62 protein-coding genes, 2 pseudogenes and 2 riboswitches (1 of these 66 running past the window's edge) are annotated in these 55,508 nt (G+C 52.6%); of the genes and pseudogenes, 19 read left to right on the top strand and 45 right to left on the bottom strand.

Translation table 11 applies throughout. From position 1 onward, the window contains the following. Window positions 1–106, top strand: partial view of a TRAP transporter permease gene (locus EDM57_RS03055; RefSeq protein ID WP_122903296.1) — the final stretch only. It extends 1,838 nt beyond the left edge of the window; the window shows 106 of its 1,944 coding nt (coding positions 1,839–1,944); the start codon falls outside the window, past its left edge; the stop codon is at window positions 104–106. 63 nt (window positions 107–169) lie between these two features. Here EDM57_RS03055 and EDM57_RS03050 read toward each other — a convergent pair whose 3' ends face one another. Continuing rightward, window positions 170–1,081: a CvfB family protein gene (locus EDM57_RS03050; protein ID WP_122903295.1), complete on the bottom strand. Its 912-nt coding sequence runs from the start codon at window positions 1,079–1,081 to the stop codon at window positions 170–172. Window positions 1,082–1,273: 192 nt separating this feature from the next. On the opposite strand from EDM57_RS03050, the gene EDM57_RS03045 reads away from it, so the two are divergent. Then, window positions 1,274–2,053 carry an undecaprenyl-diphosphate phosphatase gene (locus EDM57_RS03045; protein ID WP_211338208.1) on the top strand — a complete coding sequence of 260 codons (780 nt, stop codon included), beginning with the start codon at window positions 1,274–1,276 and terminating at the stop codon, window positions 2,051–2,053. A gap of 50 nt (window positions 2,054–2,103) precedes the next feature. Here EDM57_RS03045 and EDM57_RS03040 read toward each other — a convergent pair whose 3' ends face one another. Together EDM57_RS03040 and EDM57_RS03035 are read right to left on the bottom strand one after the other, a co-directional pair. Next, entirely contained in the window at window positions 2,104–2,310 is a 207-nt protein-coding gene (locus EDM57_RS03040) for a hypothetical protein (protein ID WP_122903293.1), read from the bottom strand. Window positions 2,311–2,389: 79 nt separating this feature from the next. Beyond that, window positions 2,390–2,728, bottom strand: coding sequence for a toprim domain-containing protein (locus tag EDM57_RS03035; protein WP_122903292.1), 339 nt, complete (start codon window positions 2,726–2,728; stop codon window positions 2,390–2,392). A gap of 152 nt (window positions 2,729–2,880) precedes the next feature. On the opposite strand from EDM57_RS03035, the gene EDM57_RS23075 reads away from it, so the two are divergent. From EDM57_RS23075 to EDM57_RS03020, 4 genes are all read left to right on the top strand, one after another. Further along, complete coding sequence (locus tag EDM57_RS23075; RefSeq protein WP_170163358.1) at window positions 2,881–3,039, top strand: hypothetical protein; 159 nt, start codon at window positions 2,881–2,883, stop codon at window positions 3,037–3,039. A 244-nt stretch (window positions 3,040–3,283) separates the two neighbouring features. Further along, window positions 3,284–4,618, top strand: coding sequence for an ammonium transporter (locus EDM57_RS03030; protein ID WP_122903291.1), 1,335 nt, complete (start codon window positions 3,284–3,286; stop codon window positions 4,616–4,618). Further along, window positions 4,512–5,681 (top strand): DUF294 nucleotidyltransferase-like domain-containing protein, encoded by a 1,170-nt coding sequence (locus tag EDM57_RS03025; RefSeq protein WP_246005725.1) that lies wholly within the window; start codon window positions 4,512–4,514, stop codon window positions 5,679–5,681. The genes EDM57_RS03030 and EDM57_RS03025 overlap by 107 nt, the downstream gene beginning before the upstream one ends. Before the next feature lie 12 nt (window positions 5,682–5,693). Next, on the top strand, window positions 5,694–6,410 hold the full coding sequence (locus EDM57_RS03020) for an exonuclease domain-containing protein (RefSeq protein ID WP_122903290.1): 717 nt from the start codon (window positions 5,694–5,696) through the stop codon (window positions 6,408–6,410). A 145-nt stretch (window positions 6,411–6,555) separates the two neighbouring features. On the opposite strand, the gene EDM57_RS03015 is transcribed toward EDM57_RS03020, so the two are convergent. The 12 genes and pseudogenes from EDM57_RS03015 to EDM57_RS02975 form a co-directional block, all read right to left on the bottom strand. Continuing rightward, complete coding sequence (locus tag EDM57_RS03015; protein WP_122903289.1) at window positions 6,556–7,041, bottom strand: YbaK/EbsC family protein; 486 nt, start codon at window positions 7,039–7,041, stop codon at window positions 6,556–6,558. A 33-nt stretch (window positions 7,042–7,074) separates the two neighbouring features. After that, window positions 7,075–7,794 carry an MOSC domain-containing protein gene (locus tag EDM57_RS03010; RefSeq protein ID WP_122903288.1) on the bottom strand — a complete coding sequence of 240 codons (720 nt, stop codon included), beginning with the start codon at window positions 7,792–7,794 and terminating at the stop codon, window positions 7,075–7,077. Between the two features lie 22 nt (window positions 7,795–7,816). Next, entirely contained in the window at window positions 7,817–8,614 is a 798-nt protein-coding gene (locus tag EDM57_RS03005; protein WP_122903287.1) for an NAD kinase, read from the bottom strand. Between the two features lie 34 nt (window positions 8,615–8,648). Next, window positions 8,649–8,831 carry a hypothetical protein gene (locus EDM57_RS23645; RefSeq protein WP_246005724.1) on the bottom strand — a complete coding sequence of 61 codons (183 nt, stop codon included), beginning with the start codon at window positions 8,829–8,831 and terminating at the stop codon, window positions 8,649–8,651. Window positions 8,832–9,027: 196 nt separating this feature from the next. Further along, window positions 9,028–9,426 carry a YugN family protein gene (locus EDM57_RS02995; protein ID WP_122903286.1) on the bottom strand — a complete coding sequence of 133 codons (399 nt, stop codon included), beginning with the start codon at window positions 9,424–9,426 and terminating at the stop codon, window positions 9,028–9,030. A 148-nt stretch (window positions 9,427–9,574) separates the two neighbouring features. Continuing rightward, window positions 9,575–10,306 (bottom strand): hypothetical protein, encoded by a 732-nt coding sequence (locus EDM57_RS02990; protein WP_246005723.1) that lies wholly within the window; start codon window positions 10,304–10,306, stop codon window positions 9,575–9,577. A gap of 239 nt (window positions 10,307–10,545) precedes the next feature. After that, the gene (thiO, locus tag EDM57_RS02985; RefSeq protein WP_122903285.1) at window positions 10,546–11,682 is read right to left on the bottom strand and encodes a glycine oxidase ThiO; all 1,137 of its coding nucleotides are present in this window, start codon (window positions 11,680–11,682) and stop codon (window positions 10,546–10,548) included. 122 nt (window positions 11,683–11,804) lie between these two features. After that, a riboswitch (TPP riboswitch) is annotated at window positions 11,805–11,921 on the bottom strand. Window positions 11,922–11,999: 78 nt separating this feature from the next. Continuing rightward, window positions 12,000–12,218 (bottom strand): excisionase family DNA-binding protein, encoded by a 219-nt coding sequence (locus tag EDM57_RS23955; RefSeq protein ID WP_342771456.1) that lies wholly within the window; start codon window positions 12,216–12,218, stop codon window positions 12,000–12,002. A 21-nt stretch (window positions 12,219–12,239) separates the two neighbouring features. Next, window positions 12,240–13,589, bottom strand: a pseudogene (locus EDM57_RS02980) (glucose-6-phosphate isomerase); the annotation flags it as partial. Between the two features lie 187 nt (window positions 13,590–13,776). Then, on the bottom strand, window positions 13,777–13,953 hold the full coding sequence (locus tag EDM57_RS23070) for a hypothetical protein (protein WP_170163357.1): 177 nt from the start codon (window positions 13,951–13,953) through the stop codon (window positions 13,777–13,779). A gap of 50 nt (window positions 13,954–14,003) precedes the next feature. Continuing rightward, window positions 14,004–14,150: a hypothetical protein gene (locus EDM57_RS23065; RefSeq protein ID WP_170163356.1), complete on the bottom strand. Its 147-nt coding sequence runs from the start codon at window positions 14,148–14,150 to the stop codon at window positions 14,004–14,006. Next, window positions 14,150–14,419 carry a YqkE family protein gene (locus EDM57_RS02975; RefSeq protein ID WP_122903283.1) on the bottom strand — a complete coding sequence of 90 codons (270 nt, stop codon included), beginning with the start codon at window positions 14,417–14,419 and terminating at the stop codon, window positions 14,150–14,152. Before EDM57_RS02975 ends, EDM57_RS23065 begins: the two co-directional genes overlap by 1 nt. A gap of 95 nt (window positions 14,420–14,514) precedes the next feature. Between EDM57_RS02975 and sspK the strand changes: the two genes are divergently transcribed. The 5 genes from sspK (at window position 14,515) to EDM57_RS02950 (ending at window position 18,232) form a co-directional block, all read left to right on the top strand. After that, complete coding sequence (sspK, locus tag EDM57_RS02970; RefSeq protein ID WP_007783429.1) at window positions 14,515–14,646, top strand: small acid-soluble spore protein K; 132 nt, start codon at window positions 14,515–14,517, stop codon at window positions 14,644–14,646. 71 nt (window positions 14,647–14,717) lie between these two features. Continuing rightward, a complete protein-coding gene (locus EDM57_RS02965) occupies window positions 14,718–15,071 on the top strand; it encodes a DUF3905 domain-containing protein (RefSeq protein WP_122903282.1) in 354 nt (117 codons plus the stop codon). Between the two features lie 104 nt (window positions 15,072–15,175). Further along, a complete protein-coding gene (locus EDM57_RS02960; RefSeq protein WP_122903281.1) occupies window positions 15,176–15,478 on the top strand; it encodes an iron-sulfur cluster biosynthesis family protein in 303 nt (100 codons plus the stop codon). A 61-nt stretch (window positions 15,479–15,539) separates the two neighbouring features. Then, a complete protein-coding gene (locus EDM57_RS02955) occupies window positions 15,540–16,655 on the top strand; it encodes a site-2 protease family protein (RefSeq protein WP_122903280.1) in 1,116 nt (371 codons plus the stop codon). A 236-nt stretch (window positions 16,656–16,891) separates the two neighbouring features. After that, the gene (locus EDM57_RS02950) at window positions 16,892–18,232 is read left to right on the top strand and encodes a hemolysin family protein (protein WP_122903279.1); all 1,341 of its coding nucleotides are present in this window, start codon (window positions 16,892–16,894) and stop codon (window positions 18,230–18,232) included. An 86-nt stretch (window positions 18,233–18,318) separates the two neighbouring features. Here the strand turns inward: EDM57_RS02950 and EDM57_RS02945 are convergent, their stop codons facing one another. Both EDM57_RS02945 and EDM57_RS02940 read right to left on the bottom strand, forming a co-directional pair. Further along, on the bottom strand, window positions 18,319–18,633 hold the full coding sequence (locus EDM57_RS02945) for a DMT family transporter (protein ID WP_122903278.1): 315 nt from the start codon (window positions 18,631–18,633) through the stop codon (window positions 18,319–18,321). Next, the gene (locus tag EDM57_RS02940) at window positions 18,630–18,983 is read right to left on the bottom strand and encodes a DMT family transporter (RefSeq protein WP_122903277.1); all 354 of its coding nucleotides are present in this window, start codon (window positions 18,981–18,983) and stop codon (window positions 18,630–18,632) included. The genes EDM57_RS02945 and EDM57_RS02940 overlap by 4 nt, the downstream gene beginning before the upstream one ends. 110 nt (window positions 18,984–19,093) lie before the next feature. Continuing rightward, a riboswitch (guanidine-I (ykkC/yxkD leader) is annotated at window positions 19,094–19,196 on the bottom strand. A 190-nt stretch (window positions 19,197–19,386) separates the two neighbouring features. On the opposite strand from EDM57_RS02940, the gene EDM57_RS02935 reads away from it, so the two are divergent. Beyond that, entirely contained in the window at window positions 19,387–19,848 is a 462-nt protein-coding gene (locus EDM57_RS02935; RefSeq protein WP_122903276.1) for a low molecular weight protein-tyrosine-phosphatase, read from the top strand. A gap of 36 nt (window positions 19,849–19,884) precedes the next feature. Here the strand turns inward: EDM57_RS02935 and EDM57_RS02930 are convergent, their stop codons facing one another. The 5 genes from EDM57_RS02930 to EDM57_RS02910 all read right to left on the bottom strand — a co-directional run bounded on the left by EDM57_RS02930 (window position 19,885) and on the right by EDM57_RS02910 (window position 25,242). Then, window positions 19,885–20,694 (bottom strand): alpha/beta hydrolase family protein, encoded by an 810-nt coding sequence (locus EDM57_RS02930; RefSeq protein ID WP_122903275.1) that lies wholly within the window; start codon window positions 20,692–20,694, stop codon window positions 19,885–19,887. A 210-nt stretch (window positions 20,695–20,904) separates the two neighbouring features. After that, window positions 20,905–21,711, bottom strand: coding sequence for a flagellar motor protein MotB (motB, locus tag EDM57_RS02925; protein ID WP_122903274.1), 807 nt, complete (start codon window positions 21,709–21,711; stop codon window positions 20,905–20,907). Further along, window positions 21,704–22,519, bottom strand: coding sequence for a flagellar motor stator protein MotA (gene motA, locus EDM57_RS02920; RefSeq protein ID WP_122903273.1), 816 nt, complete (start codon window positions 22,517–22,519; stop codon window positions 21,704–21,706). The genes motB and motA overlap by 8 nt, the downstream gene beginning before the upstream one ends. Window positions 22,520–22,624: 105 nt before the next feature. Further along, window positions 22,625–23,356 carry a ZIP family metal transporter gene (locus EDM57_RS02915; RefSeq protein ID WP_122903272.1) on the bottom strand — a complete coding sequence of 244 codons (732 nt, stop codon included), beginning with the start codon at window positions 23,354–23,356 and terminating at the stop codon, window positions 22,625–22,627. A 158-nt stretch (window positions 23,357–23,514) separates the two neighbouring features. Then, on the bottom strand, window positions 23,515–25,242 hold the full coding sequence (locus EDM57_RS02910) for a methyl-accepting chemotaxis protein (protein ID WP_122903271.1): 1,728 nt from the start codon (window positions 25,240–25,242) through the stop codon (window positions 23,515–23,517). A gap of 277 nt (window positions 25,243–25,519) precedes the next feature. Here EDM57_RS02910 and solA point away from each other — a divergent pair, with 277 nt between their 5' ends. Continuing rightward, the gene (gene solA / locus EDM57_RS02905; protein ID WP_122903312.1) at window positions 25,520–26,653 is read left to right on the top strand and encodes an N-methyl-L-tryptophan oxidase; all 1,134 of its coding nucleotides are present in this window, start codon (window positions 25,520–25,522) and stop codon (window positions 26,651–26,653) included. A gap of 66 nt (window positions 26,654–26,719) precedes the next feature. Here solA and EDM57_RS02900 read toward each other — a convergent pair whose 3' ends face one another. The 7 genes from EDM57_RS02900 to EDM57_RS02870 form a co-directional block, all read right to left on the bottom strand. Then, entirely contained in the window at window positions 26,720–27,550 is an 831-nt protein-coding gene (locus EDM57_RS02900; RefSeq protein ID WP_122903270.1) for a protein-glutamine gamma-glutamyltransferase, read from the bottom strand. 100 nt (window positions 27,551–27,650) lie between these two features. Continuing rightward, the gene (locus EDM57_RS02895; RefSeq protein ID WP_122903269.1) at window positions 27,651–28,349 is read right to left on the bottom strand and encodes an LrgB family protein; all 699 of its coding nucleotides are present in this window, start codon (window positions 28,347–28,349) and stop codon (window positions 27,651–27,653) included. Continuing rightward, complete coding sequence (locus tag EDM57_RS02890; protein ID WP_122903268.1) at window positions 28,327–28,716, bottom strand: CidA/LrgA family protein; 390 nt, start codon at window positions 28,714–28,716, stop codon at window positions 28,327–28,329. The genes EDM57_RS02895 and EDM57_RS02890 overlap by 23 nt, the downstream gene beginning before the upstream one ends. A gap of 98 nt (window positions 28,717–28,814) precedes the next feature. Then, window positions 28,815–29,699, bottom strand: a complete 885-nt coding sequence (locus tag EDM57_RS02885; protein ID WP_122903267.1) for a LysR family transcriptional regulator — start codon at window positions 29,697–29,699, stop codon at window positions 28,815–28,817. A gap of 204 nt (window positions 29,700–29,903) precedes the next feature. Next, complete coding sequence (metA, locus tag EDM57_RS02880) at window positions 29,904–30,818, bottom strand: homoserine O-acetyltransferase MetA (protein ID WP_122903266.1); 915 nt, start codon at window positions 30,816–30,818, stop codon at window positions 29,904–29,906. Window positions 30,819–31,069: 251 nt separating this feature from the next. Next, window positions 31,070–32,329 carry a Glu/Leu/Phe/Val family dehydrogenase gene (locus EDM57_RS02875; RefSeq protein WP_122903265.1) on the bottom strand — a complete coding sequence of 420 codons (1,260 nt, stop codon included), beginning with the start codon at window positions 32,327–32,329 and terminating at the stop codon, window positions 31,070–31,072. 187 nt (window positions 32,330–32,516) lie between these two features. Beyond that, on the bottom strand, window positions 32,517–33,965 hold the full coding sequence (locus tag EDM57_RS02870) for a nicotinate phosphoribosyltransferase (protein WP_122903264.1): 1,449 nt from the start codon (window positions 33,963–33,965) through the stop codon (window positions 32,517–32,519). A gap of 141 nt (window positions 33,966–34,106) precedes the next feature. Here EDM57_RS02870 and EDM57_RS02865 point away from each other — a divergent pair, with 141 nt between their 5' ends. Further along, complete coding sequence (locus EDM57_RS02865) at window positions 34,107–34,778, top strand: MOSC domain-containing protein (RefSeq protein WP_122903263.1); 672 nt, start codon at window positions 34,107–34,109, stop codon at window positions 34,776–34,778. Then, complete coding sequence (gene rluF / locus EDM57_RS02860; RefSeq protein ID WP_122903262.1) at window positions 34,768–35,457, top strand: 23S rRNA pseudouridine(2604) synthase RluF; 690 nt, start codon at window positions 34,768–34,770, stop codon at window positions 35,455–35,457. Before EDM57_RS02865 ends, rluF begins: the two co-directional genes overlap by 11 nt. A 103-nt stretch (window positions 35,458–35,560) precedes the next feature. On the opposite strand, the gene EDM57_RS02855 is transcribed toward rluF, so the two are convergent. After that, window positions 35,561–36,985 (bottom strand): aminotransferase-like domain-containing protein, encoded by a 1,425-nt coding sequence (locus EDM57_RS02855; protein WP_122903261.1) that lies wholly within the window; start codon window positions 36,983–36,985, stop codon window positions 35,561–35,563. A gap of 112 nt (window positions 36,986–37,097) precedes the next feature. On the opposite strand from EDM57_RS02855, the gene EDM57_RS02850 reads away from it, so the two are divergent. Further along, window positions 37,098–38,027 (top strand): DMT family transporter, encoded by a 930-nt coding sequence (locus EDM57_RS02850; RefSeq protein ID WP_122903260.1) that lies wholly within the window; start codon window positions 37,098–37,100, stop codon window positions 38,025–38,027. 84 nt (window positions 38,028–38,111) lie between these two features. On the opposite strand, the gene EDM57_RS02845 is transcribed toward EDM57_RS02850, so the two are convergent. Next, window positions 38,112–38,438 carry a DUF1904 family protein gene (locus EDM57_RS02845; protein ID WP_122903259.1) on the bottom strand — a complete coding sequence of 109 codons (327 nt, stop codon included), beginning with the start codon at window positions 38,436–38,438 and terminating at the stop codon, window positions 38,112–38,114. A gap of 214 nt (window positions 38,439–38,652) precedes the next feature. On the opposite strand from EDM57_RS02845, the gene EDM57_RS02840 reads away from it, so the two are divergent. Further along, window positions 38,653–39,483 carry an undecaprenyl-diphosphate phosphatase gene (locus EDM57_RS02840; RefSeq protein ID WP_122903258.1) on the top strand — a complete coding sequence of 277 codons (831 nt, stop codon included), beginning with the start codon at window positions 38,653–38,655 and terminating at the stop codon, window positions 39,481–39,483. 125 nt (window positions 39,484–39,608) lie between these two features. On the opposite strand, the gene EDM57_RS02835 is transcribed toward EDM57_RS02840, so the two are convergent. The 5 genes from EDM57_RS02835 to EDM57_RS02815 all read right to left on the bottom strand — a co-directional run bounded on the left by EDM57_RS02835 (window position 39,609) and on the right by EDM57_RS02815 (window position 46,229). After that, complete coding sequence (locus EDM57_RS02835; RefSeq protein ID WP_122903311.1) at window positions 39,609–41,657, bottom strand: ABC transporter ATP-binding protein; 2,049 nt, start codon at window positions 41,655–41,657, stop codon at window positions 39,609–39,611. Between the two features lie 5 nt (window positions 41,658–41,662). Next, on the bottom strand, window positions 41,663–43,414 hold the full coding sequence (locus EDM57_RS02830) for an ABC transporter ATP-binding protein (RefSeq protein WP_122903257.1): 1,752 nt from the start codon (window positions 43,412–43,414) through the stop codon (window positions 41,663–41,665). A gap of 362 nt (window positions 43,415–43,776) precedes the next feature. After that, window positions 43,777–44,331, bottom strand: a complete 555-nt coding sequence (locus tag EDM57_RS02825) for a hypothetical protein (RefSeq protein ID WP_122903256.1) — start codon at window positions 44,329–44,331, stop codon at window positions 43,777–43,779. Window positions 44,332–44,419: 88 nt separating this feature from the next. Next, on the bottom strand, window positions 44,420–45,142 hold the full coding sequence (locus tag EDM57_RS02820) for a hypothetical protein (protein WP_122903255.1): 723 nt from the start codon (window positions 45,140–45,142) through the stop codon (window positions 44,420–44,422). Window positions 45,143–45,389: 247 nt separating this feature from the next. Further along, window positions 45,390–46,229: an IS4 family transposase gene (locus tag EDM57_RS02815; RefSeq protein WP_246005728.1), complete on the bottom strand. Its 840-nt coding sequence runs from the start codon at window positions 46,227–46,229 to the stop codon at window positions 45,390–45,392. Window positions 46,230–46,760: 531 nt separating this feature from the next. Here EDM57_RS02815 and EDM57_RS02810 point away from each other — a divergent pair. Further along, on the top strand, window positions 46,761–48,119 hold the full coding sequence (locus EDM57_RS02810; protein ID WP_122903254.1) for a TrkH family potassium uptake protein: 1,359 nt from the start codon (window positions 46,761–46,763) through the stop codon (window positions 48,117–48,119). 64 nt (window positions 48,120–48,183) lie between these two features. Here the strand turns inward: EDM57_RS02810 and EDM57_RS02805 are convergent, their stop codons facing one another. The 3 genes from EDM57_RS02805 to EDM57_RS02795 form a co-directional block, all read right to left on the bottom strand. Continuing rightward, window positions 48,184–48,504 (bottom strand): YciI family protein, encoded by a 321-nt coding sequence (locus tag EDM57_RS02805; RefSeq protein ID WP_122903253.1) that lies wholly within the window; start codon window positions 48,502–48,504, stop codon window positions 48,184–48,186. A 4-nt stretch (window positions 48,505–48,508) separates the two neighbouring features. Further along, window positions 48,509–48,970 (bottom strand): DUF6884 domain-containing protein, encoded by a 462-nt coding sequence (locus EDM57_RS02800; RefSeq protein ID WP_122903252.1) that lies wholly within the window; start codon window positions 48,968–48,970, stop codon window positions 48,509–48,511. Window positions 48,971–49,132: 162 nt separating this feature from the next. Then, on the bottom strand, window positions 49,133–50,110 hold the full coding sequence (locus tag EDM57_RS02795) for a LacI family DNA-binding transcriptional regulator (RefSeq protein WP_122903251.1): 978 nt from the start codon (window positions 50,108–50,110) through the stop codon (window positions 49,133–49,135). A 204-nt stretch (window positions 50,111–50,314) separates the two neighbouring features. On the opposite strand from EDM57_RS02795, the gene EDM57_RS02790 reads away from it, so the two are divergent. Further along, window positions 50,315–50,950: a YczE/YyaS/YitT family protein gene (locus EDM57_RS02790; RefSeq protein WP_122903310.1), complete on the top strand. Its 636-nt coding sequence runs from the start codon at window positions 50,315–50,317 to the stop codon at window positions 50,948–50,950. 339 nt (window positions 50,951–51,289) lie between these two features. On the opposite strand, the pseudogene EDM57_RS02785 reads toward EDM57_RS02790, so the two are convergent. The 6 genes and pseudogenes from EDM57_RS02785 to EDM57_RS02755 form a co-directional block, all read right to left on the bottom strand. Next, window positions 51,290–51,487, bottom strand: a pseudogene (locus EDM57_RS02785) (transposase); the annotation flags it as partial. Further along, window positions 51,394–51,693: a hypothetical protein gene (locus EDM57_RS02780; protein WP_122903249.1), complete on the bottom strand. Its 300-nt coding sequence runs from the start codon at window positions 51,691–51,693 to the stop codon at window positions 51,394–51,396. The pseudogene EDM57_RS02785 and the gene EDM57_RS02780, both read right to left, overlap by 94 nt. Before the next feature lie 182 nt (window positions 51,694–51,875). After that, the gene (locus EDM57_RS02775; RefSeq protein ID WP_122903248.1) at window positions 51,876–52,721 is read right to left on the bottom strand and encodes a hypothetical protein; all 846 of its coding nucleotides are present in this window, start codon (window positions 52,719–52,721) and stop codon (window positions 51,876–51,878) included. Window positions 52,722–53,015: 294 nt separating this feature from the next. After that, on the bottom strand, window positions 53,016–53,873 hold the full coding sequence (locus tag EDM57_RS02765) for a hypothetical protein (RefSeq protein WP_122903246.1): 858 nt from the start codon (window positions 53,871–53,873) through the stop codon (window positions 53,016–53,018). A 175-nt stretch (window positions 53,874–54,048) separates the two neighbouring features. Continuing rightward, entirely contained in the window at window positions 54,049–54,735 is a 687-nt protein-coding gene (locus EDM57_RS02760) for an Imm3 family immunity protein (protein ID WP_122903245.1), read from the bottom strand. A gap of 2 nt (window positions 54,736–54,737) precedes the next feature. Then, a partial coding sequence (locus tag EDM57_RS02755; RefSeq protein ID WP_211338206.1) for a deaminase domain-containing protein occupies window positions 54,738–55,508 on the bottom strand: 771 nt, incomplete at its 5' end.

Below are 55,508 nucleotides of genomic sequence, written 5' to 3'. Positions count from 1 at the left end.
CGGCCTTGCGACAGACATCCCTGGCTTCCTCCTGCTCGGGCTCGGTTTTGGCTTTTCCTATTACAAAAGCCGCAGGTACAAGTCACTCCCTAGCCGGACAGCTTAAAAAAATCCCTCCCGCCGCGTCCCCTCTGCTTGCAGCAAGCAAAGGGCGCGGGGAAGGGATTTTTTATTTTTCCTCGCCGTGGCGAATGATTTTGGTCCAGCCGTCCACTTGCTCCACGCGGCGCTCCTTCATGAGCTTGCCAAGCGCGCGCTTGAAGCTGGACTTGCTCATCTGGAATTTTTCGCGGATAATATCGGCTTCCGTGCTGTCCGAGTAGGGCATCGACCCGCCGCGATCAATCAAATAGCGCAAGAGCTTGTCTGCATCCTCGCCGTACTGCACTTCCTTGCGCTCCCTCATCGAGCCGTTCAGTCGACCGTCTTCGCGCACGTAGCTGATGCGGCAGCGAATCGTCTGGCCCAGGCGCAGGCGGCCCACCATCTCGTCGCGGTGGATAAACAAAATATGGTCATCCTCGGTCAGCAAAAAGGCCCCTGCCGCAATGACCTTGTAGACGGTGCCTTCTACCTGCCTGTTCCGCATACTGCTGTCGGCGGGAACCGCGATTTTCGTCACTTCCGCTTCTGTCACAGGCTTGGCGAGCAACCGTCCGAGCTTGTCGCGCTTCAGCGTCACCAACAGTTGATCGCGCGGGCGCGGCCATTCATCTGCTAGCTTTGGCAGGTCGTCTACAAACAAAAGCAAATCTTTTTTGATCCCGTTGTCCAAAAACACGCCCATCCGCGGCGAAACATCCACGACCTCCAGCCAGCCGTACTCTCCCATGCTGACATATGGCATGTCCATCGTCGCTGCCAGCCGATTTTCGTGGTCATGGTACAAAAACACTTCTACTTCATCGCCTACATGCAGCCGCTCGTGCGCTTCCTTTTCATGCAAAAACACTTCATCGTTGCCCGCGCGCAAAAAATAGCCGATCTCCGTTTTGCGTGCGACTGTCATTGCAAGCGTCATGCCCGCTTGCAGGTTTCCCGTTGCAGCCAGTTGCGGCTCGCGTTTTTTCTTTTTGTGCATGTTTGTTTCTTCCTCACTCTCTTCCTGTATGCACACTAACTATACCCATCCCGGCTGGTAAAATACCACAACTTTTTTATTCAGACCGCCCTTTCAAAAAGGCAAGTCTTGTCTTTGCGAACATACATATGACAGTAAGACCCGGCTTGTACCCGGTTTCATTTTGCCAACAGACAGGAGTGACCTATGTCCATGCTCGTTCTCTTGGAACACATTTTCCTTGGAATCGTCCAGGGATTGACGGAGTTTTTGCCGATCTCCAGTACAGGCCATCTCGTCTTGTTCCGGAAGCTGTTCGGCATGCAGGAGGTCGGTCTGCTCTTCGACACGATGCTGCATTTCGGGACGCTGATCGCTGTCGTGATTGTATTTTGGCCGCAGATTCGCCACATCGTCCTGCACCCGTTTTCCCGGCTGACGAAGCTGCTCGTCGTCGGCACGATTCCTACGGCGTCGATTGGGCTTTTGTTCGAAGACTACTTCGAGGAGATTTCGCGCACCGGAATCACCATCGGCTGGGAGTTCCTCGCCACCGGGGCCATTTTATGGGCCGTTGAATCCATGCGGCGGGGCGAGCGCAAATTTGACGACATTCGCTACACGGATGCGCTCATCATCGGCACGCTGCAAGGGGCGGCGATCTTGCCCGCGATTTCCCGTTCCGGGCTGACGATTGCCGGAGCGCTCATGCGCGGAATCGACCGTGCCGACGCCGCCCGTTTTTCTTTTTTGATTTCCTTGCCTGCCATTCTGGGGGCATGCGTGCTGCAATCCGCCAAGCTGGCGGCCGCTCCGCTCGATACCGCGCTGCTGATCCCGATGCTCGTCGGGACGATGTGTGCCGGACTGGCCGGGTACATCGCCATTCGCTGGATGCTGAAAATTGTCAGCACAGGCTCGATGAAAGGCTTCGCTGTCTACGTCTGGGTATTGGGCGCTCTGATTCTCGCCCTGCAGTTTTTCGGCTGGTAGTCAGGGGAAACGTAGAATATGGAAAAAGCCGGCTGCGCCCAGGCCGGCTTTCATCTGCTTTCTTCCTTGTCAGGGTAACGGCTGGCGACCAGTTTGCCTACGAGCAAAACAATGCCGTAGAAGGCTGTTGCCAAGAGGGAAGTGGCCAGCCAGGTCGCTGTCCCCAGTGCGAGATAGAGCAGCGCATGAGCAATGAAAATGCCCAGCAGCCACATCAGGATGTTCATGCGATTGAAAAAGCTCATCAAGCGACGCAATTGCCTTGCACCTCCACCAATCCATCTACTACTTGTTATAGCCGATGGCGAGGTGTTTTATCCCGACTGCCTTTTGGCATCAGGAATCGAAGCTTTTCACGGCAAATCCGGCTCGCTCCAATATTTCCGCCAATACAGGCAACGGCGTGTTCGCCACTTCCCTGTACATTCTGGGGGTGTGGAGATGCACCGCGTGCGGGAAATCGTCGGACAAGCTCGCCCGCAGTTTTTTGCCGCTGTCATCTTCATCCGTAAACAGGTACACTTCTTCTGCCGATTCTGCTTGCGCCAAAAGCTGCTCCCCTTTTTCCTGGCTGTAGGTGCCATATGTGCAGTAGATGGCAACAGGCTCTGCCAGCACGCGGAGCAGTCGCTCCTTGTCTGTCTTCCCTTCCACGATGATGACACATCCTCCCATGCCATCCCCCTCCTTAATCCACAAGCCTTTTTTCTATAGTACATCTTACACTGCCACATAGACAGCCTCTTTCCGGGAAAAAGTGGGACGATTACTTCTGCCGCTGGCAAGGCATCGTAAGACAGAAACCAGATGATGAAGGAGGAAGCACCATGTCCAAATTCAAAAGCGCGAAAAACTTGAACCAGAAAGGTTTGGCTGTATCCGGGCTGACCAGCAGCACCGTTGCGGACGACACGCATACCGAAAACAACCAGGGCTCTTCTCGCCAACAGCAGCACAAAGAGCAAAACAACAGCACTCAAGGGTAATTTTTTCTCAGCGGCTTCTTTTCCGAAAAAGCGGACCAGTGGAACAGTTCTTCCTCAGCGGGCTGTTTCTCGCCGCGATGGATATGACAGGCTTGCCAACACCAATCCGCCTTTTGTGTAGACAGAAGGGATTGGTGTTTTCTGTTTTTTGTGAAAAAAGCATTGCATTCCCCTTTTTCGTGTCATATAATCTGACATAAATAAAATAAATGTCAGAATACCTGACATAAAAGGAGTGGAACGAATGGAACCGACTCTCACTGAACTGTTGTCCGCCATTGATGCCACATGGGTTATGGTCTCGGCCATCCTGGTCATTCTCATGCAAGTAGGGTTTGCCTTGCTTGAGGCCGGATCGACCCGGATGAAAAACGCCGGCCACGTCGCAGGCAAGACCGTCCTCACCTTCGGCATTTGCTCCATCGCCTTTTGGGCGTTTGGCTTCGGTCTGACTTTTGGTGACGGCAACTCCTTCATCGGCTTATCCGGATTTTTCTTCGACGGCTTGCAAAAGGACGCTTTCTCCGCCTTTTCAGCCGCGACCGTTCCGATCTCGATTCTCTTCCTCTTCCAGCTCGCATTCGCGGCGGTTTCGCTGGCAATCGCCTGGGGCGGTTTTGCCGAGCGAGCCAAGCTGTCCGTTTACTTTATTTTCAGCGTATTGTTCACTGTCCTCATCTACCCTGTCGTCGGCCACTGGGTCTGGGGCGGAGGCTGGCTCGCCCAGCTCGGCATGCAAGACTTCGCCGGCTCCACGGTTGTCCATCTGCAAGGCGCTATCGTCGCACTCGTCGCTACTGTTCTGTTGAAGCCGCGCATCGGCAAATACAACCGTGACGGCAGCTCCAACCTGATCCCCGGTCACAACCAGGTGTACTCCGTGCTCGGCGTGCTGTTTCTGTGGATCGGCTGGTTCGGCTTCAACGCAGGCTCCACCCTTGGCAGCACCTCCGGCTTTTTCGGCTATGTCGCGGTTACGACCAACCTCGCTACAGCAGCAGGCGCTGTCGCCGCCCTCGCCATTTCCTGGATCGTCATGGGCAAAGCGGACATCCCGAGCATGCTGAACGGCGTCCTGGCCGCTCTCGTCGCCATCACTGCTTCGTGCGCATTCGTCGAGCCGTGGGCAGCTGTCGTAATCGGCGCTGTGTCAGGTATTCTTACATTTTATACCTCCATCTGGTTTGATCGCATGGGAATTGATGATCCGGTCTTCGCTTTTTCCGTTCACGGTGTGGCCGGAATCTGGGGCACGCTGTCCACTGGCCTGTTCGCTACGCCTGAACTTGCGGAAAAAGTCGGGGTAGGCGGTGCCGGACTGTTTTACGGCGGCGGGCTGCACCAGCTCGGTGTACAGGCGCTTGGCCTGGCAGGCTCCATGGCTTATGTGTTTGTTGTAGCGTACATCGTTTTGTCCATTCTGAAAGCGACAATCGGACTTCGCGTCACTGAAGAAGAAGAGGTGGTTGGCCTTGACCTTAGCGAACATGGAGGATACGGTTATCCGGAACTACTGCAACCTGAGCCCATTCGCCCCGCTGCGTCCAAGCAAAGCAGCACCTCTCACACTCTCGCCTGAGCAGGTAGCGCGCATCCAGCAGGCGGAATCGTTCGCGGAGCTTGCGCAGCTTCGCCAGGAATTGCTCGACCCGGATCCCTTGCGCGAATTGAACCGCGCAGGGGAGATGGCCCCTTTTTCCATCGTAGTAAACCTGATTCACGACAACCTGATCCGCCAGGGCGTTCTGCTTGCCGTAGACGCTCTGGCTAAAAGAGGGGTAGGCGAGCCGCCCGTCCCGTTTGCCTTTTTGCAATTCGGCAGCGGCGGACGCTTTGAGCAGGCCATTATCAGCGACCAGGACAACGGGCTTGTCTATTCGATCCCCGAGCACCTCAGCGAAAGCGAGCAGGAACGGGTTCACGGCTATTTTCAACTGCTGGCTGCGACCATCGTTTCCGGTCTGGAGGAAGTTGGCTATCCGCCTTGCCAGGGCAATGTCACCTGCCTCTCTCCGAAGTGGCGCGGCAGCGTCGATCAATGGATCGACCAGTTGGACAGATGGATTTCTCACCCGGTCTGGGAAAACGCCCGCTATTTGCTTTTGGCAAGCGACGTGCGCGTCCTGTACGGGGAATCGGCCATTTTCGCTCCTGTGCTCGACCGCTTTCGGCAGCTTTTGGCCGGGAATACGTTTTTGCTCGATCGGCTGGTCAGCAACACTTTGCATTACCGCGTGCCGCTCGGCCTGTTCGGAAGAGTGCTGCCCGAAGTCACCGGGCGGTTTCGCGGAGCCATCAACATCAAGTACGGCGTCTATTTGCCGATCGTCAACTGCGTGCGGCATTTCGCCCTGGCGCACGGCATCTTCGTCAACTCCACGCTTGAGCGGCTCGGTGAGCTGGCGGAAAAAGGCGTGTGGAGCAAAAGCTTTTGCGACGAAATAGCCGCGCATTTTCGGCTGATCCAAGGGCTGCGCCTGACCGCCCTGCTTCACTGGGAGGACGGACATTACACGAGCAACAGTTACATCAAGCTCAACAAGCTCTCGCCTGATTCCATCACACAGGTGCGCGAAGCGATGAAGCTCGCAATCCGCCTGCAAAAAATGACGGCGAAGCTCCCGTCTACCTTCAGGGGATAGGAGGAGACGCGTTTGGCAAAATGGGACTTCATCGGCCGCTTGTGGAACATGAACCGCGGCGACTGGAAGTGGGGGCTTGGCGACGCCGACAAACAGCACCAGGCTTATCTTCGCTCCATCTCCAAGGAAGCAAGGCCCGTTGATTCCAGCGAAAACATACCGCTTGCCGATCTGGAGGTCGTCGTCGTCGATCTGGAGACGACCGGCTTTTACCCCGATCACGGAGACGCGATCATCTCTATCGGCGCGGTGGCGATGCGCGGGGAAAAGCTGCTGCTCGAAGATTCGTTTTACACGCTGGTCAATCCGGGGCGCACGATCCCGCCCCACGTCCGCTCACTGACCGGGATTACCGACGAGATGACGGCGGACGCGCCTGATCTGCCGGAAGCTCTCTCGCAGTTTTTCCGATTCGCGGGGGATCGTCCACTCGTCGCCCACCACTCCCGGCATGAACGCGAATTTTTTCGCTCGGCCCTCTGGAAAACAAGCCGACGACCGCTGACCCACCGGATACTCGACACGATGCTCTTGATTCGACTGTTGAGCAACCCGGTCGGCAACGGCTCGCTGGACGTCCTCTGCGCCCAGCACAACATCCCGATCTCCCGCAGGCACCACGCCTACTGTGACGCGGTGGCGGCCGGGACGCTGTGGTCGAAGTATTTGAAAAAAGCGCAGCAGGCCGGATATACCAATCTGCGGGAGGTGTACGAGGCGCTGCGGTAGAACAGGCGAGGAATCGCTTGGGGAGCGTGAAACTTCCCCTTTGCAAACGAACAAAAGCCGACAATCCACGCTGTTACGCGGATTGTCGGCTTTGTTTTTGGGAAAACGGCTTGTCTGCTTGCGGCTTGCAAAACGGTCATGTTTTTTACGAAGCCGGCGCATTGGCCGCATCGATCTCGACGGCTTTGGTCATGGCAAGCAATGCTTCGTAGGTGACAGGCAAAATCGATTCGGCAACGCCCGCAGCCGTATGGACGACAGGAAAGCGCCGCAGGGAAGTGTCGACGTAGACGGGAACTTCCTCCTGCAACGCAAACGGACAGACAGCGCCTACGCGATAGCCTGTCACCTTTTCCACTTCTTCGGGGGAAGCCATCTTTGCCTTGCCCGAGCCCAAAGCAGCCTTGACCTGTTTGGGATGAATCTTGACATCTCCCGCTGCAACAAACAGCGCGAACTGGTCGCCCGCCCGAAACAGAATCGACTTGGCGATTTGTCCCACCTCGCAGCCCAGCGCTTCGGCGGCTGCCTCAGATGTCGGAAGCGGCTGCTCGAACAAAATCGGCTCGATTGCAGGATCGTACTGCTGCACAAAAGCCTTCACTTTTTCTACAGGACTCATCACGGTCATCCTTCGCACCTCCACTAGCCAGTTGCCAAGTCCCTACTCCAGAAGAAACACCTCGTCGCCCTGCGACACCGTACCTGTCGTCACCACAGAGGCGTACACGCCAAAGCGGTTTTCATGGCGCTTCACACATGCTTTCAGCACGGCCGCGTTCATTTGCAGCGTATCCGGATCGACATTGACGTACATGCAACGCTCGCAATGCTTGTTGACCTGCAGCGTCACGTCGTTGATTTGCAGCTTTTTTCCCAGCCATTTGTCTTCTGCAAACGGTTCGTCGTCTTCCAGCACGACGATGAGGTTTCCGCGAAAACGTCTCGGGTCAATCCAGTCGCTGCCGATCACCCGGGCCAGCTCGCGCAGGGAGGCATCCGTCACCAGCAGAATGTGATCCTCCCAGTTTTTCCCTCCCTCTGTCGGGAGACTGCGCATCGGTGTCACTCTTCTTTTCGCTGTCTGTGCGACATGGGCGAACAACGACTCTCCCCACGTATGTACGCTGCCGTCACGCGCTTCGATCTCAACCTCGGGGTATGCATCTTCGCCCGTCTTTTCTCCCAGGCGGGCATGGTAGCCGAGCAGCGCCGGAACGACATCTGCACTCAAATATTTGCCGCCGCGAGAGTCGTCCAGAAAGTAATAAGCCCGATCGCCGTACAGGCCGAAAGCGTCGACCTCGGACGTCACCAACTGCTCCCCCTGCATCGCTTTTACCGGATGACGGAAAATGCTTTGCAATGTTCCTATCTTTTTCACGGGAACCCTCCCCCTCTCGTCTCTATCCTTTTATAAACGAATTGCGCACCCTGCTCCAGAACGTCAGCCGCTTGTAGCGGGCGAATTTGACCTTGCCTTGCCCGACGCGGCACGTAATGGAACGTACGCCCCTCCACACCGCCTGTTCGCGGTCGAGGCCGATCATGATCTCCGGGTTCATGACGATCAGCTCGACTTCGTGATGCTTGGGCAAAACGAGCGAGCTGTTGATCGTCCGGTACGCCTGGTTGTTGATGGAGGCGATTTCGGACAGTTGGATCGCCTCGATGGACGGATGCACGATGGCTCCATCCACGGCTTTGTTGTAGGCTGTGCTCCCCGATGGCGAGGAAACGATCAGCCCGTCGCCGCGAAACGTCTCCAGCTCGTCCCCGTTTATGTAGACGCAAGCAACCAGTGTCGAGAGGGATGCGTTGCGCAGGACCAATTCGTTCAACGCCCATTTTTCGTGTTGCTGGCCATCTGTTGTATCAATGCGGCACTGGACCGTCGGATACTCGACGATCGCCGGTTCGGCGTGCAGCAGCCGGTCGACGAACTCATCCAGCTCCTCCGGCCGCCAGTCGGCGTAAAAACCAAGGTGGCCCGTATGAATCCCGACATAGGCAGGTTCCATTCCGTATTGATGCACCGCCTCCAGCAGCGTCCCGTCCCCTCCGATGGAGAGCACCATGTCAGGCTTGGCCTCTGTTCCGTTCACAAACGTGTACGGACTGCCTGCCTCGCGCAGCTTTTCCTTCAACAGTTGTTCTACTTCCCGTGTATAATCGTCATTTCGCAGTACAGTCGCAATCTTCATGCTGGTCTGCCCTCACTTTTATCCTTCGAAGCGGTCAAGCACGCTCGTTGTTGTTGATCTCACTATAACACATGGGAGAAGCGGTTGCATGAAAACGGCAGAGGTGTGCCAAATGAAGGACGCCTTTTTGTTCGTCAGCCACGATGAGGCGCACTCCGAGAGTCAGCGGCTTGCGGATTTTCCAATACCATTTCGCTATCGCATGATACAACGCCATGTGGTCGCCTCCTGTTTCCTGACTGGACGTCGGTTTGCACGGGTGGTCGGTCGTTTTGCTGTTAGGGAAATATTACCTGACGGATAGTGGAAAAACAAATCTTTGTGAGAAAGGAAAAAAATGAAAAGCCCTTCCTCGCTGGCTTTCAGCGAAGCAAAGTGCAACAAAAAAAGCAGGCCTGCCCAAGGCCCACTTTTCACCCGAAACGACTTTCCAGTTCTTTGACGATTGCTTCGGCCTTGCGAATCCAGCGGGGGTCGATCTCGGCGTCTTTGTCGAGCGGTTCCTGGAACTGGTTCATCACGGCTGAAGCGACGGGGGCGTAGTAGCCGATCTCTTCCTCTACGCCTGTGTTGTAGACGTGGCGCAAAACAAACGGTTCGCCCAGCTCCAGCCAGGCATCGGGGCTGTCCAGCTCGCCCTGCAAAACTTTTACCGGGATGCGCAGGTACACCGTGTTTTTGTCGTCAAGGCTGCGGTCGAAATAGCCGTGCTCGTAATCCCAGTTAGCCAATGTAAAATGCGGCTCAAGCGATTCGCGAAAATACCCGAATGTCGCCTTCGTCCCTGGTAAGCTGCTTTGGATTTTCTTCATTTGTATCCCTGCCTTCGTTACATGCTACTGGTAGTGTGCGCCGAAACAGCAGGTTGTACTCACAGGCGAGGGCAGGCAAAACGAGCAACAAGCCTCGCTGCCGGAACTGCAGTTGGCAAGAGGCTTGATCGCTCGATACTTTCACGTTTTAGAGCAGTGCGATCGTCAAAAGCGTAAACAAGGCGAGTGGGATGATTTTTTTGCCTCTTCGGCACGGACGGCGGCGTTTTTTCCTTGGGACGACGACTGCAGCCGGAGGTGGCGGCGGCGGTGGTGGAAACGGGTAAAACGACTGCGGCGGGTAGGGCGGGAACGGTGGGAACGGCGCCATGTACGGATTGAATCCGGAATACGGGCTGACGAAAGGAGCGCCCTCGCCATACGGACTCACCTGGCCATACGGAAAGCTGGGACTGCCAAACGGACTCACTTGCCCATGCGGCTGACCCGGACTCCCAAACGGGCTCACCTGCCCATACGGCACACCTGGGCTGCCAAACGGACTCACCTGCCCATACGGCACACCTGGGCTGCCAAACGGACTCATTTGCCCGTACGGCTGGCCTGGGCTGCCAAACGGGCTTACCTGCCCATAGGGATGTGTCGGACTGCCGAATGGGCTGATCGGAGCGTATGGATAGCAATCTTCCGCGTAAGGGCTGACTTGACCGGCAGGAGGCCGATTGGGCTGGCTGCTGCTGCCAAGCGGACTGACATCGCCAAACGCCTGATACCCGCCATACGGATAGCCATAGGGAGTCCAATTCGGGTACCCGTCCCAGTCTCCATGCGATTTGCGGCTGGCTACCTCTTCGATCTCGTATGCCGTCTTCCTCTGCATCGGGATCGTCCACTTCCACGTATACGTTCTGATCGTCAATATCCACGATCACCCCTTCAAAAACCTGGCCGTCAATCGCTTCGATGCGCACCTTTTTTTCGATGTGTTCCTTGCATATGTTTTGCACATTTTCACGCATATCTTTTATCAAGCTGACCGTCTGGACGTCAGCCTGGTACAGCTTTTTCTCAGACTGCATGGAAACTCCTCCCCTTCTGGTGTTTCTTTATTACCATATACAGGTGCCCATGGGGAGGTGTACCGGTTTGCAGTCCGGACTAGCCCATTTTGTGCTGCGCTTGGTCTGTTTCCGCGAGAAAACGGGAAGGCAAAAACGGTGTCAGGCGCTCCGTCTCGCCTTTTTCCAGGTAGTCCGCCATCCATTTCGCTGTTACCGGGGACAGCAGGATGCCGTTGCGGAAATGCCCGCCGGCAATGGAAAGCCCGTCCCAACCGGGCACAGGACCAAGCAGCGGCTTGCCATCTGCCGTAGCGGGCCGCAGTCCGCCCCACGCCTCCAGAAAAGCGGCACTGTGCAAGGCTGGCACATACGGCATGACGCCGTTCAGGACGCTGGCCAAGCCAGCCAATGTGACCTCGCGCTGAAAGCCGCTTTCGTCTTCGGTCGCGCCGATGACGATTTTGCCGTCCTTTTTCGGGGTGATGTAGCCCGATGTGCCAAAAATGACGGTGCGCAGCGGGATGCCTGCGGAGGAAACGGCCGCGATCTGGCCGCGAACCGGGCGAACGGGAACCGATACGCCGAGCATTTCCAGCATGATGCCCGCCCACGCGCCTGACGTGATGATCGTTTGCGTTGCCCGCAGCGGCCCAAGCGAGCTCTCCACGCCGACTACCCGGCCGCCTTTTACCGCTATGCCGCTCACGACACAGCCTGCGTGCAGCACGACGCCTTGCAGCCGACACGCTGTCACAAGCGCGCGCAGCAGCATGCGGTTGTTGATATGACCTTCATACGGAGAGTAAATGGCTGCCTGCGCCTGTTCGGTCAAAAGCGGCTCCACCTCAGCCAGTTGCTGGCGTTCCGTCAAAAAGTGAACGCTGTACCCCGCTTCTTTTTGCCAAAGGTACTTCGCCAAAAGCTGTTCCTGCTCGTCATCGTTGAGCGCAACCGTGAGCAGCCCTTCCAGGCTGAGCTGGACGTCCCCTCCGGTAAACTCCTCCAGTTCGGCTGCCCACTGTGGATAACAGGCCAGGGACGTCATGCCCAGATCGAGCATCGGGCCTGGGGCTGCAAACTCCTTCAAGGGCGCAAGCATCCCCGCCGCAGCAGAAGACGCCTGACCGCCCCATTCGTCCTGCTCGACCAGCGTTACGCTCATCCCTCTTCGTGACAGCTCATAAGCCAGACTTAATCCGATAATTCCTCCACCCACTACGAGACAATCGCTCAATTTGTTTCTCTCCTCGCTGTTGTAATCTCTGCGGGGCCATTTCCTAAAGCAAAAAGAAAAAGCCCTCCCTTTCCTTCGCAGGAAAAGGCGGGCTTCATACGCATGTAAACCAAGAATAAAGCGCTGTTTGCCGGCAACCGTATCCCTGCGCCGGCATGATCCGGATCAGGTGCAATGGGTCGACGGTCGTTCGCTTCCGTCCTCTCAGCCCCGCATGAAGGACTCCCCGAGTTGCTTGATCTTTTATTTTCGTTCACCCACCAAGTATAGTCCTCTTGGCTGTGATCTGACAAGATGCTCTCTCTTCATCCTGCTCCCTAGTCTTCGTCTTTTACATCGTAGCTTTCCGGAATCGTCTCGTGACGCTCCGCTTCCTCGAACTCGCGAAGCTTGCGTATTTCCTCCAGATGGTGGTTGAACTGCTCCTTGTTGATGATATACTCATTTCCGTCGTGGAGAGCGCGGATTTTGCCCTGATGAATTTTTTCCAAAATAAACGTTTCAGGAAGCTCCAAATACGCCGCCGTCTCCTCCACAGTCAAATACGTTTTGTTCTCGCGCAATCTTGCCTCCAGTTCCGCTTTCTGCTGCTCGAATCCAGGTTTTCCCAGAAGGGCGAACATGTTGGCCTTGTACGCCTCCACCCCGGGCTGATCGAACGGGTTGACTCCTAACAAATAGCCGCTGATCCCGCACGCCTTTTCAAAAAAGTAAATCAGGGCACCAAGGTGATACGCTGTCGCCTCTGGCATTTCCACAAGCAGGTTCGGTACGCCGCCGTCTACATGGGCCAGTACCGTTCCCTCGAAAGCCTTTTTATTGACAAAACCCATCCGCTTGCCGGACAGGAAGTTCAACCCGTCCACATCCAGCGGGTCCTCCTGTACGGTGACGTCAACGGCGGGCTTGTTCACGGTTACAACGGTTTCAAACAACTGCCGCATGCCGTCCTGTATGTACTGCCCCAACGAATGCAAGTCCGCGGAAAACTCGGCGGACGCGGGAAAAATTCCTTTGCCGTCCTTGCCTTCCGACTCCCCGAAAAGCTGCTTCCACCACTCCAAAAAATAACGGAATTGCGGTTCGTAGCTGACCAGAAGCTCCACGGTTTTGCCTTTGCGGTACAGCGCATTGCGAATGGCCGCATACTGGTAGCACGGATTTTCGTACAGATCCATGACCTTGTAGCGCTCGCACGCGTCCTGCGCTCCCTTCATCAGCGCGTCCACATCTGCTCCGCTCACTGCGATCGGCAACAGTCCAACCGCAGTCAACACGGAAAAACGTCCGCCTATATCGTCCGGAATGACAAAGCTCTCGTAGCCTTCGTCCTCGGCAAGTTTTTTCAGGGCGCCACGCGTTTTGTCCGTCGTAATATAGATGCGCTTCCTCGCCTGTTCGCGTCCGTACTTGTTCACAAGCCAGTTGCGCAGCAGCCGAAAAGCGATCGCGGGCTCCGTCGTCGTGCCCGACTTCGAGATGACATTGATGGACACATCTTTTCCTTCGATCACGTCCATCAGATGAGAGATATAAACCGGGCTGATGTTATTCCCGACAAAATAAATTTCCGGAAAGCGCCGCTTCGACTTCGGCAATAAATTGTAAAAACTGTGGCCCAAAATGTCCAGTACAGCTTTTGCCCCTAAATATGAACCCCCGATTCCAATTACCAAAAGCACATCCGAATCAGCCTGGATACGTGCCGCCGCCTGGCGAATCCGCTCGTACTCGTCGCGGTCATACCTCTGCGGCCAATCAACCCAACCGAGATAGTCCCTGCCTGGACCCGTTCTTTTGTGCAACATTTCATGCGCCTGCCCGATTGCTGGTGCAAGCTGTTCCCATTCATGCTGTCTCACAAAAGGGCGTGCATTGGAGTAATCAAATCGAATCGCTTGGTTCATGGCTTCCCTCCCAAAGCACATCATCTATTTCCTTCATCTTATCACGTCAGAAGCCGGAAAGTGATTTTCCGTCAAAATATCACAAAAAGCGAGAAAATTGTGTATAATTCGTCAAAAACAAACAAAAACCGCGCTTTGCTGCGAATAAAAACATGCACCTGTGCAGCTTGAAACAACAGGTGCATGTTTATGTTGGATACGTATCTGTCATCAGCTTTAAAAGAAAAAAGAGCGCAATCCCGACACTTGCGACTGTCCACCAGAGCGTTTTGCTGTCACCCTTGTCTGCCTTGTAGATACCGCTCAGCTTCCAGGTGCCTACCGCTACACAGAGGAGACTGAGCAGGAGCAGGATTGTCCCCATGATCTCCCTCCTTCCCCTCTCCTAGCTATATGGGGAAGAAGGGGAAAAAATCACTCCTTGGGCTGCTTTTTCCCTAATCGGCCAAGCACTTGCCGGCTGCGCTGCTTGATCGACTCATCCTTGAGTGCGAGCTGCCGCTTTTTCATCAGGCCGTTTTTCGACGTATCCGGTCGATCCGTCTGCCGTTCTTCGCGCATTAGCTGTACTTGCCTCCGCCTTTTTTCTCATATTCATCCAGCAGTTCGGCAAAGCTTTTGTTGCGCTCGCGCTCTTCCTGCTCGCGGCGCTTTTGCTCTGCTGCTTCCTTCGCCTTGCGCTCGCTTTCGGCCTTCATTTCTTTTTCCAACTGCTTCAGCTTGGCCAAAGCATCGGCATTCACCAAATCCTTCAGGCTGCCGAGAGAAGTTTTCGCTTCTGTCGCTGTAGTCGCGTTTTGCTGTTGCTGCTTTTGTTTTTTCTTCGCCATGTGAACTGCCATCCTTTCCCTATCAAATTCACGCCCATTCTCCAGCGCCTTTTGGTCATACTATTTTCAGCTTCGCATGAAGAGGAGGACGAGACATGGTACGCAATAAAGCAAAAGACTTTGGAAAAACCGCAGAAATCCGTGGCCCCAAGGCACAGTCGGAAGCCGTCCGTTCCAACGGTTCCATTAATAGTGAACCACAAGAGCGGTTAAAAGAAAACCGTTAGGCACAAAAGGACACTGATGCAAAAGGCGAGCAGGCAAACATATCGGCTGTGTGGATAAGGAGGTCCAACAAATGGACAACGACGAAAAAAACAACGGGCAGACGAAGGATATTTCCCTCGATGGAACCTTGCCGCATCAGATCAGCGCGCCTGACTTCAAAAAATCGTCCCGCACGATCCAGCGGCCTTTTGTCAACGAGTTTGGCGTGGTGATCGGCGACAGCCATTACGATTCCGAAGAGTCCCCGTTGAACAACTGGAGCACAGACACAGACCCTTCGATCATGGCAGGCGACCAGTGGGTGCATCCGACCAACGACATCGGCTGGAACTCCTACGAAAACAAGGAGCTTTTGGAGGACAAACCCATAGGCAATGCCCGCTTCATGCATCCGACAAAAGACGTCAGCAAAGGCAGGGACTAACCGCTGCCCGTAAAAAAGACTGCCCATTCGGAAAAGATCGCAGCCGAATGGGCGTTTTTGCTTTGTGTTACAATGGGCTTGAAAAGATGGAAAGGAGCTTGCCCATGAGCATCACCCTTGCGATAGAGCCTGCGTTCTCTCTCGCCTACCAGCGCTATGCGGAATTTCGTCCTGGCGATACGCTGCGGCTGTACGTACGGACAAGCGGACCCGGAACGGGCGGACTGTTTTACGCAATTGAAAAAGACGAGGCCATGCCCGGTGACGCCGTTTTCGAAGTGGAAGGCTTGCGCTTTGTAATCCGGCCCGCTGATTTCTGGTTTTTCGATGGCGGAAAACTCGCCTTTGACCCTGCATACGGAGAGTACGGCTTTCGCTTCTCGAACCCGCGACTTGCGGGCCAGTAGAAACTTCCCTGGGCGTCATCCGTATGAAAGAAAGACTGCATGACGTATGGGAGGAGCTTTGATGAAAAAAAGTCGTTCGGTCCTCTTGGCCATCGGTGCTTTCTTGCTGGCCAATTTCAAATGGTTGCTCAGCATTCTCAAGTTTTCCAAATTCGGCACAACCTTGTTGTCGATGGCGATCAGCCTGTGGGCGTACGCCATGTTTTACGGCTGGAAATTCGCCGTGGCGCTCGTCTACCTGATCTTCGTCCATGAAATGGGGCACGTCATCGCTGCCAAACGAAAAGGCATTGCAACTTCGCCAGCCGTCTTCATCCCGTTTGCGGGTGCTTTTATATCCATGAAAGACATGCCGCGCGATGCCAAAACAGAAGCCTATCTCGCCTACGGCGGACCGCTTGCCGGCATGATTGCCTTTTTGCCTGCGCTGCCGCTGTACTGGTGGACACAGGACCCGTTCTGGGCTTTGGTCATTTACCTTGGCGCCTTGCTCAACCTGTTCAATCTGCTGCCTGTCTCTCCGCTGGATGGCGGGCGGATCGTCTCTGTACTGTCCACAAAAATCTGGTTTTTCGGACTGGTCGCACTTGGCATCATGCTGTTTGCCAATCCGGGGCCGATCATGGTGTTCATCTTTATTATCGGCCTGTTTACGTGGTGGAGTCGGCTGCGGGAAAATTACCAGCACCAGGTGCTGCAATACGAGCGGGACAAAATCGCCGACTTTTTGCAAAGCATTGCCGAGTGGCCCAAGCTGGAAACGACCTGGGACACGCGCGTCCGCCTGAATGAAGAGGTTACGGCACTCAACCAGGCAGAGCCGGACAAAGGCTTCCTCGTCCCTTTTCTCCAGGACGAAAAACGCCTCATCCGCGACCGGAAACGTCTGGACAAGGTGTACATGAACAGAAAATGGGAACTGTTCAAGCAATGGGAGCGCGAACCGATCCTCTTCATCGACTCGGACCCGCTGCGCCCTGCCCCTTCCGAATTGCTGCGCGAGGCTGAGCAAGCGGCTCGCCAGCGGCTGGCGGAAGTCGAAGAGCAAATGCATCGGCTGTCGACGTACTATGTAGCGCCAACGGCAACCAAGTGGAAAGTGCTGGCCGCCTACCTTGGCCTGGCCGCTGTCCTGTCGGCCTTCTTCGTCTACGGACAGCAGATTTTGCACAGGTAGCGCAAGCTTTTTCACCCCAGGTTCGGCCGGCCTGGAGCAGACAGTTTGACCTTCTGTGACCTTCTGCGGCCTTCTGTGGGCGCAAAATCGTGCGCTACGGACACCTGAAGGTCGCTCTTCCCCAGCAAGGGGGCAGAAACGCTTGCTACGGTGATTTATCGCTTTTGAGAGTTACTGGCAAACAGAGTAAAATGGAAGCATACATTTATCATTTTTCAGAGAGGATGACTTTTTACTTGGACACCGTCCCGATAGTGCTCAACCTGCTGCTTGTCTTATTTCTTGTTTTTCTAAACGGCTTTTTCGTCGCCGCGGAATTCGCTCTCGTCAAGGTGCGGCAAACGCGCCTGACACAGTTGGTGAATGAAGGAAACAAACGCGCCATGTACGCCCAAAAAGTAACGCAAAAGCTCGATGGCTATCTGTCTGCCTGCCAGGTCGGGATTACTCTCGCCTCGCTTGGACTGGGGTGGGTCGGGGAACCGGCAATCGCCCACATGATTGTCGAACCGCTGCTTGGTTCAACAGGATTGCCTGACTATGCGATTTCTGCGATCTCTTTTGGTATTGCGTTTGCGATCATTACCTTCCTGCACATTGTTTTGGGTGAATTGGCGCCGAAATCATTGGCCATTCAAAAAGCAGAAGTGACTTCGCTGTGGGTTGCCGCGCCATTGATGTTTTTCTATAAATTGCTTTACCCGGCAATCTGGTTTTTGAACGGAACAGCCAACGCCTTGATGAAGCGCCTGGGTCTCGAAGCGATTTCGGAGCATGAAGCGGCTCATACAGAAGAAGAAATTCGCATTCTCGTCAACCAGAGCCACCAAAGCGGCCATATCGACCAAACCGAGCTGGCACTGGTGGAACACGTTTTCGACTTTTCCGAAACGCTTGCCCGGGAGACGATGATCCCGCGCATTGACATGATTTGCTTGTATAGCACGAACACGTTTGAAGAAAACCTGGAGATCATCCGCACCCAGCGACACACCCGTTTCCCTGTAGCGGATGATGACAAAGACAACATCATCGGCTTTGTCCATGCGACCGACTTTTACCTCGCCGCCCTGCAAGACGGGCACGTCGAGTTGAAATCGCTGCTCCGCCCGGTTCTGACTGTTCCGGAAACGATGGAGATCAGCACGGTGCTGCGCCTGATGCAGAAAAAACGTTCGCAGCTCGCGATTGTCATCGACGAGTACGGCGGCACAGCCGGTCTTGTGACCATGGAAGATATTTTGGAGGAGATCGTCGGCGATATTCAGGACGAGTTCGACGAGGAACGACCGGAGATCGAAAAGCTGGAAAACGGCCTCTCCGTATCCGGCATGCTGACGCTCGCTGACTTGAACGACCACCTCCCGTTCGAGCTGGAATCAGAGGACGTGGATACGATCGGCGGCTGGCTGTACAGCCAACTGGAAGAAGAGATCGCGGTGGGCGCAACGGTGGAATGGGAAGGCCACTTGTTCATCGTCAAGCAGATGGATCATCACCGTGTCACACGCGTGCTGATTACGCCAATAAAAAGCGATGACGCACAGGCGACGGAAGAGTTTATGACCGTTTCCTGATCGCTTCTGCGTCGCAACCAATAGCGAAAGCCCCTCACCTTGCAGCATCAGGTGAGGGGCTTTTCCTGTTGATTCGCCGCGTGCCTTTATCCCAGCAGCTTCAAGCCTGCCACTGACACAATGACCAGGCCGATGAACAACAGACGCAGCCCATCTTTTGGCTCCCCGTAAAACAGCATTCCTGCCAGGGCGCTGCCGACCGTACCGATGCCCGTCCATACCGCGTACGCCGTTCCCATCGGGATTTCGCGCATCGCGACAGACAGCAGGAGAAAGCTGAGCGAAAATCCGCCGATCAGCACCGCCCAGGAGCGCAGCGACGACCTTTGGTTCACCAGCGAAATTCCCATGACGCCGACCACCTCAAACAGTCCGGCACAAATCAAAGACACCCATGTCATGCGACTTCCCCCTTCCTGTGCGAATCTTCTTCCTGCTCATGCGTTACCAGCTTCAAGCCGATAATCCCGGTGAGCAAAAGAGCGATCAGCCCGATCTTGACCCAACTGAACGGCTCTTGAAAAACCACCATCTCAACGATCACCGTCCCCGCCGTCCCCAGCCCGACAAAAACGGCGTACACCGTACTTGTCGGCAGGCGCTTGCCTGAATAGATCAATACCGCGAAACTAACCAGGATAGCGATTACGGTCATCAACCACTCCCAGAAGCTGTCGGCACTTTTCAAGCCCACTACCCACATCACTTCAAACAGAGCGGCAATCACAACCAGAAGCCAGTTTTTTCCCACCGCAATTCCTCCTTTTCTTCCTCGTTCCCCAAGTGCATCTTGTGCGCAGTCACCCGGAGCCATTTTTTTACACAAGCAAAAAAAGCCACAGGCGAATACCGTCACAGATATTCTCCCGGGCTTTTGTCCCTCCGTGTCACGACCGCAGCCGTGTGTTTTCTCTCGGACCAGTCCGGCCAGCCTGCTGACCGCGGAACCCTAGAAAACAGCAAATATGCAATTGGTGCATGAGATAACTCGCGCTTATTGTAGCAAAAGTAAGGCGACGATGGCAAGAGCAGGACACACCTGCAAGCAGCCCCGCCCTTCCGTGAGTCGTTTTTTCAAAATCCGCTTCCTGTGCTATTCTAGCATACAGAAGGATCGTCCCAAACCAACCAGACGAGTGAGGAGGAGAAAACCGATGACAAGCGTCTTGTTTGTCTGCCTGGGCAATATTTGCCGCTCTCCCATGGCGGAAGCCGTTTTTCGCCATCTTGTGGAGCAGGAAGGCTTGGCCGGGGAAATTTCCATTGATTCGGCGGGGATCGGCGGCTGGCACGCCGGAGAGCCACCGCACAAGGGTACGCAAAAGGTTTTGACGGAAAAAGGCATCGCCTTCGACACGCTGCGCGCCCGCCAGATTACCCGCGATGATTTTGCCGAGTACGACTACATCGTATGCATGGACGAGGAAAATTTGGCTGCGCTCACGCGAATGGCTCCCGCAGGCAAAAAAGTGTACCGCCTGCTCGATTTTGCGCACGTCGTTCAGGAGCAAAACGTGGAAGACCCTTATTACACGGGGCGCTTCACCTACGTCTACGACCTAGTGGAAGCTGGCTGCCGCGGCCTCTTGGAGGAAATCAAAAGCAAAAAGGGATAGCCTGCTGCTCCGGGCATCCCTTTCTTTTTTATCTGGCTATACGGCCACCGTCTCTTCCTCCCACAGCCGTGTCAGCCAGCCTATCGTACTGCCAATCAGCTTGCTGTAGCTGTCCGCCGAGGAAAACGTATGATCTCCGCCTACAATCACTTCTGTTTCACACGCACCTCTTCTGCGCAAATGCAGTTCCCGCTCATAATGGAACATCGCATCGACAGGAATCACATCGTCACGATTGCCATGCAAAATCAGGACATCCCCCTCAAACTGCTTGGCATGGCGCAGCGGCTGGGCTCCGTGCAGCGACTGGAAAAACCGCCCTGTGAGCAAATAGCCGTTGTGATCCGTGTTCCCTAATGTCAGCGCGTCCTGGTACTCCTGTTCCCCGACAATCCGCACGATGTCGTCAAAGGGCTGTGCTACAGGAGCCCACAGCGCAAGCGAGTGAATCCGCTTATCCTGGCTTGCCGTCAGGACGGAAACAGCTCCTCCAAGGCTATGTCCAATGAGCGTAATCCGCTCCTGATCGACATGCTCTAACCCGGCAACGTAATCCAGCACATCGCGCGTCTGCTTCAACAGTACATCAAGCCCGCCAGCCCCGTAGTCGCCGTCGCTTTCCCCGCAGCCGCCGTAGTCGAAGCGCAATACGCCAAACCCGTGCGCGGCGAGCTCTCTGGCCGCCTTTACAAACAAGCGGTTGACGCCAACCCGACTGCCGATGAAGCCATGGCAGATCACAACCAATGGGTATTTGGCAACGATTTTGCCGTTTTGCTGCTCTGGCTCATGCAGCGTAGCCGTCAACGTAACGGTATCGCTTGGAATATGTAATGTCCGTTCCAAAGAGCTCACCTCTTTTAATTATAGTATTCCGAGTAGTTTACTTTGTTATGAGGTTTATTATCCTCTTTTTCCACCAAAATGTCAAGAGTGCTTGGCTCGCGAATCACCGTCGAACGAAAGAATCAACTTTGTCGAGGAAACAGGAAAAAGCAGCGAAAGCTCCCAAAAATAACGAAGGATAGCACCTGAATCCGGCGCTATCCTGTTTGCTTATGGATTGACACTGTTTTTCGGCGGGGTAGCCAGATCGCGCAAAATTGCTACCTCTACCCGTCTGTTTTTCGCCCGGCCCTCGGCTGTCGTGTTCGGCGCTACCGGGTGGTACTCGCCCATCCCTGTCGCACTGAATTTGGTCGGGTCCAGGTTTTTGTTTTCCAGAAGCACCTTCAAAAAGTTGACGGAGCGCTTGGCGGAAAGATCCCAGTTCGACGGGAATTCCGGACGATGAATCGGCACGTTATCCGTATGTCCGGTCACTGTCACTTTTTTCGGATGGGGTACGAGCATCGCCGCCATTTCGCTTGCCAGCTTTCTCGCTTCCGGTTTCAGCACGGCGCTGCCGGAGTCAAACAAGGCGTTGTCCAAAATCGTAATCAGCAGCCCTTCATCGGTCAGCTTCGTCTGGAGCTTGTCCTGCAGTTTGTTTTGCTGAATGTAGCCTTCCAACTGTGTTTGCAGCTTTTTCAAGTCCTCTGTCTCTTTACGGACGGCTTCCTCCAGCTTCCTCTCTTCTTCTGTCTTCTGCCTTTCCTCTTGGGCGCCTTTATGGATCGACTGCTGTAACAGGTTCGGGTCAAGCGGGATCGGGCTTGGCTGCTCCAGCACGCCCACTCCGCCGTTCAATGCAACGTTAAAAGAGCGAACCATCTGGTCGAACTTTTTGGCGTCCATTTCGCTGGAGGCAAACAATACGATAAACAAAGCCAGCAGGAGGGTAAGCAGGTCCGCGTACGGAATCAGCCAAGACTCGTCCATATGCTCTTCGTGCTGAGCATGTCTCTTTGGTCGCTTAGCCATTTACCGCAGCTCCTTCCTCCCTTTTCTCTTCCTTCTCTTCTTCCTTCATCTCGACGCGCTCGTTGTACGGGATGTACACCAAAAGCTTTTGCTCAATGGCAGCAGGAGAAACACCCGCCTGGATGGACAGAAGTCCTTCTACCATAATTTTTTTAATCTCGATTTCCTGTTTGGATTTTCTTTTCAGCTTGGTAGCAAACGGGTGCCACAGCACGTACCCGGTAAAAATACCGAGCAAAGTCGCCACAAACGCTGCCGCAATCGAAACGCCGAGCGCGTCGATATCGCTCAAGTTGCCGAGCGCCGCAATCAGACCGACTACCGCTCCGAGTACCCCAAGAGTCGGAGCGTAGCTGCCCGCCTGGCTGAACACCAGCGCGCCAGCCTGATGGCGTTCCTCGATGGCGTGAATTTCTTCATTGAGCACATCGCGGACAAACTCCGGCTCTCCCCCGTCGATAATCATCTTCATGCCATTGCGCAGGAATGGGTCCTCGATCTCATCGGAAGTGTTTTCCAGCGCGAGCAACCCTTCACGACGGGCGATGGAAGCCCAGTTCATGAACTGACCGATCAATTCCCTTTTGGCAGGGAGTTTTTGCTCGCTAAAAATAACCTTGAAAAGGGCAGGAATCCTCTTGATTTCCGACATGGGAAATGCGTTGAAAAGGGCGGCGACCGTACCTACGATGATAATCATGAACGCTGCCGGATTTAGCAGGGAAGAGAGGTTCGCGTGTTTAAGAACCATCCCGACCACTACTGCAATAATACCTAGTACGATACCTATCAAGGTAGACTTTTCCATCGTGACACTCCCTATTACCATAATCGAAATCTATCTATATTATGGTTTCGGTTTTTTTCGCCGCTTTTGTGAGAGAATTTGCTTATTCTTTCGCAAAAAACCCGCTTATCCGAAAAACTGTACCAGCCCGATCATGACCAACAGGCCCAAAATAAACGAAAAAGTTGCCGAGCGCGCGTGACCGTCCCCGTGGCTTTCCGGGATCAGCTCCTTGTAGACGATAAACAGCATCGCGCCCGCTGCAAACGCGAGGCCGTACGGCACCAGCCCTTCGACTACTGCTGTGAGGTAATAGCCGCAGATCGCGGATACGATTTCCACCGCTCCCGTCATCGTCGCCAGGAAAAACGCTTTGAGCCGGCTGACCTTTTGATTAATCAGAAACAGGGCGACGAGAAAGCCTTCCGGCGCGTTTTGTAGACCGATGGCAAACGCAATCAAGCCGCCAAGCTCCGGCTGCTCGCTTGAATAGCTCACCCCGACGGACAGCCCCTCCGGAATATTGTGCAAGGTAATCGCCATCAAAATCAGCATCGCCTGCGAGTCCATCGCGATGTTGACTCTGGTGTGCTCCAAATCAATATGTGGAATCACGCTCTCCAAAATGGTGAGAAAAAGCGTCCCGGTGAGCACGCCCAGACAGACAATCGTAAACGAGGCGTTGGCCATCGCCTGCGGTATCAGGCTGAACGTCGCTGCCGCCACCATGATGCCAGCGGTAAAGGCCAGAAGAATATCCCGCCACCGGTGCGTGACCGTGCGGAAAAAAAGAATGGGCAGAGCTCCGACACCCGTTGCCATCGCGGACAAAAAGCTCCCCATCAAAAGCTGTTCCATGCAAGTTCCCCCACGAATATGTTATGTTGCATTCATTCGTCCAAATACAGGAGGCAAGATTGTCCCTTCTGTTAGCTTATAATAAAACAAGGCGGAACATGTTAAAAATTTGAGCGCGATGGCAACAAAAAAAAACGCCAGAGCGACTGGCGTTTTCCTTACACTTTGAATCGGCTAATCATCTGCTGCAGTTCCTCCGCCATATTGGAGAGTGCTGTCGCCGAAGAAGTAATTTCCTCCATCGCAGCGAGCTGCTCCTCCGTAGCAGCGGAGACGTTTTGTGTACCGTCGGCTGCGACCTCCGACACCTCGCTGACAAGCTCGATCGCTTGCACGACTTGCTCGGAGTGCGCGGATACTTCCTGCGCGGCTGCCGACACGTCCTGGATCTGTTCGGCCACGGTTGTGATCGACAGTTGAATCTGTTCGAACGTCTCTCCCGCGTGATTCACCACAAAAATTCCTTCCTGCACTTCTCTTGTTCCCGACTCCATTGATTCCACAGCGAGCTTCGTGTCTGCCTGAATGGTCTGAATCAGTTGTCCGATTTGCTGGGCCGACTGGGACGACTGCTCGGCCAGTTTGCGCACTTCGTCTGCAACGACGGCAAAGCCCCTGCCGTGCTCGCCTGCCCGTGCTGCCTCAATCGCTGCATTGAGCGCAAGCAGATTGGTCTGCTCGGCAATGCCGGTAATCACCTCGATAATTTGCCCGATCGCCTGGGAGTGGTTGCCCAATCCATCGACGACCCCGGCCAGCTCGCGTATGGAATTGTGGATGGCGTTCATCTGCTGAACGGCTGCCTGGATCGACTTGTTTCCTTCTCCCGCCATCGACGCCACCTGAACGACCATGCTGGATGCCTCTTGGGCGTTTGCCGCGATATGGCGGATTCCCCTGGACATGTCGTCGATTGCTTTTGCCCCTTGCTCCACACTCGCCAACTGACGCTCCGTACCTGCTGCAACCTCCTGGACCGTAACCGCGATCTGCTCGGTCGCCCGGCTCGTCTGCTCTGCGCTGGCAGTCAGTTCCTCGGCCGATGCCGCTACCTGATCCGATGTCGTGCCAACCTGGCGAATTACCTCTTTGAGGCTTTGCGTCATCTCATTGAAAGATTGGGCCAAATCGAACATCTCATCCCGGCTTTTGACCACCAGCGGCTCCACGCGCAAATTTCCGTCTGCTACTTTCTTCATTTCCGCCACCAGCCGCAGGACCGGGCGGCGAATGCTTCTCGTCAGCCAGAGAGCCAAAAGCAGGCAACCCGCGATGGAAACGACGAGTGTAATGAGATTGTCCCGCTTGAGAGCCGCGTAAAGCTCGGCACTTTCCTTGCCTGCCCGTTCCGTTCCCATTTTGTTATGCTCAATCATGGCATCGATATGATTCATCCGCTCCACAAACAGCTCGGTCGCCTTTTGACGCAAGCGCGAAAGCTCAGCCAACTCTTCCGGCGTCGCGCCGCGCCTGATGTCCATCTTTTTGCCGACTTCCACAAATTCCTGGTTGAAAATTTCGTACTGCTTCATCGCTTCCTTCAAGCTGTTGAAGTGCTTTCGGTTTTCCTCATCTACAATCGTTTTTTCATAGCTGGCCAGCAATCCGTCGATGTATACGAAGTTTTCATCAATTTGTCCGGCGTATCTGTTCTTTTCTGCCAGCGATTCCGTGTTCAGGATCGTCTGATTCAGGCCGTAGATCGTTTCCAGCGTCGAGTTGATTTTCAATATGACTTCCAATCCTGGTTGCCACACGGTCTTCATTTCTTCGACTTTGCTGTTGATGAGGCTTGTTCTATATGCACTCATGGCCCCCATAAACGCGATCACCAGAAGAATCAGGGCAAACGCGCAACCCAGCTTTTTTCCAATCGTCCATCTCATAGAAACACCACTTCTCTCCACTTTGTTATGATATTATTTATTATTTCAGAGCGTATTCCCTTTGCAAGATCAAGGTAAACCTGCTCGAGACAAATTGTACTCCCTGCCATAAATAACAACAACTAACATTTATAAAAAATATCGTTATCAGAATTTTCATCAGATTGATTGCTACGAGAAAAAAAGAAACTCTATAATGGGGAAAAGAGTTTGGAGGATGCTTCGCGCTTTTTCACAGCAAAGACAGGCAGCCACGATCAACGGGGAGGAGTCCATTATGCAAACATACGAGGTAATCATTGTCGGTGCAGGCTCGATGGGAATGGCCGCCGGGTACTATTTGGCCAGACGGGGGATCAGCACGCTTCTGATTGACGCTTTTGATCCGCCGCACACGATGGGCAGCCACCACGGAGACACCCGGATCATCCGCCACGCTTACGGAGAAGGCAGGCAGTACGTGCCTTTCGCCTTGCGGGCACAAGAGCTGTGGGCCGAGTTGGAGCAGGCTTCCGGCGTGAAGCTGTTCAGCCAGACAGGCGTGTTGAGTGCAGGAGCGCACGATTGCGCCTTTTTACGGGAAGTGCGGGAGAGCGCCGAGCGTTACTCGCTTCCGCTCGAAGTGCTCACCGCCCAACAGGTGCGCGAGCGCTGGGCAGGCATCGAGCTGCCCGATCACTTTTACGCTTGCCTGGAACCTGCTTCCGGCGTCCTCTATCCGGAAAAGGCCATTCACGCTTATCGCCAGTTGGCCGCAGCCTCTGGCGCAACACTGCTGACAAACACAAAAGTAACCAGCCTGCAAATGGACGGGGAAGAAGTGGTCGTGCGCACTGACTCCGAGAGCTATCGCGGCCAAAAGCTTCTCGTCTCCGCCGGGGCATGGAACAAACCGCTGCTGCAGGACCTTGGCTTGTCCGTTCCGCTTGTACCCACGCGCAAAACCATCGCCTGGTTCGGAGCAGATGAAAGCCTGTACGGCGCGGAGCGGTTCCCCGCCTTCGTCTTCCATCTCGACGATTCGATGTTCTACGGCTTTCCGAGCATCGACGGGGCAGGCGTGAAAATCGGCCGCCATGACGGGGGTCAAGCAATCGATCCCGACTCGCTGGAGCGAACCTTTGGCTGCTATTTGTCGGATGAAGGCGATGTCCGTTCGTTTTTGGAGACGTACATGCCACAGGCGGCAGGGGGACTGCGCCAGGGCAAAGTCTGCATCTATACGATGACGCCCGACGAGCATTTTATCATCGACCGCCATCCGGACAGCCCGCACATCGTCTTTGCCGCCGGCTTTTCCGGACACGGCTTCAAGTTCGCGAGCGCCGTAGGCGAAGCAGCCTGCCAGTTGCTCATCGACGGGGAATCCAAGCTTGATTTGTCCATGTTTTCGCTCAGCCGTTTTTCCTGAGCGCTGTCAAACTGCGATCAGCAAAAAGCCTCTCGCCAGTCCATCGGCCCAGAGGCTTTTTCATCTTCACCATTCCCAATAGAGCGAACCGATCTGAGCCGTTATCCGACTGCCCATGTCTGCTGCTCGCTGCTCAAAGCGCACCTGCGGACGCCTGTTGTCGTACGGAAACAAATAGGCGAAGCCGGGACGTGTCGCCTGGGGAACAAGGTACGCGGACCTGGTTGCCCCTGGCCTGCGCTGTTCGTTCAAAAACGCGATCATCGACTCGGCATTCCGAATCCCCGCTCCGTGCCCGTAGTACAGCCCTCTGCCCAGATCGACCGCATTTTCCCCTTGCCATTGCGGCTTGTCGGGATTGTGATCCGGGTTGGCAAAATACAAAATATCGCCCGGCAAAAACGTCGTCGTCCGGACTGTTTGCAGATCGAGATCCTGATCGTAGCGCCAGTCGTAGAGCAAAATATCCGCGAACAGCCGCTCGAAATCTTCCCTGCGGATCGACTGGAGAACAGCGTGGTACAAAATTGCGACCATCGCTGTCGCGCACTCTGTCGCATATTTTCTGCCTTCCTGAAAAATGTTGTTGATTCCCTGCGAGGGCAACACTCCCGGTCTCAGCCGAAAGCCGCCCAGCTCGGTGCGCTCCCAGTACGCTTCGTTGGCCCGCGATTGTTCAAAAGTGGAAAAAGCGATTCCGCTCGCATACAGTGCCCTTGCCGAGCGCACCAGGTGGTCCCTCATCTTCAGTTCGAACTGCAGCAACCCCGGGGATGGGTAGGAAAACTCCTCCTGGCTCTCTGCCATCCGCTCCACGACTTCCCGCTGCACCGGGTTCAATCCCCACTCCATGGCCAAAACGTCCGGATTTGCCCGTCTGCCACTGATGATTAACATAGACAACCTCCTCTGCACAACACCGTCCCTGGTATGTGTATGCAAGCGCCCATGTCCATGTGCAGAAAAAAGAGCTTCCCAGGAAGTCTCCCAAATGAAACTAGACAGCAAGCCAATACAAGATCAGAGGCAACAGCGTGAACGCCCACACGACCGTAATCATCGCCCCGGCAATCACCGCCAGCGTCGCACTGCTCCCTTCCGTGTCGCCCCGCTCGAACGCCTTGACCATTCCGAGCATATGCGCCCCCATGCCGTACATCAGGCCGATTGACACCGGATGGCGCAGCTTCATTTTTTGGATAATCCGCGGCGCCAGAAAAACGCCTGCAAAGCTGGTCAGCATCCCGAATATCGCTGTCATCGTCGGCAGGCCGCCAATCGCCTCCGAGACGCCAAGGGCAATCGGCAGCGTGATCGAACGAGGAATGACGCTGATCGCCGCCGCCTTGCCCAGCCCGACCAGCATAACTGTCGACACGCCCGCGATAATCGCAATCAGGGAGCCAGTGGCAAGACTGAGCAAAATCATCCGCTTGTGCGCCATCAAGATAGACCAGTTGCGATACAGCGGCACGGCAAACGCAACCGTCGCCACTCCCATCAGCTCACTGATCCACGCTGTCGCTTCACTGTAGACAGCATACGGGATGTCCGCGAGCAAAAGAAAGACAATCAGCGCGGCTGGCACAAGCACAGCCGGGGAAAACAGAAGGCTCGGCCGCTTTTTGTTGATCCGCTTCGCCATGTAGAAAAACAAAATCGTCAGGACTACACTACACGTTTTCCACAGGATCAAGCTGCTTCACCTCGCCACGTCTGAACAACCGCTCAGCAACAACGCCTGTCGAAACCATCACGAGCGCGCAACCGCTTGTGACGACCAGCAAAACAAGCAGTCCTTTTCCTCCGAGCAGCCAAGGATACTGCATCATGCCGACCAGAGACGGCACGAAAAACAAAATCATTTGCGAAAACAAAAGGGTGGCTCCCGCCTCTACCCACTGCAGGCGCACCCAGCCTTTGTGCAGACAGATGAACAAGAGCAACAGCCCGATCAGGCTGCCGGGGACAGGGACAGGCAAATACGAAGCGATTCCTTTGCCCAGCCAGTTGAATCCATACAAGAGCAAAACTTGTCCAAGCAGCAAGCACCATTTTTTCATCGAGACCACTCCGGTTCCTTCATGTTGGTACCTTCATTCTAAAGCGTCCCGATTCCATTCGTACAATACATAAACATCATGATTTCTATTCCATTTGGTTATGGCGACAAATGCTGCCGCACAAAGTCGATGAAGGCTCGCGTCGCATGGGACAGGTAGCCGTCCTTGCGGTAAATGAGGGCGTACTGCCAGTCGATCACGGGAGACGAGATGTTTACCGAATATAGCTGGTCGTTGTGCAGGCGTCTTACAATCGAGCGCGGAAGCAGCGAGATGCCGAGCTGTGTCGCCACCATTTCCCCGACAAAATCCCACAGCGAGCTCATATAGGCCACTTTTGGCTCAAAGCCGCTCATTCTGCACGCCTGGCGAACGACATCGTGAATCGCGTACTCCTCTGTGAACAGAATAAAGTCCTCGTCCCGCAACTGCGCCAGATTTACTTCGTCTGCGCCTGCCAGCCAATGCTTTTGATGCACGATCGCGACGAGATCTTCTGCCACCAGCGGAACTGCGGAAAACTTTTCCTCATCCGTCGGCAAAACCGTCAGTCCGAGATCGACGCTCCCCTGCTCGACCTGAATTTCCAGGAGCTTGGCGCTGTACTCCTTCATTTCGAGCTCAATGCCCGGATATTGCTTTTTGAACATGGCGATCACATTCGGCAGCAAAAAAGAACCGACGGTCGGCATCATGCCCATTTTCACCCGCCCGCGCTCGATATTGCGGATTTGCGCGATGGATGAGGTCATCCCTTCCAACAGTTGCAGCACTTTTGTCGCATACCCGTACACCAGCTCGCCCGCTTCCGTCAGCTCCATTTTCCGCTCCGAGCGGTCCAGCAGCACGACGCCAAGCTCTTCCTCCAGCGCTTTCATCATCTTGCTGATCGACGGCTGGGAAACGTGAAGCGTGTTGGCCGCTTTCGTAAAATTTTTTTGTTTGGCTACTTCCACAAAGTATTGCAGTTGTCGAATATCCATCTGCTGCCTCCACCTGCTCCGTTCGCGTTGATGCTTGTCCTCTCTCCAGCTTACCACAGCCTTTACGCCGCTGAAAAAGCCAGGACGCATCTGCCGCCCTGGCTTGTGACATTCTTTTTATTTGACGGTGGCCTGGATTGTTACCCGCTTTCCGCCGCAGGAAGCGGTAATGGTCGCGCGGCCTGCTGCTCCGGCTGCCATCTGCTAACAGTTGTTCAGATCGTACGGTGTCTCCTGGTAGACGTAATAGTTGAGCCAGTTGGAGAACAGCAGATTGGCGTGCGCGCGCCAGGTGACGATCGGCTCGCGGCTCGGGTCATCGTCGGGATAGTAGTTGCGCGGCACGGCGATGTCCAGCCCCTTGTTTCGATCCCGCTCATATTCGTCCTGCAAAGTGGTCGGATCGTACTCGGAATGTCCGGTCACGAAAATTTGTCTGCCATCCTTCGTCGCGACGATGTACACGCCTGCTTCCTTGGACTCGGACAAAATCTCCAGTTCGGGTACTTTTTCGATGTCCTCCCGGCGATTTTCCGTATGACGGGAATGCGGGACGTAAAAGCAATTGTCAAAGCCGCGGAACAGCTTTACATTTTTCTTGTTCAACGTATGCGGGAAAACCCCGAACATCTTTTCCGGCAACGGATGCTTGGGCACCCCGAAGTGATGGTACAGTCCGGCCTGCGCCCCCCAGCAAATATGCAACGTAGAAGTCACATTGGTGAGCTTCCAGTCGAAAATCTGCTTCAGCTCTTCCCAATACGTCACTTCGGAAAATTCGAGCTGTTCGACAGGCGCTCCCGTAATCACCATGCCGTCGAAGCGCTGGTCCTTGATTTCCTCAAACGTTTTATAAAACATCGACAGATGCTCTTCCGATGTGTTTTTGGAAGTATGGCTGGACATGTGCAACAGAACGATTTCCACCTGCAGGGGCGTATTCCCCAGGAGGCGAAGCAACTGTGTTTCCGTTGTTTCCTTCAAAGGCATCAGGTTCAGGATGACGATTTTCAACGGCCGGATGTCTTGCGTGAACGCACGGCTTTCTTTCATGACAAAAATATTTTCATGGGCCAGCACTTCCACCGCAGGTAGCTCGTCAGGCAGTTTGATTGGCATAATGCTCCCCCTTTCCACTATTTGCAAAGCAGGTAAAAAACACTAATCCGACAAATTCGACAAAAATACTTGGTTTCCTGCTTGCTTCAAACAGAAAGTATCTATACTAAGTTTCGTTATTCCGCCAATTTTTCGTCAAATTATTATACCTTTCTTTCAACGAAAATAGCAGGTCTTTTTCTGGAATGGCGATATGAGCGAAAAGCCCCTCGCCAACAACTTGCGAGAGGCTTCGTTATATTCCCTGTTTGTCAGATCCAGCCACGCGCTTCCATGGCTTCCTTGATGCGCAACAGCGAGATCATGTACGCGCCTGTGCGCAGGTCGACGTTGTATTTTTTCGCAAGCTCCGCCACCGCCCGGTATGCGTTGACCATCGCGGTTTGCAGCTTCTCGTTCACTTCCTGCTCGGACCAGTAATAGTGCATCAGGTTTTGCACCCATTCGAAGTAGGACACAGTCACTCCGCCCGCGTTGGCGAGAATGTCGGGGATGACCACGACTCCTTTTTCACGCAAAATCTTGTCGGCATCCGGAGTCGTCGGACCGTTGGCAGCTTCTGCAATCCACTTGGCCCGGATGCGCTCGGCATTCTCGGCTGTAATCACATTTTCCAGTGCAGCCGGAATCAAAAGGTCAACTTCCAGTTCCAGCAGCTGTTCATTGGTAATGACGGTTGCCCCTGGATAGTCCAAAATCGTGGATGCGTCCTTCAACTGCCCGACTTTTTGGATATTCAAGCCTGCACGGTCGTAGATGCCGCCGCGCGAATCGCTGACAGCGACGATGCGAAAGCCAAGCTCTGTCAGCAGTCTGGCTGCGATCCGTCCTGCATTGCCGAACCCTTGGATCGCGACTGTCGTCTCCGCTGGTTTGCGGCCCGAATCTTTGAGCGCCTCCAAAATCGTGAAGACACATCCGCGGGCAGTCGCTTCATTTCTTCCTTTGGAACCGCCAACCGCAATCGGCTTGCCTGTGATGACGCCTGGCGAGTACGCGCCTTTCAGTCGGCTGTACGTATCCATCATCCAGCCCATGATTTGCGGTGTCGTGTACACGTCCGGTGCAGGAATATCCGTGTCAGGTCCCACAATGTCCGCGATTGCTTCCATAAAACCGCGGCTAACGCGCTCCAGCTCGCCTGGGCTCAGCTCGTGCGGGTCGCAGATGACGCCGCCTTTTCCTCCGCCATACGGCAGACCGACGACACCGCATTTGAACGACATCCACATCGAGAGCGCTTTTACCTCATCCATTGTAACGTCAGGATGGAAGCGGATGCCTCCTTTTGTTGGCCCTACCGCATCATTGTGCTGGGAACGAAATCCTTCGAATACGCGAACGCTGCCATCATCCATTTTGACCGGAAAGCTGACAGCAAGCACCCGCTTCGGTCTTTTCAAGATTTCGACGGCGTGGCTTGGCAACTGAAGCAGCGCTGCTGCCGCGTCAATCTGCCTTTGGACAATCTCGTATGGATTCAGGTTTTCTCTTTCTACTGTCTTTTGCATGCTTGATCCTCCCCACCTATCTTGCATCACCCTAGCACAGGACTAAAGGATGAATGCAGTTATTATACTACGAATTTTACAAATTCAGACTGTTTATTTTTGTTTTTTTCACACAATTGCAGTTATTTGTACTGCTGCATAAAAATACACCTGCCGCATCTTCACGACACAGCAGATGTATTGCGCTTTATTTTTTCATGTAAGCCTGCATCAGCGCGGTTTTCGTCTCCCACACCTTCTCGCTCACATGCAGGCGATAGTGCTCAGGGTTGAGCATCCGCAAATATTCCGGCCAAAACTGCTTGAGCTGCTCGCGGTGGTAGCGGCGAATCTCCTCCAGGCTGGGCAGCTGGTACACCAGCTCGCCGTCGACAAAAACCGGGATCAGCAAAGCTTCTGCCCGGTAGCGGGTCAGCTGCTTGTTCAAATATGGATGGCTCGGATTAATCAGATTGACCGGAGCGCCTTCGGCAATCGTCGTTTCCTCCGGGAAACACAAATAGTCGGCAATCGCTTTGCCCGTATCGGGATCGATCAGTCGGTACATGTCCTTGATGCCGGGAGTCGTCACTTTTTCCGGATTGGCCGAAATCTTGATCGTCGGCTGATAGACCCCGTTCGCGTCCTGGCGAGCGACCAGCTTGTAAACACCGCCGAGCGTCGGTTGATCCGCTGCCGTAATCAGTTGCGTGCCCACTCCCCAGCTGTCGATCTTCGCCCCCTGTACTTTCAGGTTCATGATCGTATGCTCGTCCAGATCGTTGGAAGCGACGATCTTCACATCGGTAAGCCCCGCTTTGTCCAGCATTTCGCGCGTTTTGGTGGACAAATAGGCGAGGTCGCCGCTGTCCAGCCGCACAGCGATCAGCTTTTTGCCTTCCCGCTCCAGTCTTTTCCCGACGGAAATGGCATGGGGAACGCCGCTTTTCAGCGTATCGTACGTATCTACGAGCAGCGTCACCTGGTTCGGCAGGGCATCGGCAAAGCGCTGGAATGCTTCTTCCTCGTCCTCAAAGCTCTGCACCCACGAGTGTGCGTGCGTTCCTTTTGTCGGGATGCCGAACATTTTTCCCGCAAGCATGTTGGAGGTCGCGTCAAAGCCGGCCAAATACGCCGCTCTCGTTCCCCACAGGGCGGCGTCTGCTTCCTGCGCCCGTCTCGTGCCGAATTCCATCAGGATGTCGTCGCCCGCCACGTTTTTGATCCGCGAAGCTTTTGTCGCAATCAGCGTCTGGTAGTTCATGTAGTTCAGCAGGGCGGTTTCCACCAGCTGCGCCTCCATGACGCGGCCTTCCACGCGAATCAGCGGCTCGTTCGGAAACACCATCGTGCCTTCCTTGACGGAGTAGAGCGAGCCTTGGAAGCGCAGGTTGCGCAGTTCCTCCAAGAAGGCCGGATCGTAATTTTCCTCCTGCTCCCGCAAATATTGCAGGTCGCTTTCTTCAAACCGCAAATTTTTTATATAATGAACGATTCGCTCCAACCCCGCGGAAACTGCGTAACCGTTGCCAAAAGGCAGTTTGCGGAAATACGCTTCGAAAACCACCCGCTGGTTGTGCGTCCCGTTTACCCAATGCGCGTACATCATGTTGATCTGATATTTATCTGTGTGCAATGCCACACCATATGATTGCATATCGCATAAGCCTCCTGTGGATTCCTTTCCAACATCATACCAGAACTGCCTGCCCGTGCCCATCTGCGGTGGAGCTTCGAAAGATTGATGTGATAATATGGATTCATAATTGGCAAGAATGACACACAGGGAGTGAAAAACATGTCCGACAGAAAAATCGTTTCCTTATTTAAAGGACTGCCGAAAAACCTGAGCTACAACGGCAAAGAAGTGCTTTCCAGCATATGTAAGGACGAGGCCAGCGAATTGGTCATTCGCTCCCTAAAAATTGATGACGACGACGTAGCGTATCATGCCTTTCACGGCGGGCCGGATCGCGTCGTCTGCGCGTACCCATTTGAACATTATGCGTATTGGGAAAAGAGATTCGGACAGCCCTTGACGCCTTCCGCTTTTGGCGAGAATCTTTCGCTTTTGGGCATGACCGAAGAACAGGTATGTATCGGGGATGTGTACCAAATCGGAGATACGATTCTCCAGGTGTCGCAGGGCAGAATTCCCTGTGGGAAGATCAACATGCGCAACAAGAACAACCTCCTGCTCAAAGCTGTCGTGGAAACGGGCTACACCGGGTACTTTTTCCGCGTCCTGCAGGAAGGCACGATCCGACCAGACTCTGCAATTACGCTGCTTGAGGCCCATCCCAAGCGCGTAACGGTCGCTTCACTCCACCACCTGTATTACCACAACCAGTCGCTCTCGCATGAGACGATTGCGTACATGCTGGAGGTCGAGGAACTGGCTGAACCGTGGAAAAACAACCTCCTGGAAAAACAACAACAACTAGAAAAAGGAAGCCTCCATGCGAATTAACAAGTTCATCAGCGAAACCGGCATCTGCTCGCGCCGCGAAGCAGACAAACTGGTCGAGGCCAAACGCGTAACCATCAACGGCATGCCTGCCGAGCTGGGCAGCACTGTCGCGCCTGGCGACGACGTGTGCATCGACGGCAAGCCGCTCGGCCAGAAGAAAAAAAGCATCTACATTGCCCTCAACAAACCAGTCGGCATCACCTGCACCACCGAGTTGCACGTCAAAGGCAACATCATCGACTTCGTCAACCATCCGGAACGGATTTTTCCCATCGGCAGACTGGACAAGGACTCGCAAGGGCTCATCCTGCTGACCAACGACGGCGACATCGTAAACAAGATTTTGCGCGCGGAAAACAATCACGAAAAAGAATACATTGTCACCGTCGACAAGCCTATAACCGCCAATTTTTTGCACGGCATGGCAAGCGGCGTACGCATACTCGGAACCGTCACCAAGCCCTGCAAGGTCACTAAAGTGAGCGACCGCGTCTTCAACATCATCCTGACGCAAGGGCTGAACAGACAAATCCGGCGTATGTGCCAGGCGTTCGGCTACCAGGTGCAAAAGCTTCAGCGTGTGCGGATCATGAACATCAAGCTGGGCAATTTGAAGATCGGTCAATGGCGCAATTTGACCAGTGAAGAGTTGCGGGAATTGAAAAAAAACCTTTCGTAAGACAGTGAGGCGCTATGAAAAAACAGACTCCTTTTAACAAGAGTCTGTTTTTTGTATGCAAAAGCAAAGGCAACGGCAGCAAGTCGGCATAATGACGCACGAGCTATTCGCCCCCCAAAGCAAGCACCTGCCCCACAAACTTCCTGATCCCCTCCCGAAGCTGCTGCTCATTCAAATACGAATAGCTGAGCCGAATCCACGTGGCAAGCTCTCGCCTGGGATCGCAAATCGTGCCGGGGACAAATGTAATGGACTGCTCCATGCACGTGCCCAGCAGCTTTTCCATCGGGGTCGAGTCCGGCAGCTTGATCCACAGGTTGAATCCGCCAGTCGGGCTGCTCCATTCCCAGTCTGTTGCAGCCAGCTCCTCCTCCATGATGTCCCGGCGGATGGCGAGCGCCGTGCGCAGCTTTTGCAAATGCTGCTGCATCCGCTCGGAAAAGAAATAGTGCAAAAAGATTTTTTGGTTCAATAACGGCGTTCCGCTGTCAGACAATGCCTTGGCACTGAGAAGGTAAGCCATGAGCGAAGGGCGGCAGGCGATCGTCCCGATGCCGAGACCGGGAGCCACGTATTTGCTGAAGCTGCGCAGGTAAATGACATATCCGGCCGTGTCATAGGAAAAAAGCGGCAGGGGCGGCTCTTTGGCAAAGTAAAGGTCCCGGCATGGATCATCCTCGATCAGCAGACATTGATACTTCTCGGCCAGTTCCACCAGCCGCTTGCGCTGTTCACGCGAAACCGTATAGCCCGTCGGATTGTGAAACGTAGGGTTGAGATAGAACAGCCGCGGCTTGTGCGTCTGCATGAGCCGCTCCACCTGTTCCAGGTCATACCCGTGCTGCCGGATCTCGACCGACAAAATGTGCGCGCCCTGCCGGAGAAAAACGTCAATCGCCGGGCTGTAGGTTGGCCGCTCCAGCAAAACCACGTCTCGCGGTTTGACAAGAACACGGGCAATCAGGTCGATTGCTTCCTGGGAGCCGGACGTGACCATCAGCTCTTCCGGGGTCAAATAAAAACGGAACCGCTCCGTATAATAGCGGCACAAAGCCTCGCGCAGCTCCTGATCCCCCTGCGCAGTCGAGTAGGTGCCCAGCACTTTCGGATACAGGTCAAACACTCTCTTCACGTATTCCGAAAAGTACAGGTTGGGCAACAAATTCGGGTCGATCAGCGCCTTGGAAAACTGGTAGGTCGCCTGAACCTGGTGAATTTCCGAAAGGTGGCTTTTCTGGACGTAAGCCGAAACAATCGGGTCGTTCCACGGGCCAGCCGGCAATAACTCGCTCGGCTGAACGAAATAGCCGGATTTATCCTTGACGTACACATATCCGTTTTGCTTGAGCAACTGGTACGCCTTGAACACCGTCAGGCGATGCACGTTCATCTCCAGCGCCAGCGCCCGGACAGACGGGAGCTTTTCATGCGTCTTCCAGTCTCCGCGCCTGATTCCCGAAAGCAAATAGTCATAAACCTGTTCAAACAGCTTCTCGGCATGAATGCTGGACAAGCCATGTCGTTTCATGCTGGCTCTCCCCCTTCCTTCTCCATCGTAGCTGACAGCCTTACTATCTGTTCTATTCGATTTCATCTGTTCTGTTCCTCTCCCGTTAAGATAGGGAAAAGGAGGAATCACCATGGTATTTGTCAATTACTTCGTGATGTGTCTGATCTTCGGAACGACGTTTTTAGCGATTAAAGTAGGAATTGACGCGGGAGCACCTCCCTTTTTCTCGGCAGGGGTTCGCTTTTTTCTCGCGGGCCTGGTCTTGTTTGCCGTCATGGCCTGGAAAAAGCAAGCGTCCCTCTCCATCCTGCTGCGCAAAGAGATGGCCATCACCGGAATTTGCCTGACGTATGGCGTATTTGCCACCTTGTATTGGGCAGAGCAGTATTTGAGTTCTGGCATTGCGGCGGTTTTGTCAGCGACCGCTCCGCTGATGGTCATGCTGCTGCAGACCGGGCTTTCGCGCCAAAAGCTTTCCGCCAGTTCCTGGGCAGGTTGCCTTATCGGATTTGTCGGTGTCGTCTTGCTGCTTTTGCCTGGGTTGACCTTTTCGATCAGCATGCTCTGGGTCGCTGGCTGTGTTGCCGTCCTGTTCGGCCAACTGTTTTATGCCGCAGGTGCTGTGTACTCCCGTCACGTCTCTCAGCAGTTCAAGGAGGTGTCGCCGATCACGTTAAACGCGGCGCAAATGATGTACGGAGGCATTCTGCTGCTTCTCACCTCCGCCTTTACCGAGCAAGTGCACATGGAGTTTCTGCTTTCATCCCAGTCCGTCTTCGCGCTGCTTTACTTGACTTTTGTCGGCTCGATGATGGGGCACACCATCTTTTACTGGCTGGTAGCGAAAACGAACCCGCTCTTTCCTTCTACATGGCTGTACATTTCACCGCTGATCGCCCTCGCTCTCGGGGTTGCATTGTACCAGGAGCCGCTCTATTGGTCGTCGCTGGCAGGGGGCATCGCGATTATCGTCGGGATCGTCATGATTAACCTGAAAACATTGAGAGAGTTGGTCGCCAAAAAAACGCCGCTCCAACATGCAGAAAGCCCAACAAAGTAGCCTTGTGCTCTTTGTTGGGCTTTTTTTGCGCCTGTCGAATCGTCCATTTCTTTCCCGGGAAATCGACAGCGGCTGTCGTTCTTGCTAGAAATGCTCGCCGTTGGCATAATAGCTTTCTTTTTGATAGGCGACAAAGACCATCTCTACTTCCGGTATGCCGAGCGAGAGGACGTGCTTGGTAACAATTTTGGCAAACTGGTCGCGGGTTTCCTGTCCTCGCTCAAACCAGCCTACCTCGATAAATGGAAAAGACGCTACTACCTTTCCGCCAAAAACGCCTGTCGTCTGCAAGCACTCGATGGTGAAATTGTCTGTCCCGCACTGGCAGAGAGCGGCAAGTTCTTCTGTCAGCGGCTCGCTGATCGTTGCCATTTGCTCGGCCTGTATGCCGCGAACGATGAGATGTGGCATGCTCGAACCTCCTGTTGGTCAAAAGCTTTATTTCTATCATCTATCATACCGCTTGGCAGGCAAAAAGAGTAGGTGGCCGGCTTGGAAGAGCTTTCGTCAAGACACCCCCGAACCGATGGCAGCATGTTGCTATTGACATAACTGTGAAAGTATCGCAAAAATAAAGGGTCAAGAACCAAAACATACCGCACGCCAATCGGAAAGGTGAGTACATATGGATTTGTGGAATATTTTCGTGGCCTTCGTGCTCGGTCTGGTAGAAGGTCTGACTGAATTTGCGCCCGTCTCTTCGACCGGGCACATGATTATTGTCGACGATACTTTGCTGCACTCAAAAGAGCTGTTTTCTCCTGAAGTCGCCAACACGTTCAAGGTCGTGATCCAGCTCGGCTCAATTCTCGCTGCCGTGATCGTGTTCAAAGACCGTTTTTTAAGTTTGCTGGGCTTGAAAAAAATGTCGCCGGATGGCAACGGCCCAGGCCACAAGCTCCGTCTCTCGCAAGTGATCGTCGGGCTGTTGCCGGCCGCTGTGCTCGGACTGATTTTTGAAGACTACATTGACGAATATCTTTTCTCCATCCATACGGTGCTGATCGGACTTGTCGCCGGGGCGCTGCTGATGATCGCCGCCGACTGGTTCAGGCCGGGCCGTCCGAAAGTCACAACTGTTGACCAGATGACGTACAAGCAGGCATTTTTGATCGGGCTGTTTCAGTGCATCGCCTTGTGGCCTGGCTTTTCGCGCTCCGGCTCGACCATTTCCGGCGGCGTGCTGCTGGGGCTCAGCCACAGAGCGGCGTCCGACTTTACGTTTATCATGGCCGTTCCCGTCATGGCGGGCGCCAGCTTTTTGTCGCTGTTGAAGCATTGGCAGTACATCACCGCCGATTCCTTGCCTTTTTTCATCGTCGGCTTTATCAGCGCCTTTTTGTTTGCCTTGCTGGCAATCCGCTTCTTCCTGAAGCTTATCAACCGAATCAAGCTCGTTCCGTTTGCCCTGTACCGCATCGCGCTTGCTGCGGTCATCTACTTCTTCATTTTGTAGAACAGCCTTTGCTAGGCACATTCCAAGAAAAAAAGCTGCCTTTGGCCGTTGAAGCGCCCCTGAATGCCTGTCACAACCAGCGCGGGGGCAGCTTTTCTTTTGGCCAGGCAGCTTTTTCTTTGTCCTCAAGCCGGGGAAACATCCCCTTGCAGAGCGCTCGCAACCAGCGTATCCTTTTGGCCGTGCTGGAGCTGGTACATCTGATAATACTTGCCGCGCTTCTCCATCAGTTCTTCGTGCCTTCCCCGCTCGACAATTCTCCCCCGATCCAGCACCAAAATCTGATCGGCGTTTTTGATCGTCGACAATCGGTGAGCGATGATGAACGTCGTTCGGCCTTTTTTCAGCACTTCCAGCGCGTTTTGGATGATTCCTTCCGTCTCCGTATCAATGTTGGCTGTCGCTTCGTCCAGGACGAGAATCGCCGGGTCGAATGCCAGCGCCCGGGCAAACGAAATCAACTGGCGCTGGCCGAACGAGAGCGTGCTGCCCTTTTCGATGACAGGCTCGTCAAAGCCGAGCGGCAAGGTGCGCAGGAGCTGATCTGCGCCGACGTCGCACAGAGCCTTCTCCACTTTTTCCGCAGAAATCGCCGGATCGTCCAGGCTCACGTTGGAACGGATCGTCCCCGTGAACAAAAACGGGTCCTGCAGCACGATCGCCATATGCTGGCGAATGTGCTGCTTGGGCATCTCCATGACGTTTTTCCCGTCAATGGTGATCGTCCCGCTGTTGGCGTCGTAAAAACGAAACAGCAGGTTGATGATCGAGCTTTTCCCCGAACCGGTATGCCCGACCAGTGCCACCGTTTCTCCCGGAGACGCCGCAAATGAAATGTTTTTCAGCACGTACTGGTCATCCTGGTAAGCAAAAGAAACGTTGTCAAAGCGGACACTGCCCTGATAGCGCGGGATTTTGCCTGCATCGACCTCGATCCCTTCCTCGTCGAGCAGCTCGAACACGCGGTGCGCAGCCACCAGCGACTGTTCCAGATTCGCCAGTTGATTCACAATTTGCGTAATCGGCTGGAACAGGCGGTTGAGGTAATCGACAAACGCGTACAGGACACCGAGCGAAAACAGCGTGCCCACCCCGAGCGACGCCCCGCCGAAATACCAGATGAACAGCACAAACGCCGCGTTGCGCACGAGCTGCACCAGATTGAAGGACGCGGTGGCATTGAGCCGCAGCATTTTGTTTTGGTAGGTGAACAGCTCTTCGTTCAGTTCGCCAAATTCCCGCATCGTCTCTTTTTCCCTGCGAAACGCCTGGATGATCGGCATTCCCTGGATGGATTCGTTAATCATGCCATTGATGTCGCTGATGCGCGCGCGAATGACGTGGTTAAAGGCAGAGGCGCGTTTGCGGTAATAGACGATCCAGACTGCCATGATCGGCAAAATCGCCAGACAGACGAGCGCCAGGCGGACATCGAGCACAAACAGCGCAACGAAAATCCCGATCAAGTAAATCCCGCTGGTGAAAAAGGACGCGAGCACATTGGCAAACAGCTCGCGAATCGCCTCAGTGTCATTCGTCACGCGGGCGACGATTTTTCCCGCAGGCAGGTTGTCAAAGTACGTTATCGGCAGCCGCTGAATATGGGCGAACACGTCCATGCGCAGCTTGCGGATTACCAGATTGGCCGCTTTTTGCAGCAAATACTTTTGACCGTAATGAAAAAGTGCGGCAGCCACCAGCAACCCGAGATAAGCCGCTGCCAGGACGAGCAAGCCGCTCGTCTCCGGGCGGAAAAATGCGAACAGCTCCTGATTGGAAAGCAGCACAGCCGGATAGACCGCCTGCCGCGAGCCGCTCTCAATGGTCAGCTTTCCGTCGGTAACGGTTCGCTCTCCGTCAAAAGCAAGCGGCTGGTCAATGAAGTAAAAGTCCCGCCCGACCTGCAAAATCCGCACTTGCTGGCCCGCGCGCTCGCCTGCCGCCAAATGGTCCTCCCGCGTGTACCACTTCTCCCGGTACAAGACGGAATCTGCCCGTTGTTCGGTCTCGTACCACGGAAACTCAATGCCGAGTATGTGCGTGTCGATCATTTTTTTCGCCAAAAACGGCCCTGTCAGCTCCGCGCCAACCGCAGCGGACAGCATCAGGAGAGCGAGCACAATCGTCTTTTTAAACAACCAGGCATAGCGAAACAGCCTTTTTCCCGTACTCATCCTCATCACCCGCCTTCTGTCAACTGTGCTTCGATTTGCTGCTTTTCAAACTGCTCCTTGTACCAGCCGCCGCGCGCCAGGAGCTGGTCATGCGTTCCTTCCTCAACCACCTTGCCTTCATCCATGACGAGAATCCAGTCGGCATGGGCAACGGCAGACAGGCGATGGGTGGCAATCAGCGTCGTTTTGCCTGCCCGCTCCCGGCGAATGTTGGCGATCATTTCCGCCTCCGTCTTGCCGTCAACGGCTGACATCGCATCGTCGAGAATCAAAATTTCCGGGTCGACCATCAGCGCCCGGGCAATCGACACCCGCTGCTTTTGCCCGCCTGACAGCGCCACCCCTTTTTCCCCGACCAGCGTATCGAGCCCCTCCGGCAAAAACTGTACGTCTTTTGCGAACGATGCCAGCCTAAGCGCGTTTTGCAACTGTTCCTCGCTGCCGTCCTTTTTGCCGAACAAAACGTTTTCCCGCACGGTCCTGGAGAACAAAATCTGCTCCTGCGGCACGTAGCCGATCCAGCTTTTGATGTTGTCCAGCTCGATCTGTTCCAGCGGGACCCCGTTGATCGTAATCGCACCTCTCCCGAGCGGAAATTCCCGCAGCAACTGCCGAAGCAGCGTCGACTTGCCGCTGCCGGTTCGCCCGACGATGCCAAGTGTTTGCGAGCGGTGCAAAGTAAAAGAAACGTCCTGCAACTGATCCTGGTTCGTCCCCGGATAGCGAAAACTCACCCGCTCGAAGCGAATCGTCTCCGGAACCGCAAGCTGCACCGGATGCTCGTGGTTGGTCACGTCTGCTGCGTACGCCAATGTCTCGTTGACCCGATCGAGCGAGGCGCTTCCCCGCTGCAAGACGTTTATCAGCTCTCCAATCGCAAACATCGGCCAAATCAGCATCCCCAGGTAGACGTTGAACGCCACCAGCTCGCCCAGCGTCAGCTCCTGCCGGAACACCAGATAGCCGCCGTAAATCAGCCCAATCATGTAGCTAATGCCCACCAAAATTTTCACGGTCGGTTCAATCAGCGAATCGACTTTGGCTACCTCGATATTTTTTTGGTACACCTCGCCCGTTTTGCTTGCAAACCGCTCCTGGTCCGCCGTCTCCTGCACGTAGGCGCGAATCACCCGGACGCCTGCAACGGACTCCAGCACGCGGTCGTTCAGCTCGCCAAACGAATCCTGCGCATGAGAAAAGCGCTCGTGAATTTTTTTGCCGTACTGGTTGATCGCATACGCCATGAACGGGAGAGGAAGAATCGCCGCCAGCGTCAGCTTCCAGCTGATTAAAAAGCCCATCGTCAAAATGATGACGCCTGTGAAGCTGACCGAGTCGACCAGTGTGAGAATGCCGAACCCCGTCGTCATCGAGACGGCTTTCAGATCGTTCGTTGCCCGGGCCATCAGGTCCCCGGTGCGATTGCGTTGATAAAACGTCGGCGTCATCCGCAAAAAGTGCGTCATCAGCCTGGAACGAAGCGTCCGCTCCGCCAAAAAAGCGCCTCCGAACAGCTTGTAAATCCAGACGAAGTTGACGCCATACGTCGCGACAGCCAGCACCACATAAAACAGCAAAATGTGCCAAAGCCGCTCGCCTGTCAATGTCCCCAGCTGAATCTCGTCGATGGCCACCCCGATGATTTTCGGCGGGACAATCTCCAGGATGCCGCCCAGGATCAGCAGCAGAATCGCTGCCGTGTAACGCTTCCAATGCTCCTTGAAAAACCAGTCCAGCTTTGCAAAAACCGAAAACATCTGCCGCTCTCTCCTTTCGTCCCAACCGGGCGTCCTCTTGCTAGGAATTTGGAGGCGAAAAAAGGCATATCGCCGCTTGGGCAACATGCCTTTTTATCTGCATCCAAAGAATCAAATAAAAAAGCGCAGGCTACAAAGACAGTAACCTGCGCCATTTGACGGAGTCGGGAAAAACTACACAGCGTGCATCAAAGGAGGGGTTACGTCATGTATGCAGTTGTGCATTTTGTTCATTACACTGCTTTTCATGACAGACCCACCTTTCCGTAAAATTTTGTTTACCAAATAATACATTCTGAACTTTACCATCGATTTGCCGGAATTGTCAAGAAATTATTTTTTGCTGCACGCATGGACGCGAATCAAGCATAGCTTTTTTTGTAGCGGTCATAAAATTTTTCCAGTCTCATCAACTTTTTATGGAAATGGTCTTTTTCTGTTCCATACTCTGCCAAAGCCAAAAAATAGTGTTCACACGTTTGCAATAGACTCCAAAAAAACTCTTGTTCAGGGACAACTGCATTCACCAGCTCGTCTTCTCCCTTCGTTGCGTAAAGACGTACGTTTTGCCCATCTATTCGCCTGTACTCAACATCGAGTTGACTCTGGTTAATTCTCGTTTGGACGTCCGCGTTTTTTTCCATGTACGCTCCAGCCAGTTCGACTAATTCTGGCAACAAATTCGTTTCACAAAAGTGAAAATCTGTTAGCTGTTTTCCGTCATGCCAAACAAGCAGTGCTTCTGTAAAAAGTCGCTTCGAGGGGGAAAAATATTTTTTCATCACTTCCTCGTTGCCGATACTGATGAAGCAGTTGTCTGAATGGTTTATGAAAAACTCGTCGTGAACTTGCCGAATAGCATGTTCTTTTTTGATCGCCTGCAATGGTTTTAACAGGTAAAGATTCATGTCAATCACATGCATCATTCCTTACGGGATGTGAAGTTTATACTAAATTATAGAAGCCTCGGTTTGAAACCGAAACTTCTATTATCTCTCGCTTAAATTATTCTGCTTGATTATAGCTGATTGGGAACACCGACACTACATTTTCACCGGACATGATAACCCGATAGATTTCTCCATCATGATATCCGTCATATGCTTTAGTTCCCCAGCTATCCAGATTATCATACATCCATTCTGCATTACGCGAATAGTCAATCACACTTTCTATAATATCTTCGATATCAGAAAACGTAGTATCAGGATTGAAGAATGAGTTTCTGTGTTTCGTTTCTCCTGCCCAGTATTCGGGATGATGCCTAGTGAGAATATGTACCATTCCATCGCTATCTGCATCACCGTACGTTAAATAGACGTTTTCAGAGTACCCAGGCAAGCCAAACATCCTAAGAACTGAGCTTTCTTTTACGTTACCAAAAATGTCATATTCTATCTCATCTTCGTAATACGATTCTACGGCATTTTCCGCTTTTGACTCAGCTACTGCCTCATATACCTCTTGGCCCCGCTCATAGTAGAAGTAAAGTTTAACACCTTCAATTACAATTCTAACTAGAGCCCCCCAGAAAAGAGGTTGTACTTCCTCTGCCTCAAGATGAGTTTCTCCGTCCTTTATCTCCTTTTCTTGTTGTTCAGATTCCTTATCTTGATTTATTTGAGATTGTACAGTTTTATATTTGCTTGATTCCTCCATTGCAAAACCTGGCACTACGGCAAATGAAAACAATGACAACGTTAATAAAGAAGCAATAAGTCGTTTCATAAAATCCTATCCTTTCAACAATTTGTATATTTTGGAATCTTCCGATAATTATTTTATATAAATATTCCCATTTATACAACACCAAATATCACTAGCGTTGCATAAATCCCTGAATAAATAAACTGATTTTTCCGAACGTGATTCTGCTTTCAAATTGCTAAAGAACGGAGTGACCTACAAAGTAGTTCCATCCATTTGGAATTTATATACAGTTCACCCAAGCGCTACACGGCAGTTTCTTTCCCGTTTATGTATCAGGCTTTCTTCGTTTCGACGTTAATAGCTCCCACCAAATTTGGCTATCCTCCCAGAGCAGCACACGTAACCACCGATAGATTTGAAGCAAGCTCTCTTGGCAAGCGGAGAAGATTTTTGCCAAGAGAAGTAAGCAAAAGGCAATCAGGGCAATGAAAACTTGGTTCAAAACCGCTTCTTGGCTTTTCCCGTAAAAGGAAGTGATTTTCACATGCTGCTTCAACCATTTAAAGAAGATTTCAATGGCCCAGCGACTACGATACATCTCGCTGATCTCTTGTGCAGATAACTCCAGTCGATTCGTAATCAGCAGAAGAGAGTTTCCCTGTGAATCGGTTGTCTCAATGAGGCGGAGGACATGTTTCTTTCGATTTTGCTGTGTCCCCATTTGTACATAACAATCTTTTTTGATGGAACTCCCTTCGGAAACAGGACAATCAAACAGATACCGGATAGCTGCCTTCTTCTTTACTCGCGTAACGAAGAAGATCGGGCGTTCGCAGAACGCGTCAAACTTGGCATAGTCCACAAATCCCCGATCGAACACATACGTCGTACCAGGTTTGTCTACGAGCGTATCAAGTTGAGTCCGGTCATGAGCACGTGCTGGAGTCAGCTGTACGGTTTCCGGATAGACGTCTTCCGGAGAAGCAAATGCTAACCGGAAGTGAAGTTTTACCCCGGCCTTTGTCTCACGAAAGGTCGCCCATTTGTAAGTATGTAGGCACAAAGGGATCGTGGTCGCATCTACGATGCGAAAATCACGTTTCATAGCTGGGGGAAGGGAGCATAGTCGAATCCGTTGAACCAAGTCCATGAAAACACGCTGCAACAAATTGGAATGGGGCTGTTGATGCTTGCGTGAAAGTTGAGAAGGACTGATCGAGGTAAAACTTACTTGTCGTGGTCACTGGAGGCCAGATCTTCCAAAAAAATTTTCGAAAAAATGGGGGAAACCCATTTACCAAATGACGAAAGTAAGGTATTTTTGTCCATGGTAGAATCCTTTCAGTGGATTTGGACAGAAACTACCTGGCCATTCCATTGTAAAGGATTTTTTTGTGCCCTAGTATAAATACTGAGAATTTTGTTTATTTCGATAACATCAATGCAACACTAGTGATTGTTTTACAACAGTAAACATTGTTATTGATAATTTCAAAAGATGCTTCAATTAAGTAGTAAGAAGGTTCGTCATGTGACCTGTCTACTTATTTTTCCTACTTTCGATCCTAATCGGTCTTTCGCTACTGAATCGTCTCCCTTTTTATTTCACTCCCGTATATAGAAACAAAGCATTTTTTCTCTCTAACTTTTTTTGGTATGATTACCTTCATGAAGTTTAGTCGGGAGGTCATTCATTTTGTTATCTTCAAACCAAAAACGTCGCTTGACTTCCGTGCAAATTATTGTATTTTCCTACGTTGCGCTGATTCTGGTCTCGGCGGTTCTGTTGTGGCTGCCGCTCTTTCACAAGCAGGGCGTGTCGATTTCCTTTATCGATGCACTCTTTACCGCAGCGAGTGCGATCAGCGTCACCGGGTTGACCGTGATTACGATTCACGAGGTGTTCAACCAAGGGGGCATTTTGTTTCTGACCTTGCTCTTTCAAGTGGGCGGGATCGGAATCATGACGCTCGGGACATTCATCTGGCTGCTGATGGGCAAACAGATCGGTCTGGAGCAGCGTATCTGGATTGCCACCGACCACAATCGCTCTACGCTGTCCGGCCTGGTTAGCCTGATGCGCAACATTCTCGCCATGGCGCTCATCATCGAGCTGATCGGGACGATACTGCTGGGCGCGCACTTCTTGCTTGCAGGCTATTACACCGATTGGTACGACGCGTTTTATCACGGCTACTTTGCCTCGGTCAGCGCCTTTACCAACGCCGGCTTTGACCTGCAAGGCAACTCCATGCTGGATTATGCGCATGACTATACGTTTCAGCTCATCGTCATGCTGTTGATTGTTTGCGGGGCGATTGGCTTTCCCGTTCTCGTCGAGCTGCGGACGTACTTCTCCTATCGCCGGGCGAAGGCGCGCTTTACCTTCTCGCTGTTTACCAAGATTACGACGCTCACGTTTTTTTCCTTGGTGGTGGCCGGAGCCATCTTCATTTACGTGTTCGAGCGCCAGCATTTTCTGCTGGATAAAACGTGGCACGAAGCGCTGTTCTACTCGTTGTTCCACTCCGTTTCTTCGCGGAGCGGCGGCTTGTCCACACTGGACATCAGCCTGTTTTCTGCCCCTACGCTGTTCATGCTCTCTGCGATGATGTTTATTGGCGCATCGCCAAGCAGTGTGGGCGGGGGGATACGCACGACGACGTTTTTTGTCCTGCTCGCGACCGTATTTGCCAACATGCGCGGCTACAAAGACGTAAAAGTATTCGGCCGGGAACTGGTGGACGAAGACATCATGCGGTCGTTTGTCGTCTTTTTCATCGCCATCGTGCTTGTGTTCATCGCTGTCATCTTGCTCGTCTGGCTGGAGGATCTGCCGTTCCAGCATATTTTGTTTGAGGTATGCTCGGCTTTTGGTACGACCGGATTGACTACCGGTGTTACCGAGCATCTGGGAACGCCTGGAAAGCTCATCCTGATTTTTACGATGATGATCGGGCGGATCGGGATTATCAACCTGCTCCTGTTCCTCAAGCGCGACGATCGAATCATGCGCTACCACCATCCGAAAGAGCGGATCATCATCGGGCAGTAACCATAGACGGCGTCAAAGCAAAAGAGCCTTGTGCGTTTTTCATGCACAGGCTCTTCGTCTTTTTTCACTTCCACTCGCTGTTGTACAGGGCGACGCGATACGGGTACAGTTCGGCTGTCATCACGTTTTGCCGGACAGCAGGGTCATTTTCCATGACGTGTCGTGCCGCTTCCTCTGATTCCGCGAGAAAAATCACAATGCCAAATGTCGTCGCGTCCATGTTCTGCGTGCGGCCCGCGAGGATCAGCCTGTTGTCTGCGAGCAGCTTTTGCAGGTAGCGAAAATGCTCTCCGACAATCTCTTGCTCTTTGTCCGTCCAGTTTGCAGAGTCCAGCAGCCGCGGAACAAGCCTGATTTTGTACAAAAACTGTTGGAGTGCCTCCATGCTCTCATCCCTTTCCGATTTCCTGTCTGTTTGCCACAGCCTGGTTCAGCTTTTGCAGCATATAGCCGATACCCTGGCAATCCGCGAGCGGAAAGCTGCTTTTTTCCTCGCCAAACACAGCGTGGATGATGCTCCTGAATTTCTTTCCGCCGAGCATGACGACTTCCTCCACCCCGTCGAGCTGCTTGTCCCGCGCTTGCTGGATCAGGCGGTCGAGCGGGATGATTTCCGCGTTTTTCGTGCCAAAAGCGACATCGTAATTTTCCGGCACCCGATCATGCGGCAGCAAAAAGCCGTGCTTGGCAGACAAAATCGCCCACTCGGAAAAAAACGTCCGGGCATATGCCTGACTCGCCTTGTGAAACGCGCTTTGATAAACGTACTGCGCCTCTGTCGCCCCCGCCTCCGGGTGTACATCCCATATCTTTTTCGCGCCACAGGCGATGATGCACAATCGTCGTCTCACTTCGTAGTATCTCCTTCCATCTGCGTCCGGCTTTTCCTGCCTGCTTGTCCTACATCCGGCATGATCCATTTTTTTGCACATTCAATCCGTACTTCCATTCTCCGCCTCCTGCCCGGTTGCCCTGATCTCTACACTGTGGCAGGAGGCCTGTCCCGTCGGACGTCACGTCGTTCCCCTCTCTACCAGAAGCGGCGGCAGCTCCCTTTCTTCTTTTTCCTTGTGCTGGTGGACAATTCGGTCGTACAGCATTTCAAAGGCGTATTTCCCCATCAAGCTGCTCGGACTAGATACGGTCGTGATCTCCAGCAGTTCGCCGACCGGCTGATCGTCACAGCCGACAATCGCCAGGTCTTCGGGGACGCGCAGCCCCAATCTGCCTGCTTCTTTGACGATCCCCGCCGCAATGTGATTGCAGGAGACGATCAATGCAGAAGGCCGCTCGTTCATTTGCCAGATGCGGTGAGCGATGTCTTTGCCGTCCTGCACGGTCAGACAGTTTTCAAAAGCCCATTCGGGTGCGGGTGTTACACCTGCCGATTGAAGCATGTCATGGTAGGCCCGTTTGCGGTGCTGGCTGTTGAAGCTGTTTTTTCTGCCTATGCAATAGCCGATTTTCCGGTGGCCTTTGCCGAGCAAATACTCCATCCCGATCCGAAAGGTCTGATAATGGTCGATATGAACGCTCGACACGAAAACAGCCTCGTTTGCCTCACAGGTGATGATCGGGCCGTATTGGGCGTACTCGTCAATCGTTTCGCAGCCATTGGCCCGGGAGCACATGATGAGGCCGTCCATTTTCTTGTTTTTCAGCAGGCGCAAAATGCTCTGCTCCTGCTCGGCGCTGTTGTTGGTCTGGCACACCATCAGGTTGTACTGATGCCGGGCTGCTTCTCCGGCAATGCCTTCGATGATCGAGCTGTAATATTGATTGTTGACGAGCGGAAGCGTCACGCCGACCACCATCGTTTTTCCCGTCGACAGGTGGACAGCGTTGCTGTTCTGCACGTAGTTTCGTTCTTGGATGATCCGCATGACTTCTGCGCGTTTTTGTTCGCTGACATACGGATGGTTGTTTAAGACACGCGACACGGTGGAGACAGATACTCCCGCCAGTTTCGCAATTTCTCGAATGTTAGCCAAGCCTGATTACCCCTCTGTTTTATCAAAATCCGTCATCCTCTTCCATAGTAACGGGAAAGGCCCCCTTTTCTCCAGTTGAAAAACATACCGTGCAAATGCGAAGGACAGGAAGCTCATTCATTCGGCACATTTTTTTCTTGCTATGAAAAGCGTTCCACACTTTATCCTGTTGCCGATGGAAAGATGAAAGGAGTCGTGCTGTTCGTGTTTCGCTTCAAATTCGAATACGTCTTGTTTATCACGGGTCTGCTCATTCTCGCGCTCGGCATCAACATGATGACGACGATTACCTCGTTTGGCCTCAGCCCTTATGACTCTCTGTTTATTGCCCTGTTTCAAAATTTCGGCATATCCATCGGCTTTTGGATGTTTGCGATCAACTTCACTTTTGTCTGCATCGTATTACTCATGGATCGCAGCTACATTACGTTTGGAGCCGTAGTCGTAATGGTGCTGATCTCCGTCTTTGTCGACCTGATCGGCTCGATTGACACCCTGATGGCCGGCATCCGCTCGCTGCCGCCGCTTTTGACCCTGGTGCTCGGCAACCTGTGCATCGGCAGCGGCATCGGGCTGTACGTGTGCACGCAGGTGTGCACAGCACCACAGGAAGCATTCGTGCTCGTCGTCTCCAAGCGGATGAAATGGACGTTTCGCCGCACGGAAATTTCGCTCGCCTGCCTGTTTCTGACCTTGAGCTTTTTGCTCGACGGGCCGATTTATTACGGGACGATTGTGCTGTCGTTTACGACTGGGTACATTATTCAGGCTGCCATCCATGCGGGGAACAAGCTTTTGTCGCTCGTCAATCGGGGGACGGAAGCACAGGTGCAACAGTAGCTCCCTGGATGTGTGGGAAAAAGGGATCACGGTTAAAATGTCGCTATACTGGACGGTGGAAAATCGGTGGGAATTTTTGGGGGCGGCGGTGGGATCTTTTCTATCTCATCTCGCCTCGCCTCGTTGCTGGCAGTTGCAGGTTGTGCTCACGCGCAACGGCTGTTGTAGTTTCGGGCGTTGTTTAATGCCTGTGCAAAAAGGCTTACTCCTCCTCATGTTCCAGGGGAGTAAGCCTTTGTTTGAATGTTTATCAAGCGTACTTGTCAAGTTTTTTTGTACTTGGTTTGTTGGTTCAATTTTGCGATCTTATTAGTGTACACAAAATATTTTACAGTCCCGTTCATTCTGTTCTTCCGTTCGGTTGTCTTTTTCTTTGAAAGAACCTGTCGTTCTGCTCTGTTTGACCCAACGGTCAAACGCAGATGCACTCAGATCGTATTCTTTCAAAATATCTGCACGCGTTTTTCCATTCTCGTAGAGTTGAACCATTTGCCGCTTGAACTCGTCTGTAAATGACCGACGCTCACGTTTCCCCATGACATTCTCCCCGTTCTGTATCGATTTGCTTTCAATCTACTAGACCTTAAGAGAATTGTCCAATTCATGTAGCCGATCCAAATTTCATCCATAAGCTGTTCGTATGCTGCGCGAGCCCGGGCAATAGACCTCACTTCTTTTTCTTCTTCCTGGGCTGGCTGCTGTTCCTTCAATCCTTCTGCCCCTAGCTGTTCACGTTTTGCCATTCGTTTCATCCTCCATTGATTTTGTGCATGCAAAAAAAGCTCATTCCTACTCATAAAACAAGTTGGAAAGAGCTTTTGAAAGTTTATCAAGTGTTTGAATTGTTTAGTGTTTGGTTTGTTGATTGTATTGTACGATCTTATTGTTAGGATTGTAAAGAAACTTATAAAAAATATTCCCTCTATCACTCAATATTTTCATCATCGAGTGCATCCAGAACTTTATCCCTAATGTCTTGTGGGGGAAGTTCCCTAGTTATTTTCCCAGAATTACGCGGCCATGCATGTTTGCCACATACTAACTCATTATGATGATAACTGATCCTTCCACCTCTCTCAAACAACTTAATAATAGGGTCATATAAATCGTGAAACTTCAGAGCGATGGGTACTTGTTTGTCTACCACGTATGCCCATTCAAGATAAAAAGCGCAAAGATACTCTGTAACCCAATCAACGTTGGCGTTTACTACTCCATTACATTCTTCCTTTATATGAGCAGGTGTATCAAAATTAATTATTTCTGCTGCATTAAATACAGCACGTCTATTATCATCCTTGGAGTTAAAATCTAAAAAAATATTCCCTCTTCTAATAAACTCTGTAACTAGGATAGCATATGAAGGTTTATCCATTCCATTATTTTCCCAGTTAATGTTTTTTATTCTTTCACGGGCTTGTTCAAAGTTAGAATTCAATTTTCCCACCTCAAAATTTTGGCCTGGAAATCCGCCGGGTTGTGGTGGTGCTAACTCATGAGCACCTTTTGTACTTTCGTTTATTGTACCATCTTTAAAATAGTTTATATCACGATACGGCAATCCTTCTTGCATCATTTTACTTTCTGCCAATTCATGGTCAGCTAATTGTCTAAACCATGTTTTTTCCTCTGCTGATAATTCACCCTTTAGTGCTTTTTCCCATCCATAGGCTATATCAATATCGGGAACAAAATAACCTTTATAATAGTACTTGCCGTTAACAGTATCAACTAAGTTCATGTGTTCAGTCAGTATTACATGTGTCTTCAACTGACTTGCCTCTTCAAAACTAAGTCCTGTATTCCGTTAAAAAGATCTCTAACTCTCCGACATCTAAACCAGTGGATCTTAACTTTTCATACGTCTGCAAAGCTATCTCTTCCTGTTTAAAACTAGGAACAAACTTAATAGGTTCTCCACGAGGTTCTAATGGCTTAGGTGTTCTAGCTTTTGGCGTCCCCTCAACCTTCGAACTCGCCCCCCGCTTCAACGCACCGCGATCCCTCTCGGCACCTTTCGCCAACCAGGACGTCCCTACGGAAAAAGCTCCGCCCAGTGCTGCCCCTACCGCAAACGACTCCAACGCCTTGCTTCCATCCGGCGTCCGCCCGTCCCACAGTTCCCGCAGCGATAATCAATATATCCCGAGGTTCCCCCCATAAACATGACCGAGCCAAGCCCTACGGTCGTTTGTCCGCCTGTCAGCGGCACAACCGCTCCTCCGCCGACCCCTGCAACGGGGCCGAAAATCGCTCCGCATACCGCGCCGATCACGGCCCCTTGGGCGGCGCTTTTGATATACGCGGACGGACTGCTCACCTCCCCGTTGATGAGATCGGACGAGGCGGTCATCACGACACCGCCTATCGCTCCGAGAGCTGCCCCTACCGCTGCCGCTCCAATCACCGCACCCGCACCAAACGACGCTACCGTCAGTGCTACGGCCCCGACAATCGCCACAGCCCCTAACACACAAAGGGCAAGCTTCCCCCAATCAAACGGCGGTTCCGGGGGTGGGGGCGTTCCTTGCTTCGGCTCGTCGTCAAACGCGGGAAACGTCGTCCGGTCCCATCCTTCCACGTGAACGGCTGTCCCCAGGAAGTGATACTCACTCTCCAGCGAAAAGCCGCTTGGCGCACTCGTTTTCTTGGCGAGAATCTGGCTTTGCGCCTGGATGACAACCCGCTTTGGCGTGTAGAGTGAGATCTCTTCCTTCGCATTCAGAATCAGCTTTTTATGGCTGGTCAGTGTAATCCCCACGTGATCGTCCAGGGTTATCTTCAACGGTTCCTTGCATCCGCTCACAATCGAAAGAGCGGTAGGCGCAACCAGTTCGCTTCCGTGCTCTGTGCCGAAATACCGGATGTTCGGGTTGGCTGTCTTCACGCAACTGTCGCCGTTTTTGCGGACCCAGCCAAGCACCACCGCCCTCCTTCTTGTCGCATCGGGGAAGTACAGGGTGGCGTTCGTATGATTTTGAGCATGCAAAAAAAGCTCATTCCTACTCATGGTTCAAAGCAGGAATGAGCTTTTGAAAGTTTATCTAGTGTTTCGTTTGTTAGTTCTACTGTACGATCCATCCAGGAAATATTTCTTCTTATATATTAATTAATAAACTTTTGATTCTCCTTGCTAAATCTTCTTTTTCTTCTTCCGATAACTGTTGCCCTACATCTTCCATATTAAACTGTTTTAGTTCAGATAATATGTTGTTGAGTTCTTCTTGAGCATTAATCCCTTTATTGATTAACAATTCAGCTAATGTGACTTTTATTGTAATATTCTCACTCATTGTATTCCTACAATCTCTTTCAAATCTTTTAAGAACGTGATTCACTACTTGACCTGCATACTCATTCTCAAAACTTAGTGATTCAAAAAATTTTTTCACATTTTCATTAATTTCTTGATAATACCATCTTGCTTCAGAACAAAAATCTAAAGGTTTTTCGTCTAATCTTAATACAATATTATCCCTGCGACTTATTAGTTCTTTTACTTCATCATCTGTTAATTCTGTTCTAAGCTTAGTAAAGTCTAGAGAAAGCAATTCCTCTTTTGTTTTTTCTTTTGCTGTAATTAGTACCTTGGATTGTTTTAGTAAAAATTCTCCATACAAAATCTCTATAACTGCTTTTTCCATTTCTCCTTGGTTTAAAAGTGTCTCGTATTCATTATAAGTTCTAGCTAGAGATTCACGATCACTCATATTATTTTGTTTATATGAATAATAATCTTCAATAAACGATTCAACTAATTCTTTATACTCCCATTTTAAGTCCATATTCAGTACTCTCCTATGTTTGACATATTTTTTGGTGCTATTAGCTCGCCACCATTATGAATCACTTCAATTTTTATATTTGGATACCTTTCTTTAAACTGAGAAATTATGTTATTGCAACTTCCACACGTGTCTTTTTCTGTAAACAATTTTACCTTTCCTGCAACATTATTATTTTCTCCGATTTTTTCGGCTAAATCATTTAATATTTTGTACTCTGTATCCGCCTCTCTTACAAAATCATCTCCCTTCTTATCAGGTGCCTTTGTAGCTCTAAAAATAGGATTTTCAGGTTTTAATGAGAATCCTTCTAAATTTGAATTACCAGAAGTAAAATCAACCTGACTTGATGAATAAAATTCCTTTTGTTCTACAACAGGAATATCGACCTCAGCATAACCAAAATTCCCACCCTTTTTTAAAACTTTTTTGGATAAACGACTTTTTATCTCACTGACTCTTTCAATGATATGGGCATCTTTTACTGGGTCAACTCGTCTTGTTGCTGTCCAATCAAAATGAATTAATTTTCCGGTTTCAGGATCAATAGCATACCTATGCTCAATCGGTGTGGAACCAGGTTCTACTCCAGCTTTACCCGTCCCCTCAACCTTCGAACTCGCCCCCCGCTTCAACGCCCCGCGAACCCTCTCAGCACCTTTCGCCAACCAGGACGTCCCTACGGAAAAAGCTCCGCCCAGCGCTGCTCCAACCGCAAACGACTCCAACGCCTGGCCTCCATCCGGCGTCCGCCCGTCCCACAGCTCCCGCAG

The organism is Brevibacillus gelatini (assembly GCF_003710935.1).
Classification (GTDB): domain Bacteria; phylum Bacillota; class Bacilli; order Brevibacillales; family Brevibacillaceae; genus Brevibacillus; species Brevibacillus gelatini.
Note: the sequence above shows the minus strand (reverse complement) of the source record. Positions and strands in the feature narration are given on the sequence as shown.

What these genes read in the sequence shown, in the direction of transcription:
- EDM57_RS03050 (WP_122903295.1), bottom strand. Translation starts at nt 1,081, where the DNA reads ATGCACAAAAAGAAAAAACGCGAGCCGCAACTGGCTGCAACGGGAAAC.
- EDM57_RS03045 (WP_211338208.1), top strand. Translation starts at nt 1,274, where the DNA reads ATGCTCGTTCTCTTGGAACACATTTTCCTTGGAATCGTCCAGGGATTG.
- EDM57_RS03035 (WP_122903292.1), bottom strand. Translation starts at nt 2,728, where the DNA reads ATGGGAGGATGTGTCATCATCGTGGAAGGGAAGACAGACAAGGAGCGA.
- EDM57_RS23075 (WP_170163358.1), top strand. Translation starts at nt 2,881, where the DNA reads ATGTCCAAATTCAAAAGCGCGAAAAACTTGAACCAGAAAGGTTTGGCT.
- EDM57_RS03030 (WP_122903291.1), top strand. Translation starts at nt 3,284, where the DNA reads ATGGAACCGACTCTCACTGAACTGTTGTCCGCCATTGATGCCACATGG.
- EDM57_RS03015 (WP_122903289.1), bottom strand. Translation starts at nt 7,041, where the DNA reads ATGACCGTGATGAGTCCTGTAGAAAAAGTGAAGGCTTTTGTGCAGCAG.
- EDM57_RS03005 (WP_122903287.1), bottom strand. Translation starts at nt 8,614, where the DNA reads ATGAAGATTGCGACTGTACTGCGAAATGACGATTATACACGGGAAGTA.
- EDM57_RS23645 (WP_246005724.1), bottom strand. Translation starts at nt 8,831, where the DNA reads ATGGCGTTGTATCATGCGATAGCGAAATGGTATTGGAAAATCCGCAAG.
- EDM57_RS02995 (WP_122903286.1), bottom strand. Translation starts at nt 9,426, where the DNA reads ATGAAGAAAATCCAAAGCAGCTTACCAGGGACGAAGGCGACATTCGGG.
- EDM57_RS23070 (WP_170163357.1), bottom strand. Translation starts at nt 13,953, where the DNA reads ATGGGGACAATCCTGCTCCTGCTCAGTCTCCTCTGTGTAGCGGTAGGC.
- EDM57_RS23065 (WP_170163356.1), bottom strand. Translation starts at nt 14,150, where the DNA reads ATGCGCGAAGAACGGCAGACGGATCGACCGGATACGTCGAAAAACGGC.
- EDM57_RS02975 (WP_122903283.1), bottom strand. Translation starts at nt 14,419, where the DNA reads ATGGCGAAGAAAAAACAAAAGCAGCAACAGCAAAACGCGACTACAGCG.
- sspK (WP_007783429.1), top strand. Translation starts at nt 14,515, where the DNA reads ATGGTACGCAATAAAGCAAAAGACTTTGGAAAAACCGCAGAAATCCGT.
- EDM57_RS02965 (WP_122903282.1), top strand. Translation starts at nt 14,718, where the DNA reads ATGGACAACGACGAAAAAAACAACGGGCAGACGAAGGATATTTCCCTC.
- EDM57_RS02960 (WP_122903281.1), top strand. Translation starts at nt 15,176, where the DNA reads ATGAGCATCACCCTTGCGATAGAGCCTGCGTTCTCTCTCGCCTACCAG.
- EDM57_RS02955 (WP_122903280.1), top strand. Translation starts at nt 15,540, where the DNA reads ATGAAAAAAAGTCGTTCGGTCCTCTTGGCCATCGGTGCTTTCTTGCTG.
- EDM57_RS02945 (WP_122903278.1), bottom strand. Translation starts at nt 18,633, where the DNA reads ATGACATGGGTGTCTTTGATTTGTGCCGGACTGTTTGAGGTGGTCGGC.
- EDM57_RS02935 (WP_122903276.1), top strand. Translation starts at nt 19,387, where the DNA reads ATGACAAGCGTCTTGTTTGTCTGCCTGGGCAATATTTGCCGCTCTCCC.
- motB (WP_122903274.1), bottom strand. Translation starts at nt 21,711, where the DNA reads ATGGCTAAGCGACCAAAGAGACATGCTCAGCACGAAGAGCATATGGAC.
- motA (WP_122903273.1), bottom strand. Translation starts at nt 22,519, where the DNA reads ATGGAAAAGTCTACCTTGATAGGTATCGTACTAGGTATTATTGCAGTA.
- EDM57_RS02915 (WP_122903272.1), bottom strand. Translation starts at nt 23,356, where the DNA reads ATGGAACAGCTTTTGATGGGGAGCTTTTTGTCCGCGATGGCAACGGGT.
- EDM57_RS02910 (WP_122903271.1), bottom strand. Translation starts at nt 25,242, where the DNA reads ATGAGATGGACGATTGGAAAAAAGCTGGGTTGCGCGTTTGCCCTGATT.
- solA (WP_122903312.1), top strand. Translation starts at nt 25,520, where the DNA reads ATGCAAACATACGAGGTAATCATTGTCGGTGCAGGCTCGATGGGAATG.
- EDM57_RS02900 (WP_122903270.1), bottom strand. Translation starts at nt 27,550, where the DNA reads ATGTTAATCATCAGTGGCAGACGGGCAAATCCGGACGTTTTGGCCATG.
- EDM57_RS02890 (WP_122903268.1), bottom strand. Translation starts at nt 28,716, where the DNA reads ATGAAAAAATGGTGCTTGCTGCTTGGACAAGTTTTGCTCTTGTATGGA.
- EDM57_RS02885 (WP_122903267.1), bottom strand. Translation starts at nt 29,699, where the DNA reads ATGGATATTCGACAACTGCAATACTTTGTGGAAGTAGCCAAACAAAAA.
- metA (WP_122903266.1), bottom strand. Translation starts at nt 30,818, where the DNA reads ATGCCAATCAAACTGCCTGACGAGCTACCTGCGGTGGAAGTGCTGGCC.
- EDM57_RS02875 (WP_122903265.1), bottom strand. Translation starts at nt 32,329, where the DNA reads ATGCAAAAGACAGTAGAAAGAGAAAACCTGAATCCATACGAGATTGTC.
- EDM57_RS02870 (WP_122903264.1), bottom strand. Translation starts at nt 33,965, where the DNA reads ATGCAATCATATGGTGTGGCATTGCACACAGATAAATATCAGATCAAC.
- EDM57_RS02865 (WP_122903263.1), top strand. Translation starts at nt 34,107, where the DNA reads ATGTCCGACAGAAAAATCGTTTCCTTATTTAAAGGACTGCCGAAAAAC.
- rluF (WP_122903262.1), top strand. Translation starts at nt 34,768, where the DNA reads ATGCGAATTAACAAGTTCATCAGCGAAACCGGCATCTGCTCGCGCCGC.
- EDM57_RS02855 (WP_122903261.1), bottom strand. Translation starts at nt 36,985, where the DNA reads ATGAAACGACATGGCTTGTCCAGCATTCATGCCGAGAAGCTGTTTGAA.
- EDM57_RS02850 (WP_122903260.1), top strand. Translation starts at nt 37,098, where the DNA reads ATGGTATTTGTCAATTACTTCGTGATGTGTCTGATCTTCGGAACGACG.
- EDM57_RS02845 (WP_122903259.1), bottom strand. Translation starts at nt 38,438, where the DNA reads ATGCCACATCTCATCGTTCGCGGCATACAGGCCGAGCAAATGGCAACG.
- EDM57_RS02840 (WP_122903258.1), top strand. Translation starts at nt 38,653, where the DNA reads ATGGATTTGTGGAATATTTTCGTGGCCTTCGTGCTCGGTCTGGTAGAA.
- EDM57_RS02835 (WP_122903311.1), bottom strand. Translation starts at nt 41,657, where the DNA reads ATGAGTACGGGAAAAAGGCTGTTTCGCTATGCCTGGTTGTTTAAAAAG.
- EDM57_RS02830 (WP_122903257.1), bottom strand. Translation starts at nt 43,414, where the DNA reads ATGTTTTCGGTTTTTGCAAAGCTGGACTGGTTTTTCAAGGAGCATTGG.
- EDM57_RS02820 (WP_122903255.1), bottom strand. Translation starts at nt 45,142, where the DNA reads ATGAAACGACTTATTGCTTCTTTATTAACGTTGTCATTGTTTTCATTT.
- EDM57_RS02805 (WP_122903253.1), bottom strand. Translation starts at nt 48,504, where the DNA reads ATGGAGGCACTCCAACAGTTTTTGTACAAAATCAGGCTTGTTCCGCGG.
- EDM57_RS02780 (WP_122903249.1), bottom strand. Translation starts at nt 51,693, where the DNA reads ATGGCAAAACGTGAACAGCTAGGGGCAGAAGGATTGAAGGAACAGCAG.
- EDM57_RS02760 (WP_122903245.1), bottom strand. Translation starts at nt 54,735, where the DNA reads ATGGACTTAAAATGGGAGTATAAAGAATTAGTTGAATCGTTTATTGAA.